A 57,671-nucleotide genomic window follows, 5' to 3' on the forward strand; every position below is an offset into this window, starting at 1 on the left:
CGTCGAGTCACTTGAAAATTATAAATTGTTCTATGATAACGCAATCGAGATTGATCGATCATACTACGGGGTTCGTCTTTCCTATTGTCTAGGCGAGTGGGCAGAGCTAGGAACGCAATATCCAGATGCGCTGACTGAACTTATAAAATTAAAAGAAAGTACGTTGTCAGATTTTGAGAAGAATCAAAGTCGTCAATCTTTCCACGAGTACTCCTGTATATGTAAAGTTTTGAACTGCGACGAAGATACATTCGATCAGTTCTTGGTAGTGCGAGAAACGAATATTGATCTTTCTCATAAGGTATTTAGATTTGTATATGAATATTGCGCCTCTAATAGAAAGTGGGATTTATGCCGTGAATATTTGGGTAATGGTTTAAAGCAGTATAAACGCTCACTTGAAACCTTTGATCATATGATGGAGTTCGCAGCAGAGAAAGAAGGTGATCTTAGTGAATCGATCTATAAAGATGGAATAGCGGCATTTAAACGAGAGGTGTTATGGATACTCGATATGTTGGCATATATTGATGAACCTGACGAGTACAACTCTGCTATCTCGAAAATTGAAACTGATCTAAAGGAGCGTGGGCATGGACAACTGTATTCAGAAATCTGTGAAACATCGCCTAACAAACAAAGGCAGTGAAGTCCCTGCGGGGCGGGATCTCCTTTGGGCGTTATAAACACAGGGAGAGTGTAGTGGAAAAATTCGCGATATTGTCAGATATTCATAGTAATGTTTATGCGCTTGAGGCTGTCGTAGAGCATGCTAAATCTAATGGCGTCACGGCTTTCGTCAACTTAGGGGACATATTATACGGTCCGATTGCTCCACGACAGACATACGATTACTTGCAGTCGTTGAATGCAATTACTATATCTGGAAATCAAGACCGTCAGATTTACGAGGCAACTAAAGCTGAAATAGAATCTAATCCGACTATGCAATTCATCTTGAGTGATTTGGGACCACAGCCATTAGATTGGATGAGACAATTACCATTTGATTTGCAGATCAATGAAGATATTTATGCTTGTCATGGTACACCAAATGATGACCTTGTATATTTATTGGAAAATATAAATACAGGTTCTCCAGTAGTTCGCGCAGATAGTGAAATAATCGAACTCTTAAATGGTGTATCTTCCCCTATTGTAGTCTGCGGTCATACTCATACCGCAAGATGTGTCGAGCTAACGACAGGGCAAATAGTCATCAATCCTGGAAGTGTTGGGTTACAAGCATACACAGATGACGAACCGAATGTTCACTCAATGCAGAGCTATTCCTCAGCCGCATCATATGTAATATTGCAAGGTAAACCAGATGGAAAGTGGGACATAGTTTTTCATAAGGTAATGTATGATGTTGAAAGCGCTGCAAGGGCCGCAAAAAAACAGGAACGTTATGATTGGGTTCACTTTTTGACCACTGGTAGGTGCTTATAACAAACTAAGTAAGCGGGACAATAATGCGTGGGCTCCCGTCACTTCGTTCGGTATTTTAGCCCACGTATTACTGCCCCTTCTTGGGGTGTTAGCAAGGAATAACCTATGTACGGTCGGCTCAAAGTATCATGAGCCCGGATTTGGGTTACGGTTTGTCTCCGGACTATCCTGAAAATTGCCATGTCTTAATTGAGGCGGAAATCGGGCCGTCTGAAAGCCATGGGGCGGACATTTTCTATTTCGAGGTAGTCACGCCTGAGGCCATCAAGTCGTTGCCTGCCCCGTCAATTAAGTTCGTTTCGGCCTGCTGCCTCCACCGGACGCCCCTGACCATGAGGCGCTGGGCTAGGAAAAGTGCCATTAGTACTTTGGGGGGCGGTCACGAGATCTAATTTTAATCTGAACTGAGATTAGTGAGATCCGATCTCAACTGCTCTAAAAATGCTTTTACTTTTGCTAATGGGTATCTTCTGCCCGAGTACAGTGCGTATAAAACAAGGTCTTCCGGTTTGCTGTCAAGATCAATCATAGTAAGAGAGCCGCTGTCTATCTCTGCCTGACATGCATGGGTGGGTAAAATAGCAAAACCAAGTCCTTTTATGGCTGCGGCTTTGGCCATGTGACCGCTGTTAACCTTGTAGCTGGATTGCACCTGAATGGTTTGCTCTTCTTTAAATCGCCAAGGCATGCCTTGTAGTACAGACAGACTTGTAATACAGGGGGATTTGCTCAGCTCACCTAACGAGCGTGGCAATGGATGACGCTCGAGAAGTTGCGGTGAAGCGACCACGCAACTCGGCCAACGTAGCAGTTCTCTGGCGATCCAGCCTGAATCTTCCAATGACCCCCGGCCAAATTGTAAAACGACATCAAATCCTTCAAGCAAGCCTTCAGTCGGGTTTAATTGGGTATCACAGCTTAGTTGTATTTGCGGGTTTCGGAGGCAAAAGTCTGTGACTATTTCGGCCAGGAAGGGGAGATCAGGCATGATGACCTTGAGGTGGCCAGCAATGGAGTCCCCATGCCGAGAAGCGTCTACCAAAGCATCATCAATTGATAATATTAATGGTGTAATGCGCTGATAAAGTTGAGAGCCAGCAGTTGTTGGCTTCATTTTACGTGTCGTTCGTTCAAGTAATCGCAAACTGAGCTGCTTCTCCAATAGTGCAACATGCCGACTCACATTGGACGTTGGTGTTTGCAGTTTCTCTGCCGCTAGTTTAAAGCTTAGTTTCTCGTAAACAGTTTGAAAGCTAAGCAACCACTGAAGTTCTATATTCTCAATCATTAATTAACTCAAAAAATGGGATTAAAAAACTAATAATACCATGTTTATCCAAAATATTGGCTTTGTAACAATCTCTACCGAGTTTTATTATTGAGGTAGAGGTGATGAACAAAATAAATCGAGTTGCCATTGTCGGTGCCGGTGTAGCCGGAATGGCGTTGGCAATACTCGCCAGAAGAAAAGGTTGTTACGTACGCCTGTATGAGCGTGATAGCAAGGTTTCATCCATCGGTGCTGGTGTGACCTTGTGGCCAAATGCTATTTTTGTCTTGCAGCAGATGGGATTGGAACAAGAGATAAAGCGTCTTGGTGGTAGCCCCCGTTTGATGCGGCAATTCGATCGACATGGTGCTCAGAAAAGTGAATTTGATATTGATGAAGTCAATTTGTTGTGCGGTTTTCCCAGCGTAACGGTACTACGTTGTGATCTTATGAGCCTACTGTCTGAAGCATTAGATAATTTGGGTGGGGAAATACATTTTGACCACTCAATAACCCCACCAGATATTCATACATTGCAGCAGGACTTTGATTTGGTGGTAGGGGCTGATGGGCGAATGAACTCAGCGGTACGCCACACTTTATTCGCAGATAAAGTGTATCCACAGTATCAGGGGTTTATAAATATACTTGGTATAAGTCAACTGGAGGACGACATAATTGATAGTGTAATTCATGATTATCAGGGTCAAGGTGAGCGCTTTGGTATTGTTCCAATAAAAAAGGGGCTTTGCTTTTGGGCTGGGGCATGGAGCACTAAGATTGATAAAACGCGTCCTGTATCTGATTGGTATGCAGAGATGAATCAACGGTTCATGCGTTGGCCGGAGCCGGTCAGAAATGTTCTGAAGTCTTATGACAAAGCATCACTTAATCGCATCTTTGTTCATGATCTTGATCCTCTGCCGTATTGGCATCAGAATAATGTTGTGATTATAGGTGATGCTGCACATGCATCTTTACCAACATCAGGGCAAGGAGCGAGTCAGGCGCTGGAAGATGCATGGCACCTTATCCAGCTTCTGGACGCTAAAAATGGAATGGGTATAGCGAGTATTCTGAACGATTTTTATCAACAACGAATAGCAAAGACTTCAGTAGCTCAAACTGTTGGACGTCAGGCGGCTCAAAGGATTTTTGGCGAGCATTTACAGCCTAATTCATTAGCCTCGGGGATTTCTGCAAAGCAGTTAAGCCAGCTCTGGATGCAGGGGCTGGAAATTGACTAGTCGGAAATTCAGCGTTTATGTACGCTGAAAGTGCCCGAAGAACACTGGGCAGTCCAGTATAAGGCCTGGAGGTGTCTACGAAACCTGAGGCGATTCAGTCAATAATATTGACTAGTTTACTAGAAGAGAGTTACTAGTGCAGACATCTCGTAACCTTGTTACGCCGAAGTCGTTTCTTCTGGAGAACAAGTCTCTTTTTTATCACCTTTAAGGTAAATAAAAATCTCAAGTTCTCTCTCCTTATGCCTTCCAAATGGGGGGTTAGGGAGGGGGTATGTATTTTTCTTGCTTCTATTCAAATACTTTGATCTATTAGTTTTATTCCGCTTTTGAATTTATTGAAAATAGGGGAGGATTACCGTGTTACTTTAGGCTATTACGCAACTCTCATTAGCTATGTTACACGCTACAAAACCCTCTTTCCCCTTTCTGATAACTCGTTATTTTTATATGGATATACAGTTCATTTTTCAAAAACCTGCTTTTATGCGCGTTTAGCCATTTTAAATATCTCAACTGTGCGCGTTTGTGCTAGCAGGAATTCATAAATTCTTTTAGTATCAATGAATAAGAATATCCGCAGTAGAAATAACAGGCCGTGGATAAATGTGTAAACTCGCATGCGCACTATTAAAATGTTAAATGGAATAAGTATGATGCAAGCTGCAATTTTTGACATGGATGGAACGTTGATCGATTCAGAGCCAATGTGGAAAAAAGCCGAAAAGGAAGTTTTTTCATCTGTAGGCGTAGAAGTAACTGACGAACTTTCATCTCAAACTGTTTGGATGACGACCCGTGAAGTGACTGAGTTTTGGTATAGTTATTTTCCTTGGTTCGGTAAAAGCTTAGAACAAGTCGAAAATGAAGTTGTTGATCGTGTAGCAGAGTTAATTATTGATGAGGGTGTTGCTTTGGAAGGAGTGCATAAAATTTTAGACTTCTTTCAAAAGAAAAGTTTTAAAATTGGTTTGTCAACTAATGCTCCTTCAAAACTAATTCCTATTGTTTTAAAAAAACTTAATATTTCTCACTACTTTCATGCTATTTCTTCTTCAGAAGATGAAATAAAAGGAAAACCAGATCCAGCCGTATATTTATCTACGGCTAAAAAATTGAATGTTGAACCGTCAAAATGCATTGCATTTGAAGATAGTGTTTCGGGTATACTTGCCGCGAATCAAGCAAATATGAAAACTGTTGTAGTTCCACCTGCTCTAGAGTTTACAGATGAAAAATATGAATTATCTTACATGAAGCTTAAGCGCTTATCCGATTTTTCCGATGAGCATTTAGAAAAGATAGCTAACTCTACGAAATTACGTATCTAAGAAATTCCATTTAACAAGAGTTTTCAAGTCGGACAAATTACAGTTGGCTTTTTGTTCGTGCCTCACTTATTTTAGCCAACTATTTTATTGCCGTTTAGTAAAACGTTATAGGGATGTAAATGTCATTAGAAATCAAAAGGGTTGATAAACATGATTGCCTTGATTTAATTGGGATTTTTGTTGAACTGGAGCAGTACTATTTCGGTGATAGGGCTGCATCAGAACAAGACTTAGCCAACTATCTTAGTCATCAAGTATTTTCTGAACACTCAGGCGTAAAAGTGATCGCAGCCTTTGAACACGATAAGATCTTAGGTTTTGCAACTTACACAGTAATGTTTCCAGCACCAAAATTATCAGGTCAGATGTATATGAAAGACCTGTTTGTCTCTTCCTCTGCTCGTGGTAAAGGTATCGGACTTCAATTGATGAAACACTTAGCTTCTATCGCTATTACTCATAACTGTCAGCGTCTAGATTGGACAGCAGAGAGTACTAACCCGACAGCAGGAAAGTTTTACAAATCAATAGGAGCCAGCTTGATTAGAGAAAAAGAGTATTACCGCTTTGAAGGTAATGATTTGAATAATCTTGCGAAATCTCTATAACAAGCGCCGCAAGAGGGATTTTCAACGTAAGATGCTTTTTTTCCAGAAATGAAATCAATTTTAGTCATGCTTTGAGGGGGATGACCCCACTATCTAGGTGTTAAATAGCTTTGTAAGGCGCTGTTCATCGTCACTGTGACAGGGATAATATATGTTGAGCCGACTATTCGATAGTCCGTCGATGTTCGACCATATTTGTTTATCTAAGGTGATATCCCCCATAGTAGCATGATGGTAAGTGTATGATATTTCTTCTAGTTGTCGCACACTATTGTGCCGCCAAGCTAATGCAAATATTGGTGATAAAGCGGTAAATTCTTCAACTTTCAGTTTTAGTTTTTCGTCATTGGGGGTAGCCGCCAGAGCATTTCTAAGAAACCCAGCCATTCGATATATCTGTCTTTCAAGCTGAGATTCGCTGTTAATATTTAGAAATTTTTTCCAGTCAGTATTTGCTATTGTTAAATATAAATAATTTCTCTTTTCAGGTTCGATTTCCATTAAAGAAAACCCAACCATGAGATCAAATGCCGCATTAGAAGCAATAAGATCTAAATATTCATTTTGTACCAGTGCGGGTAATGGATTTAGTTGAAAAAGGAGTTTTTCAGTCTTTGAGGTTATTGTGGCAGATTGGACAACAGGCAGTGCGTCCGGTATTGAATGAACTAAATTGCAAATATATCTATGCTCAGAAGTCGATAATTGCAATGTCTCTGATATTGCGGTTAAAACTTGCATAGAAATACCTAATGCTTGTCCTCGTTCTATTTGGCTATACCAAACGGTACTTATACCCGCTTTGTATGCGACATCCTCTCTTCTTAATCCTTTAGCTCTAGATCGAATAGCTTTGGATAGTCCAATCGATTCAGGCTGAATGAGATCTCTCTTCACGCGTAAAAAATCACCTAACAGCTTCAGATTTTCGGTTTGCACGACGACCTACCCTATACAATTTATATACATATAACTACTTACTTGCGCCAATTCTCACCCATCCCATAATCACCATCCTCGTCATAGTCGTACGACTGAAGACGAATTTATATTGATTTAGTTGAGGGTAATAGAAGTAATGAATGATAAATTAACCAGGCCACTTTTTCTAGCAATCCTATGCACACTGATGGCGTTTGCCTCATTGTCTATTGATTTATATTTACCAGCTATGCCATTGATGGCAAAAGAACTACATGGGGATGTTGAATTAACCGTCACCGCTTTTCTGGTAGGGTTCTCTATAGCTCAATTGATATGGGGACCTATTAGTGATTCATTTGGGCGTCGTTTGCCACTTTATATTGGCATGTTGATGTTTATTGTAGGCTCGGCAGGATGCGCTCTCTCTAAAAATATGGAGCAGATAGTGCTTTGGAGAATTGTTCAAGCCTTTGGTGCTTGTACAGGCCCAATGCTGGCAAGAGCGATGATCCGCGACTCGTTTAGCCGCGTTAAGGCGGCGCAGATGTTTTCAACCCTGTTTTTCTTTATGGCTGTTGCGCCGATTGTCGGCCCTTTAATTGGAGGGCAGATAATTCGTTTTAGTAGTTGGCGAGTCATTTTTGTGACGTTAGCTGCTCTCGGCGTGATCATGTTCATCTCATTGTTTGCATTACCAGAAACGCTACATGAAGATAAGAGGGTAAAGCTGTCTTTTGCAAACGCATTCAATCACTACCTAGTGCTTGTTAAGAATCGAATCTTCATGAAATATACGCTATGTCTGACATTCTTCTATGTTGCTGCATACGCTTATATGACTGGTTCGCCATTCGTTTACATCAGCTATTTTGGAGTAGCTCCACAGTACTTTGGTTTTCTCTTTGGGCTGAATCTTTTAGGGGTTATGGCAATGAGTATACTCAATCGACGCCTTGTCTTAAGGTACTCATTAAAGCAATTACTAAAAATAGCCGTCTTTGTCTCTTTACTCGCAGCAGTGATATTGGCACTGGTTGTTAAGATACAAATTGGTGGCGTTGTTGCTGTCGTACTATCAATCTTTTTATTCTTTTCAATGAATGGGATCATTGCTGCGAATACCACGACAGCTGCGTTAGATGCAGCCCCATCTTTAGCAGGCTCTGCTTCAGCAACCATTGGAGCATTGCAATACGGAAGTGGCATTGTATCAACGCTTTTGTTGGCCTACTTTAAGGATGGAACACCTTGGCCGATGGCTTGGATTATGTTGGTGTTTACGTTAGCGAGTATTGTAACGTTGTTGTGGCCAAATAATACCGTAAAAAGTGGTGATTGAGTTAAAGAGGCTATCGTTTTCGACGTTTACCATAGAGGCTTTCCGCAGCTAGCTGTTGTCTTAGAAAAACAAACACGTTATCACGAGGCTATGCCTTTATGTGACAAAGCTAAATCTCTAGGTTGGGCTGGAGATTGGGATTCAATTCTGCCGTCACTGTGTCGCTATATACCCAGTTTTGTTTTTATAAATTTCTGATTGCATCCTATTTTTGCTAGTTTGCCGAAGGGCGGTTGCGTAGACTCAAAAAACCGACTCGGGAATAACGGATAGTATTGATAGCTTCTATTAATAACAGCGATGGATGAATGTATGGATATTGATGTGCTACGCAGTTTTTTGGCGTTTGTAGAAACAGGCAGTTATACACGAGCCGCTCAGCAGGTGTTTCGAACACAATCGGCGTTTAGCGCGCAAATGCACAAGTTGGAAAAAGAGCTGGGATGTGCTTTGTTTCAAAAGCAAGGGCGTAACTTATTACTGACAGAAGCGGGTTTGGCTCTGGTGAAAGATGCCAAGCAGCTGGTCAGCTTACATGACCAAACCCTAAACGGGTTCAATACTTATAAAGATAAACAATCACTGCGTTTAGGGTGTCCTGAAGATTACAACGATAAATTATTACCACGAATTATCCGCTTGTTATTAGAAGAGAAACCCAAGCTGTCTATCCAAGTGTTTAATGAACCGAGTTTTTTACTGCGCCAAAAGTTGGATCGTGGTGAATTGGATGCGGCGATAGTCACGCGCTCACCGGATAGCCTAGAAGGGTATTGGTTAACGAGTGATGAAGGTGTTTGGATATGCAGTGCAGATAGCCCGTGCCTCAAACAAACGGTGTTACCTTTGGCGTTATTTCAAGCGGATTGTCGTTATCATGCTGCGGCCATTGATGGTTTACAAAAACGCGGGCAAGCCTTCCAGTTGATGATGTGTGCTAATAGCGCCTCTGCACAACGTGCCATAGTGCGGCAAGGGTTAGCGATAGGGGCAATGGGCAAACTCAGCGCCACTGAGGATCTGGTCGTGATGGACAATATGCCCCCATTACCCTCTGTGGATATTGTGATGTTAGTGGGCGCAGTGCCGCATCCACTCTTATCGCCAGAGCGCTTGCAGGGAATGAGTGACAAAATTTCACTATAGCGTGTCAGTTAAATACGCTTGAGAAGATGAAGTTATTCGTGACCGAGATAGGTTATTGAAAGGAAAAAATGAGCTAACTGATTGAGAGTTTGGAAATATCTTATATCCAGCACTATGCTATAATTTTGAAAGACTTTGCTAAATACTAAGGAAAGTCATGAACATGTTTGGCGATGAATAGGGAATACAATTTCATTTCTTGTTTATCATTTGTGGTGTGCGGCTCATCCACGAGGCTAAGTGACTAATGATGATGGATCGACTTGAACGATAAAGAGGATAGAAATGGAAGCGCTGCTCGAACTGTATAACACGCATCAGGGGCTGATCATTGAGATTGCTCAAAATGCGGTATTAACCATATTGGTATTAATTGTGGCATCTCTTGTTTCGAAAATGATTTCAAAAGGTGTTGATAGAGGGGTGAAAAAGCTCAGTGGCGGTGATGAAATCGTTGCGCGTTTGCTTGCCAAAACAGCGGGCTATACCGTGTACCTTGTCGGTATGGTCGTTATTCTCGATTTGTTTGGTGTCAATACGGCCAGCTTAATTGCACTGGTTGGTGCTGCGGGTTTAGCGATTGGTTTAGCGCTGAAAGACACGCTGAGTAATATCGCTGCAGGGATCATGATTTTATTCTTGAAGCCGATTAAGAAAGGCGAATTTGTCGAGTTTGGTAGTCATATGGGGACAGTCGTTGATATTGGTTTGTTTAACTCTGTGTTTGAAACGGCCGATGGTATTTATATCGCGAGTCCTAATCAAACTATCTGGAATTCGACCATTAAAAACTATACTCGTAATGGTAAGCGCCGTATGGATATTACCGTAGGGATTTCTTATGATGACTCGGTAGATGATGGTTTACAGGTATTAAGAACCCTTGCCTCTGAGCAAGAACATTTGATTAAAGAGCCTGAGCCACAAGTGATTGTGCATACGCTAGCGGATAGTTCAGTGAATCTGCAGCTACGTGCTTGGTGTCCACGTGACAAATACTGGGAAACGTACTGGGGTATTCAGCGCCAAGTTAAACGACGTATTGAAGATGCGGGTCTCTCTATTCCATATCCACAGCGTGATTTGCATCTTATCTATAAAGATAAAGATGAGGTTTCTCAAGCGGCAGCGAAACATTAAGCGGCGTTTAACCAGAGAATCACTAAAAAGGACGCAGAGATGCGTCTTTTTTTATGTCTTTTTATGCTTATCGATGAGTAACATGCTTCATGTTTAATGGTGGAATTTGTCATAAACTGCATGATTTCACAGAAACTTTACACGGTATTGTTTTGAGTCGAGTGACTTCAATTTATGGTTTGAATGGTTGATGTCACCATAAAAGGAGTGAACGATGAAATTAGCTATCTTAGCGTTAGCCGTGGCATTTTTTGTCACCGGATGTTCTAACACTTGGAATGGGGTGAAAGATGACTCATCTAAAGCTTACCATGAAACTAAACAAGCGATTCATGAGGCGACCGCAGATGATGAAGCGACCACGCCTAATAATAACGCACCGGCAAATAATAACGCGCCAGTAGATAATAACGACGCCCCCGTTAATAATTAACACGACCTTGTCAGGTACGCATCGGCCCCTACCATCAATCATGGTAGGGGCCGATGCGTGTTTGTAGAGATAAAATAGGCCAGTCGCCCTTATCAGAATTACGACATAAAGCGAGCTTTAAACGATTTCCCTTTCATTTTGCCTTCGTTCAATTTACGTAGAGCGAGTTTGGCTTGTGAGCGCTGCACGGCAACATGTGCCCAGATATCGTGTACCTGAATTTTACCCACATCACTTCCAGATAAATCTTTACCTGCTGTGAGTGCGCCAAGAATATCGCCCGGACGCAGCTTCTGTTTCTTACCGCCTTCAATACGGATACACGTCATTGACGCTTTTGCTGGCAGAACGCCGTCGTCGTTACTGGGTAACTTCGCGATAGATTGAGGGCCAAACTTATCTTCAAGTAGTGCCAATTTCATATCATCTTTGGGGCCAACCAAACTCACGGCTAAGCCATCTGCGCCAGCACGGCCTGTTCGGCCAACACGGTGCACGTGCGTCTCTGGGTCATGGGCTAATTGATAGTTAATCACTAAGTCTAATGCATCTATATCGAGACCACGTGCGGCAACGTCTGTTGCGACTAATACGTTAATACATTTTAACGCAAATAGAGCGAGTGCTTGATCGCGTTCACGCTGATCCAGATCCCCATGCAGAGATTTGGCGTCAAAACCAATATCTGACAAATAATCGGCTAACTCTTGCGCTTCACGCTTAGTGTTACAGAACACAACTGCGCTTTCTGGCTGATGGTGTAAGAGCAGTGTTTCTGTTGCATGCTCTCTGTCTGCGGAATTCTTCACCGAATAGAACGACTGCTTAATATTAAGCTTATCTTCGTTATCTTCAATTTGAATCGTGACGGGGTTATTCATCATATTGCGCGCGATCTTAGCGATGGGTTCTGGGAACGTCGCGCTGAATAATAAGTTTTGACGCTGCGCTGGCATGTAGCTTGAAATGGTATCTAATGCTTCGGTAAAGCCCATTTCTAACATGCGGTCGGCTTCATCGAGGATAAAAGTCGTCAGGTTATCGAGATTTAAGCGACCTTTCTCCAAGTGATCCAAGACACGGCCAGGTGTGCCTACAATGATATGTGCACCATGCTCAAGTGACCCAATTTGCGGACCAATAGAGACACCGCCACACAACGTAAGAATTTTAATGTTGTGAATACTACGGGCAAAGCGGCGCAATTCTTTGGCGACTTGATCCGCCAGTTCGCGCGTTGGGCATAACACGAGCGATTGAACTCGAAAGCGTTTGACTTCCAGTTTATTTAATAAACCCAAACCAAAAGCGGCCGTTTTACCTGAGCCGGTTTTTGCTTGAGCAAGCACATCATTACCTTCAATGATTGTCGGTAAAGCCGCCGCTTGAATGGGCGTCATAGAAGTGAATCCTAGATCATCTAGGGTGCTAAGCAATGAAGGCTTAAGCGCGACGGAGCTAAAAGAAGTGGTCGATTGCACAATGTTTCCTGTTGCCATAAAGGCGGTTCATAAAGAAATTAGCCAGATTGTAGCAGGTAGGGCAAATAGAGGGTATCGCAATCTCTATTTTATCGCAGATCGTCTTTTTGTTGTAAAAGTGACCTGTATGCAAACTTTTGGTTATATAAAATAAGTAATGGTTATGTTCGGAGAGGATAAATCGGGAGAAATTTATCAGTGACGCGTTATCATGCGCATTCACTTTTTAACAACCGTTTTGAACTCTGGGGAGTTGTATGTCAATTGCAGTGATCGTGTCATTAGCGATATTTGTTGGCATTCTGGCCGTTATTTTTAACTTTCAGAAAAAATCCAATACGCTTTCACGCCTTGTCTTAATAGGACTGGTGTTAGGTAGTTTATTTGGCCTTGGCCTACAGTTTTTCCTTGGCGAAGGACAAGCAGAAACCGAACTTGTTTTATCTTGGGTTGCCATTGCGGGTAAAGGATATGTCGGTTTACTAAAAATGGTCATCATGCCATTGGTATTAGTCTCAATGATCTCTGCCGTCGTGCGGTTAGATAAAAATGGCTCTTTAGGTAAAATTTCGACGTTAACCATTGGTATTTTGCTATTTACAACAGCCATTGCTGCGGTGATTGGTATTTTTATGGCGCATATGTTTGGTTTGACGGCCGCTGGCCTCACCGAAGGTGCTCGTGAAACTGCACGTTTAGCCTCGATTACCTCACGCGCGTCAACGGTTGCTGATTTGACTATTCCACAAATGTTAGTCAGCTTTATTCCAACTAACCCGTTTGCTGATCTGACTGGTGCCCGTGCGACGTCTATTATTGCCGTTGTACTTTTTGGTGTACTTTCTGGTATTGCCGCGCGCAAAGTCATGATCGAAAAAGAAGAATTAGAAGCGCCTATTCGGACGTTTGTAGAAAGCCTACAAGCGGTCGTGATGCGTTTAGTTAAAATGGTGATGGCTATTACGCCTTACGGCATTGCTGCGCTAATGACGAAAGTGATTGCAACATCAAGCGTTAACGATATTTTGAAGTTGTTAGGCTTTATCGTTGCCTCTTACCTAGCCATTTTCTTAATGTTCCTTGTGCACGGTTTATTGGTTTCTTTCGTTGGCGTGAGCCCTAAAACGTACTTTAAGCGCATATGGCCCGTACTGACGTTTGCCTTTAGTTCACGTAGCTCGGCGGCAACTATTCCGTTGAACGTAGAAGCCCAAATTACCAAACTGAACGTGCCGCCAGCGATTGCTAACTTAGCCGCTTCATTTGGTGCCACTATTGGACAAAATGGCTGTGCGGGTATTTACCCGGCTATGCTGGCGATTATGGCCGCACCAACAGTGGGAATTGATCCGATGAATATTCAATTTATTGGTTCGCTTATCGCCATGATTACTATCAGTTCTTTCGGTATTGCCGGTGTAGGTGGCGGTGCAACGTTTGCCGCGCTTATCGTATTGCCAGCCATGGGATTGCCTGTCACCATCGCCGCGCTCTTGATTTCGATTGAGCCGTTGATTGATATGGCACGTACTGCGCTGAATGTTTCGGGGTCAATGACGGCGGGTACTATTACCAGTCGTCTACTAAAGCAAGAACATCATCCAGAAGTGGAAGGAGAGCAACAAGCCGCTTAATTTGGTGGTTGTGCTCTTTTAAAAACGGTCAGCTTGCTGGCCGTTTTTTTATGTCGACGATATTGTTCGATGAGACTTGCCTGTTTATTAACCGAAACTTGAAGGTGTATTGAAATTAATACATTAGAGTAAACTTATTCTTTTAAGGTTGTGAGAAGAATTATTTCACGTGCTGTAGAAAGTGATTGACGGCGTAGGATGTGATCTTTATATTTAGTTGCCATTGCAACTATTGACATGACAACCAAAGGTGTACATATGTCAAACGACACCAAAGAACATGAATGTTATGCCTTGCTTATGGATAATATCGGTTTTCTCTTGGGCAAGTCTTGCAGCATAAAAGACCGATTCATTGATCATGCTTTAGCATCAGCCGATCTCATTGAAGAGATTACGGCCACGCAAGCTAAGGTGCTTTTTCAGATCGATAATCTCCATAATTACCGTCCTTCAGACATCGGCAAGATGCTTAATGTCGATAAAAGTAGCATTACACGCATGGTTGATCGCTTGCTCCTTAAAGATTTAATAACACGTTTCCCTGATCCAGAAGATCGGCGTTCATGTTTACTGGGTCTCACGGAAAAAGGTCAGCAACTCATTGAGCAATCCAAGCCCATCGTACATGGCGCCCTTGACGACTTAGAACACGTATTAACGGCTGAAGAACAGCAACAGATGCGCCATTGTTTACAAAAAATTGTTGCGTCGGCGTTAGGTGATGATGGCATGAACACATTAGTAAGAGGTAAGAAATGAAGACAATACTCAAGCCGTTGGCGGCGATGATATCTGTCACCTTGTTGTACGGATGCACCGCGCCCAGTGATATTAAACCGGCAAATAAGCTCAATAAATCTTCGGTTCTTGCGCATAGCCAGCAGTTAGACAATGAATCCCTGTCATCGGCAGATTGGCCGAAGCAGCAATGGTGGAAATCATTACATGATGAACAACTCAATGAGTTGATTAAGCTTGCGATGAAGCACAGCCCAACCATTCAAATGGCGAATGCCAATTTACGTAAAGCCTCAGCATCGGTGATGGCGGCAGATGCCCAGTTTGAACCACAATTATCTGCACAAGGTGGTGTGACTCGCTCACGGTTATCACGCTCAGAAGATCCGCTTTTTCAAGGTAGTCGTTATACCACAGTGTATGACTTAGGCTTAAGTGGCCAATATACGTTTGATTTATGGGGCGGTCAGCGGGATGCATGGGAAGCAAGCGTGAATGCTCAGCATGCGGCTGCGGTGGATCATCAAGCGGCGAATATTACGGTTGCAAGCAGTATTGTGAGCACTTATGTCAAACTGGCCAGTGCTTATCACTTATTAGATTTAGCACAGAAAGATTATGATCGTACCCGCCATATTGTATCGATTACTCAGCAACTTTTGGATAACGGATTAACATCGAAAGATCGTTTATATACCACGCAAAGTAATGAAGCCTCCGCCAAACAAGATCTTAAAAAACGCCATTTAGCGGTCAATCAGCTGAAAAATGCGTTGGCAACAATGATAGGGCAAGGGCCAGATGTGGCAAAATCGATTAAACGCCCAACGGCAGTTTTAACGACACAATTAGCTCTGCCTAAGCATTTACCTGCCAACCTATTGGCCCATCGACCTGATTTAGTTGCGGCTAAATGGCGAGTCGAAGCTGCGACCAAAAATATTGCGGCAGCGAAGACCAAGTTTTATCCGAACTTAAACCTAAGTGCTATGGCCGGATTTAAAGCCGTGTTAGGGGATGCGATGTTTGAAGATCCTAGCCGCTCATGGCATGTCGCGCCCGCGATTTCATTACCTATTTTCACTAAAAACTTGAAAGCGGACTACATCAGAAAAACCGCCGATTATGATACGGCTGTCGCTCAATATAACCGCACCTTAGTCAAAGCACTAGGAGATGTGTCCGATACCATTATGGCGTTGAAATCGGCAGAACAACAATTAGATGACGCCAAACTCAGTGTGCAATTGGCTGAGAAAAGTTATCACATTAATGAGAAACGCTATCAGTCAGGGATGGGAAGCCATTTAGATGTATTGGTGGCGGAGCAACGTTTACTGCATGCTGAATCCGCATTAGTTACGTTACAGAATCAGCAACAAGAAAAACAAGTCATGTTAGTGAAAGTATTGGGTGGTGGTTTCTATGAACCCAACAATCAACAATCCGGCACCGCAGAACATTCAACTACGACAGAACATTCCGGTAAAACAGAACAACAACACGTGAAGGTTAAATAAAATGCAACAAGATAAACATGAACCTAACACTTCTGAGAATGCGCAAAAGCGTAAGAAAGGCTTAACGATTTTTGCGGTTATCCTGTTGGTTATTGCCGTGTGTTCGGCTGGGTATTATTTTGCTTTTGTCACTGGCGAGCAAACCACAGAAGACGCGTATGTCGACGGTAACCTTGTGCAAATCACACCTGAAATCACTGGCACCGTGACGCGAATTAATGTGGAAGATGGTGATTATGTCAAAAAAGGCCAGCCATTGGTTTACCTTGATGATGCCGATGCCAAGATTGCATTTGAACAATCCAAAGCCAATCTTGGTCAAACGGTACGTCAAGTCCGTTCACTGTTTAATGATTTAGAGCAAGCCAAAGCGGTAGTAAAAAGCAAAACGATTGCTTTTCATAAAGCGCAACGAGATTACCAACGTCGTAAAAACATGGTTAAAGCCGGCGGTTTATCTCGCGAAGAATTGAGCCATTCGCGTGATGTCATGAGTTCAGCGGATCAAGAGTTGGCTGCGGCTAAACAAACACTTGAATCGCGTGAAGCGGCCGTACATAACACTACAGTGAGCGATCACCCGCTAGTGAAATCGGCGATTGCGAATGTTAAAAAAACCTTCTTAACGAAAAAGCGTACGGTGATGGTGGCGCCTGTTTCTGGCTATGTAGCAAAGCGCAATGTGCAAGTGGGTCAACGTGTTTCGCAGTCATCAAAACTAATGACAGTGGTACCGTTAGAGCAAGTGTGGGTTGACGCGAACTTCAAAGAAACCCAGCTCCATGACATGCGTATTGGCCAAAAGGTAACGCTAACATCGGATATCTACGGTGAAGATGTGAAATTTCATGGCAAAGTACAGAGTCTTGGTATTGGGACTGGCAGCGCGTTTTCTGTGCTACCCGCGCAAAACGCAACAGGTAACTGGATTAAAGTGGTGCAGCGTTTACCTGTACGTATTGAACTTGATAAAAAAGAGCTGGCTAAGCATCCTCTGCGTATTGGTTTATCGATGATTGTCGACGTGCATACTGATAACCAAGATGGACCATTGCTCTCCAAAGTGAGCTCTAACAAAGCGCGTTTTAAAACCAATGTCTATCACCAATCTTTAGCCGGTATTAACCCTATGATTAAGACCATCATCGCGGAAAATGATGCGGGTTCTAAGCAATATTTGGCAAAAGAGTAATAAGGGTTTGTTATGAGCGATCAGCAACAATTCCGCCCCGATAATATGCCATTGTGTGTATTCGCTATTGCGTTGGGGGTGTTCATGCAGGTGCTTGATACGACGATTGCTAATGTGTCGCTGCCGACGATCGCCGGAAATATGGGGGTGAGTGCCAATCAAGGGACGTGGGTTATCACCTCCTTTACGGTCAGTAATGCGATTGGTTTGCCGATTACCGCATGGCTAAGTCGTCGTGTGGGGGAAGTACGTCTGTATTTAGGCGCTTTGATTGCCTTCAGTGTCCTGTCGTTTTTGTGTGGTATTGCGCAAAGTATGGGGGAGTTGGTTCTCTTTCGGACTTTCCAAGGATTAGCGGCGGCGCCTCTGTTTCCTATGAGTCAAGTTTTGTTAATGTCTATCTTTCCCAAAGATAAGCGTCATATGGCATTAGCACTAATTGGTATGGTTGCCGTGGTTGGACCGATTGTTGGTCCCATTCTTGGTGGCTGGTTAACCTATGATTACAGCTGGCCATGGATATTCTTTATCAATATCCCGATTGGTATTTTTTCGGTGATGGTGTTGACGACACAATTACGTGGTCGTGCGCAGCAGACTGAACGGACCAAGCTTGATTATGTCGGATTGGCGACCATGGCATTAGGTGTCGGTGTCTTGCAAATTGTCCTTGATAAAGGGAATGAATTAGATTGGTTTGATAACGATTGGATTGTCGCCGGTTCTATTTTTGCGGCTGTCATGATTATCTTTATGATTATTTGGGAGCTAACCGATGATAATCCGATTATTAACTTAAGGTTGTTTAAAAACCGCAGTTTTTGCTTTGGAACCATTTTGTTGACGATAGGCTATTCTGGCTTTTTTAGTATTAATCTATTGTTACCGCAGTGGTTGCAACAACAACTCGGGTATACCGCCTTATGGGCGGGGCTCGCCTGTGCGCCTATGGGCGTTATTCCATTGTTTTTAACACCGATATTAGGTCGCTTCGGACATAAAGTGGATATGCGTATGTTGGCGGCTGGAGCCTTTGTAGTGATTGGAGCCAGTTGTCTAATGCGTGCCGGATTTAATACCGAGGTGGATTTTGGTTCTATCGCACTCGTTCAGTTGTTTATGGGAATCGGTATCGCGTTATTCTTTATGCCGATGACGACGATCTTACTGTCTGACTTAAGTGGCTCTGATGTTTCCGATGCGGCCTCACTGTCGACCTTTATTCGTACGATCGGGGCAAGTTTCGCGTCCTCGTTAACGACTTGGTATTGGTCTCATGGAGCAAGTTTGCATCATTCTGTGTTAAGTCAGCATATTAACCCATATAACCCATTGGTTCAGGACGATATTCAACAGGGTGGTCAGTCTATGCTGGCGTCGATGAATGGGACGATTACGACCCAATCCTATATGCTGTCGACGATTGATATCTTTGTGATTTTAACGGCGCTATTTTTTGTCGCTGCTCCCTTCATCTTTTTAACGAAAAAGCCCGCAAGTGACGGTCATTAACAGCGATCTTGCGTGTATAGCCTATTAGCTTGATGTCCAATACAAAGGCTCTGCGATTCGCAGAGCCTTTTTGCATCATGCTTTTAGAACAAATACATCTAATATTTCACGTGGAGGCTAACAAAAGAGCACTATAGTATCAGCAGCGATAAAGACGTTGCCAATGATAAGGGAAAATAATGACAATACATCAAAAAACAATTGCCTATATTGCGCATGGTGGTGGCCCTATGCCGTTATTAGGTGATGCCTCGCATGCAGAAATGGTGACAGAGTTACAAGCCTTAGCGGGGCGTCTAGCAAAGCCTTCGGCTATTTTAGTGATTAGTGCCCATTGGGAAGAAAAAGTCCCAACGATTACTGCTGGAGCCCATCCATCATTAATTTATGATTACTATGGATTTCCAGCTGAGACCTATGAGTTGACCTATCCAGCTCCAGGTGAACCAAAGCTTGCCCAGGAAATATACGATTGTCTTAAGAGCTCGGGAGTTGATGCTAAACTGGATACGCAGCGCGGCTGGGATCATGGTGTTTTTGTTCCCCTTATGTTGATGTATCCAGATGCTTCTATTCCAGTGGTTGAGCTTTCTTTAGTGGCCGGACTTGATGCAACGCAGCATGTTGATCTTGGCGCCGCATTAGCTGAGCTTGATTATGATAACTTGCTTGTAATTGGTTCCGGATTCTCATTTCACAATATGCGGGCATTTGGCGCTCCTAACACTGGGGTCGTCAAAGAACAAAATGAAGCGTTCGATGTTTGGCTACAAGAAACATGTTCCAGTACACAATTGGATGAAGCTCAGCGTACCCAACGCTTTATTGAATGGAATCAAGCGCCGGGAGCACAATTTTGTCATCCACGTGAAGAACATTTGATGCCTGTACACATCTGTTATGGCATGGCACAAAAGCCAAGTGATTTTGTGGTGTCACTACAGGTGTTAGGAAAACAAGCCAGTATGGTGGGGTGGGAAAACGTATAACCTCTATTCTTTTCTTTTGCTTAAATGCAGTACGCCCGTACTGCATTTTTTTTACTATTACTTTGATAATGATCTCCATTTGCTATTTTATTAAGTGATAGTAGTCATGTTTATTTATTTTACCATATAAAAAATATGAACTCGTTTTTTCCCTTATTTTGCTTAGTGGATATTACATAAGCTGTTTATCTTGTGGATGTTTTCGCTGTAAAGGACTGACAAAGATAAAAAATGAGTTGTTGGTATTGTTTTCTATAAACATTCTTAATTTTTGCGTGATCACAACCATATTTTATATTTTATGCACAAGATTATTTTTCAATATAAATATATTATCTCAGCATAAATAAAACAAAGTCTGAAAGATAAACATACCTTTAATAGATATTGAGTTTTACGATAAATAAGAACAACGTTTTCCCCATTAATAAATTTATTATTAATGCCAAAATGTTGTCTGTAATAGCGTGTGCTTAATGTTTTAGCAAAGGTAATAATAATACCCTAGGAGAACATCAATGAAGAGAAAAAATGCCTTACTAGCACTTTCGGTTGCGTGTGCGCTATTCCCTCTACACAACGCTCTAGCGGCGCCTTCGCAATCACTTGAGCAGCGTGTTAGTGAGCTTGAAGCACAACTTGCGCAAACTAAACAGGAAGTTCAAGACAATAAAGAGCAATCTGACACTTTACAATCGATTGCTGATGGGTTTCAGTTTTTTGGTTATGCCCGTTCAGGTTTAAATATTGACCAAGATGGTCACGGTGCTGGCGGTGGCTTAAATAACATCGGTCCGCAGATGTCCATCGGTAGCAACGTTGGTGCATTTTTTGGTCGTTTAGGTTTAGAAGATGATACTTACGTTGATACTAACCTAGCGCACAGCAGCATGGCAGATAACGGCACACGCTCTTACTACCGCGTGATGTTCTCTGAAGGTGAAGAGTCAGAAAATGCGTGGCATGATGCTAACGTAAATATTCGTCAGGTATATGTGGAACTGTCTGATATCGCGGCTTTTCAAGACTCAGAAGCCTTCCGTGGCTCAACATTATGGGCCGGTCGACGTCATGACCGCGAAAACTTCAACATTGAGTTTATTGACTCGGATGTGATTTACCTCGCGGGTACTGGTGGCGGTATCTACGATGTTAAAATGGCCGATAACTGGACCTCAAACTTCTCGCTAGTGGCCAATGATTACTCCGACTTGCCTGAAGGTACTCGTACTCCAGAAAACGATGATATGGAAGCCTATACCCTGACGTGGAATAACCATTTTGGTCCTTTGCAAGTCATGTTGAACGGTATTGTGTCTAAAGATAATGATAACCGCAGCACAACAGAAGATATTGCCGATACGGGTGAACATATCTTTATTAACTATAATGGCACCAGCTTTTACGGCTTATCTGACGGTTGGACCAAAACCGGCATGATGTACGGTCACGGCTTGGGCGCTGAAGTGAAAAATCTTGGCCAAGATTCCAACTTAACGTCAGATGCGAGCTCGGTACGCTTCTTCACTAATGGTGTAACGCGTCTATCTGATAACTGGCGTATCGGTCCATCATTACTTACTGAATACTCGAAAGATCGTTATGCAGAGGGTGATGAGTACAAATGGGCAGTAGTGAACGTACGTTTAGCGCAAGAGTTTAACCCTAACTTTGAAATTGCTTATGAAACTACCTATCAATACCTTGATCTTGATAATGGAAGCGATAGCGTTAACGGTAGTGTCGGTAAGTTAACCGTGGCACCAACGTTCAAAATGTCTAATGCTGGTGGTTTCTTTGAGCGTCCACAAATTCGCTTCGCGGTTACCTACGTGAACTGGAGCTCGGATTTTAAAGATTCTTACCTTATCAATGGTATTGACCAAGGCATGGGTGAAAATAAAGAAACCGTCTTCGCTATTCAAATGGAAACATGGTTCTAATTTAAATCCTCCTAAAGTAATCCGTCCAATTAAAGGGTAATAGATATTCTATTACCCTTTTTATTTTTATTAAGAATATAGTTTTTTAATGAGTAATTAATTTAAAAATAAATGAGAGATTGAGATAAATTATTATCACAATTAATTAAAGATGGTTTTTATTGTCATAAATATAGCAAGAAAGTACATGGACACAACAAAGATAATTGTTACGTTAATTTGAAATATAAGTCAGCCTGCCTATTTTTGTTTAATCAAATGCCCACCTAATTGCATAGTATTCTGCCAATATCTTGTCGATATTTTTATTGCCGCCTCGTTGTAAGCGTTCATAATGCGCCAGTGTCTTGTCGTAATACCTTTGAATGACATTTTGCTGCTGTGCCTCGGTTGCATGCCAAATATGATAGCCAATAGGGTGAACAGGTTCAGCGGTTTGATGATTTGAGACACTTAACACTTCGTAGTAGCGCTGGTTTTCTTCGATCAGTGATTCACGCAGCAGGCGATAGTCATCGTGCATAAGGCGGCGGCGCACGGTGTAGTGATGGCGAATAGGACATACGATCAAATCAATCTCGAGGTTGGGATGGCGGCGCGTAATCTCTTCAATAAATGTGGTCATCAGATCGCCACCGATACCGGCAATCATGACTAAATGACGACCAGCGTAATGCGCTAAGGGGAGGTCGGCGACATCTAAGCAGTGTGTTTGCCAATTCTTGGTAGATTGGGTGTGATGAGTGCGCAGACGCTGCGTGAGATCCTCGATAAGATGCGCAACGACATCAACAAAATGGATGGTTGCGGTGGGGATGCGTTCCAGTAGTTCAGTTCCGAGGTAACCATGGTCACAACAACAATCCCAAATATGGTCATAGGGCTGCTGTTGTGTTTGCTGTTCTGCCCATTGAGCTATCAATGATAATCGTTTACTTAATTTCAATCTTACGCATCCCGTTAAGGTCTAGAAATGGAATGCGGCGCATTGTAATGATTTTTAGAAAAGAAACGAAGGACTGATTTGTTTAGCTAAAGGTGAACGAACAGCCTGGTATGGGGCCTCGCTATCATAAACGGTGTTACTTGGTTGAATTTACGCCAATATTACCTATCTTGATGCGATGCTAACTTAACCACGTCACCTATCGTCTATGTTGAGTAGTATCAGGCAAGCTGGGAGGCGGTTTATGAATCAAGCATTAAAAAATAAGGGCTTTATCGCCTATCTATTGGTGGTGTTCGCCAACATATTTGTCGATTTTGGTCATAAAGTCATTCTGCAAAATACGATTTTCAAGAGCGTCTCGGGCAGTGAGCAAGTACTGTTGACGGTATTGGTCAATGGCTTGATGTTATTACCGTTTGCGTTGGTTTTGATGCCAGCAGGATTCGCCTGCGACCGTTATCCCAAAAGACGCATCATGCGTATCAGCGCACTAGCGGCGCTGATCGTCACCTTACTCGTTACCTATAGCTATTATACGGGGCATTTCTATCTCGCCTTAGGGCTAACAGTCTTGTTATCGGTGCAAAGTGCATTCTACTCGCCCGCTAAATATGGTTACATTCGTGAGTGGTTTGGTAATGAAAATTTAGGGGTAGGCAATGGCTGGGTATTAGCCGTATCGATGTTGGCATTACTCATGGGGAGTGCGGTATGTTCATGGCTCTTTGCTGGGTTATTACCGATAAGCCCAGTTCAGTCATCAGGTTGGGTTTTAGAGCATGTGGCCAGTATTGGGTGGTTGCTGGTTATGGTGGCATTGTTTGAGTGTTATTATACGCTGCGCTTGCCGAAAGAGTCGTCGAATGTAGTATCTACGCCTGCGCTTACTTGGGCGGGACACGCTGATGAGCAAGGTTTTGTTTTACAAATTGTTCGTATCATTCGCCATAAAACCTTATGGCAATCGGTGTTAGGCATTAGCAGTGTCTTATTTCTTACCACCGTATTGATCTCCGTTTTTCCCATTTATGCCAAAACGCAGTTAACTAGCATTCATAATGCAACGATTCAGGGCATCTTGGCGATGTTCGCCGTTGGCGTTAGCTTGGGAGGAATTTTTGCTGCTAGGCATTCCATACGCCATATTAATTTGTCACTGATCCCCTCAGGCGCCATCCTAGTGTGTATAAGTATGGCGACACTGACACACGTGACTATGGCTGTTCTGCTCGCTGTGCTGTTTGTTGTCATTGGCTTTGGCTGCGCGATGATGGTGGTGCCATTGCACGCACGTCTGCAATTTCAAGCTAAACGTAAAGAGTTAGGGCGAGTACTGGCTAGCCAAAATATGCTTCAAGCGCTAGTGATTAGCGCTGCACTTGCTCTTACATATGGCTTTGTAACGGTTGGCTTACACAGTACGTATTTAGTGTGGGGAGCGCTCGTCCTGAGTCTGATCATGGCATTGACGGCGGTTATTTGCTTACCCCAAGCATTAGTACGCGGAGTGTTAACGCGTCTTATTGGTCATAAATATCGCTTGAAAGTACTAGGGTTCGAACATTTTCCTCAATCTGAACAAGGCGTTCTATTACTAGGCAACCATATCAGCTGGCTTGATTGGGCGCTGATTCATATGGCAAGCCCTCATCATGTACATTTTGTCATGGCTCAAGATCTTTATGAGCGTTGGTATTTCAAATGGATTTGTCAGCGGTTTGGGGTGATACCGATTTCGGCGGGACACAGCCAAACTGCATTGCAGCGTGTTACCGAGCTACTTAATGCGGGTAAAACCGTTTGTCTATTTCCCGAAGGTCGCATTAGTCATTTAGGTCAACTAGGTGAGTTTAAACAAGGGTTTGAGTTAGCATGTGAAGGTGCTAATGGCGTCATTATTCCATTTTATCTGCGTGGTATGTGGGGGAGTGCCTTTTCTCGCTCGACCAAGAAGCTCGACAAAGTACGTCATAAAGGCATTAAACGCGATATTACCGTCGCGTTTGGTGAACCGATGGACATTCACTCTAGCGCGAGCGAAGTGAAGCAAAAAGTCTTCGAAATGTCGGTGGCAAGTTGGGAGAACTATGCCGATACGCTTGAGACACTATCACATACTTGGATCGCCACGGCGAAATCGCGTCCGAGCAAATGGGCGATTGTCGACAGTACCGGTAAACCGATGTCTCATATGCGCTGTTTAATCGGCAGCTTATTGATGAAGCAACACATTGCATCACTCCCTGGTCAAGCTTTAGGTTTGATGGTGCCGACCTCTAGCGCGGGCTTACTCGCCAATTTGGCGACGTTAATGGCAGGTAAAACGGTTGTTAATATTAACTACACCGCGTCTATTGATGCGATTGTTTCGGCTAAGCAGCGTGCGGAACTGAGCAGCGTGGTGACATCGCGCAAATTTATCGAAAAGTTGCAACAGAAAGGCATTGATTGTGAGACGATTTTGGACGGCTGCACTGTGGTGTACCTCGAAGATATCATGGGAAATATGAGTCAGTTACGGCAATGGTTGACCACTTTGGCTGTGTATGGACTCCCCGCGTCTTGGCTGACCGCGTTGTATTGCCAGAAGCGAGCGTTGACCGATACCGCAGCGATTCTCTTTTCGTCAGGAAGTGAAGGGGAACCGAAAGGCGTGATGTTGAGTCATCGCAACATCATGGCCAATTTACGGCAAGTCGCGGATGTATTAAACGTACGTGAGGATGACCGAATTATGGCCACCTTACCTCTTTTTCACGCGTTTGGTTTGACTGTGACCGGGATGTTACCGCTGATGGAGGGGATTCCGGTTATTTGCCATCCGGACCCGACAGATGGCGCCAATATTGCTAAAGCTGTCGCTAAACATCAAGCCACCTTAATGTGTGCTACCTCGACGTTTTTGCGTATGTATCAACGGAACCGTCGAATTAAACCAATGATGTTTAAATCATTACGTGCGGTGGTCTCTGGCGCGGAAAAGCTTGATCCTGATGTGAAAAGCGCCTTTCAAGAAACCTTTATGGTGCCGGTATTAGAGGGCTATGGCACGACAGAAACCACTCCGGTCGCCAGTGTCAATTTGCCGGGACATTTAATTCGTGAGCAAGCTTATATTCAAGAAGCGGCTCGTGAGGGCACCGTGGGGTTGGCATTGCCAGGAACAACATTTCGTATTGTCGACCCGGTGAGTTACGAATCACTATCTGTGGGGGAAGATGGCATGATCATGATAGGTGGTGCGCAGATCATGCAAGGATATTTAAAAGATAGTGAGAAAACCGCTGAGGTTATTGTCGAGCTCGACGGTAAGCGGTGGTATAAAACCGGCGATAAAGGACACTTGGATGAAGATGGTTATTTAACTATTGTCGACCGCTATTCTCGTTTCGCTAAACTCGCGGGCGAAATGGTGAGCTTAAGTGCGGTGGAGCACGCCATCAAATCGATGCTCAACGATAGCGACCTGAATCTTGTTGCCGTCAATTTGCCGGACGAGAAAAAAGGCGAGCAGATTATTGTGCTCACGGAAAGCACGATGCCTGAAAGTGAGATGAAACAGACATTATCGCAGCAAGGGATGGATAGTCTGATGCAACCGAGTCGTATTTTTCATGTGGATAGCGTACCGGTGTTAGGCACAGGTAAGATGGATTTTGCAGGCGCCAAAGCATTAGCGAAGGAAAAGCTCTCAGCATAAACGCAGGGCGGTGCAATGATAAACCAAAAAGAGACGCCCACAGAGGCGTCTCTTTTTTTAGCGTGATTTATGTCTGTACACGCTCCACTGTATGGTAAAACGTGCAAAGTGCTTAGAGTACACAGTGCTTGGCGTACGAGGTCGCTTCGTTGACTGTCCATTCACCCTTAGGTTTACTTTTCATGCTGCTACACCAGGTTTTGCTACCGACTTCATTACCCATTAAGCAATGCTTGGCGTAACTCATAGCATTATCACTACTCCACTGAGTTTTTGGTGTGTCTTCCATGTGTGAACACCATGCTTTAGAGCCAACATCATCGCCACAAGCAGATAGAGCCAGTGTGGTTAATAGTAAAAAAGCGATACGTTTTATCATTGTTATATCCATTTATGGGGTCATCGTCATTATAAGTGTAGCGTGACAAAAGTCGAGATTGTTAGCGCCGCGAAAAATCCTATGCGTCTTCTTGCCTAGTTCAGTGATCCCACTCACCAATTACTGGTCGTAATATCGTAATCGACCGATCAGATTCACATTCTTTTTGGAGAGGCGATGCAAAATTTTTTGGTTGTATTTATTATCCATCGAAACGTTTCGATGACGATAGTTTGTCGATAAAAATGATCAGTACAAAAGAGAACACAGGCCTAGTTATGAAAAAATCACCATTGTTAAATGCTCCTTTGTCGAACTTAGTGGCGTCTTTGGGCCACACCGATGAATATACGGTGTGTGATGCGGGATTGCCTATTCCTAGCGGTGTGCAGCGCATCGATTTAGCACTAAAAGCAGGCATTCCTTCTTTTATTGATACTGTGCAAACACTACTCACTGAGTCACAGGTTGAGAGTGTGATCGTTGCAAAAGAATTGCCAGAAAAGAACCCAGAGCTACATCAAGCATTATTAGCACTACTGGAACAAGAAAGCCAAAGTCATGCTCAACCCATTACCGTAGAGTATATTTCTCATGAGGCGTTTAAGACGCAAACGCAACAGAGTAAAGCCGTTGTACGTACCGGAGAGTGTTCTTCCTATGCCAACATTATTTTGCGTGCTGGCGTGACGTTTTAATTCTGAGTCCAATGTCGGTTGTACGACATATCTATAACAACAATGAGGACAGATGATGAGTCAGCCAATTTTATCCTTAACTGAAATAGAAAAAGGTTTCCCAGGGGTCAAAGCGCTCGATAAAGCGAGTTTGAATGTTTACTCCGGCCGCGTTATGGCCTTGATGGGAGAAAACGGCGCGGGTAAATCCACACTGATGAAAGTACTTACTGGGATTTATAAAAAAGATGCCGGCAGTATTGAATATCAAGGTATGCCTGTCCAGTTCAAAGGTCCGCGGGAATCCCAGCATGCTGGAATTAGTATCATCCATCAAGAGCTCAACTTAATTCCTGAATTGAGCATTGCGGAAAACATCTTCTTAGGTAGAGAAATTGTCTCTCCGATGGGGCGGATTCTCTGGAAAGAGATGTATCAGCAAGCGAATGCGTTATTGAAGCGTTTAAATGTCAAACACTCGGCACAGACTCCGCTTGGTGATTTGAGTTTGGGCGAGCAACAAATGGTGGAAATCGCCAAAGCGCTGTCTTTTGAATCGAAAGTTATCATTATGGACGAGCCAACCGATGCGTTAACCGACACTGAAACGGACTCGTTATTCGCAGTGATTCGTGAATTGCGTGAGCAAGGCTGTGGCATTGTGTATATCTCTCATCGTTTAAAAGAGATTTTCGATATCTGTGATGACATTACCATTTTGCGTGACGGTCAATTTATTAAGGAATACGAAGTTGCCGATACCCATGAAGATCATTTGATTGAATTGATGGTAGGTCGTCGATTAGAGGAGCAATATCCACGTCTCGCATCTTCTAGTGACGACGTATGTCTAGAAGTCAAAGGATTAAGCGGTGATGGCATAGAGAATATCGATTTGACTCTACACAAAGGTGAAATCCTCGGTGTATCAGGGTTAATGGGGGCGGGTCGCAGTGAATTAATGAAAATGATTTACGGGGCGTTACCACATTCGCAAGGGGAAATTTGGCTAGACGGTAAAGCGTTACAGATTCATTCGCCGCAAGACGGTTTACGGGCGGGTATCGCGTATATCTCTGAAGATCGTAAAGGCGATGGTTTAGTGCTTGGACTGTCAGTGAAAGACAATATGAGCTTGTGTGCCTTGCCTCATTTTAGCCGTGGACTGCATATTCAACAGTCACAAGAACGTTTAGCGGTCGATGACTTTATCAACCTATTTAATATCAAAACGCCGAAGCGCGAACAGATCATTGGCCATTTATCCGGTGGTAATCAACAAAAAGTGGCGATTGCGAAAGGATTAATGACACGCCCGAAAGTACTGATTCTCGATGAGCCTACTCGCGGCGTGGATGTCGGCGCAAAAAAAGAGATTTATCAATTAATTAACGAATTTAAATCTGAAGGTATGAGCATTATTTTGGTGTCCTCTGAGATGCCAGAAGTACTGGGTATGAGCGATCGCATTTTAGTAATGCACGAAGGCCGTATCAGCGGCGAATTCAGTAGCGAAGACGCCAATCAAGAAAGTCTAATGGCCAGTGCCGTTGGCAAAAATAACAAAATATCCCCTAAGTCACTGCAAAAGTCTGTAAATGAGGAGCCAGCATGAGTACTGAAACTGCTAAACAACCCCAACAACAACCAGAGAAAAAATGGTTGAGTAAAGAGCGTCTTATTGAACAGAAGTCACTCATTGCATTGATTTTTTTAATTACAGTGGTGTCAATTCTTAACCCACACTTCTTTACTTTTGGTAACTTGATGAACATTCTGCGCCAAACGTCAGTGAACGCCATCATGGCGGTTGGCATGACATTGGTGATTTTAACTGCGGGGATTGATTTGAGTGTCGGGTCAGTATTGGCGTTATCCGGCGCGTTTGCTGCAACCATGATTGGCTTGGAAGTACCAGTGATGATTGCGGTACCTGTCTCTTTACTCGCAGGGGCAGCATTGGGGGCGGTGAGTGGCCTCATCATTGCAAAAGGTAAAGTACAAGCGTTCATCGCCACCTTGGTCACCATGACGTTATTGCGCGGTGTCACTATGGTGTATACCGACGGCCGACCTATTTCTACTGGATTTACGGATACAGGCGATGCGTTTGCTTGGTTTGGAACTGGGTATATTTTGGATATTCCCGTACCTGTATGGATCATGGCGATTGTATTTACCCTAGCTTGGTATGTCCTCAATCACACCCGTTTTGGCCGTTATGTATATGCCTTAGGTGGCAATGAGTCAGCGACGCGTTTATCCGGGATTAACGTTGATCGCGTGAAAATTGGCGTGTATGCCATATGTGGTTTGCTTGCGGCATTGGCTGGCATCATAGTGACGTCACGTTTGTCGTCTGCACAACCGACTGCAGGTGTTGGTTATGAACTAGACGCCATTGCGGCAGTGGTTCTAGGTGGCACCAGTTTGATGGGCGGTCGCGGTAAAATTATGGGAACCTTGATTGGTGCCTTGATTATTGGCTTCTTAAATAATGCGTTGAATTTATTAGATGTATCATCGTATTTCCAAATGATCGCGAAAGCGGTTGTCATTCTGCTAGCTGTACTAGTAGACAATAAAAATAAGTAAATAACACTTAGCCTTACCCTACAATAAGGAATCATATTATGAAAAAGCTTGCCACGATTATCTCGACCGTACTATTGGGCTCTACTATGTCTGTGTCCGCGCATGCCAAAGACACGATGGCGATTGTTGTTTCGACGCTCAATAATCCTTTCTTTGTTTCGATGAAAGAAGGCGCTGAAGCGAAAGCTAAAGAGCTGGGTTATAACTTGATTGTATTGGACTCACAAAATGATCCCAGTAAAGAGTTATCGAATGTGGAAGATCTGACCGTCCGCGGCGTCAAAGCCATTTTAATCAACCCAACGGATTCTGATGCGGTATCTAATGCGATTCGTTTGGCTAATCGTTCCCATATCCCAGTATTAACGCTTGATCGCGGTGCTAACCACGGCAAAGTCGTTTCGCACATTGCATCCGATAACGTTGCTGGTGGTGAAATGGCCGGTAAATACATCATGGAAAAAGTGGGTCAAAAAGCCAAAGTTATCCAGCTAGAAGGTATTGCCGGAACGTCGGCTGCGCGTGAACGTGGGAAAGGATTTATGAACGTGGTTAAGAAAGATCACATGGATCTATTAGCCAGCCAACCTGCGGATTTTGACCGTACTAAAGGGCTGAATGTGATGGAAAACTTAATGGCCGCTCATCCTGATGTTCAAGCTGTATTTGCGCAAAATGATGAAATGGCATTGGGTGCATTGCGTGCAGTACAAGCGTCAGGTAAAAAGGTACTCATTGTCGGTTTTGATGGCACCAAAGATGGGATTGCTGCTGTGAAACGTGGCAAGCTCGGTGCAACTATTGCTCAGCAGCCAGATTTGATTGGTGCGTTGGGCGTGGAAACCGCAGATAAAGTCTTGAAAGGTCAGTCGGTCGATAAATCGATTCCAGTACCTTTAAAAATCATTACTAAGTAAGAGTGATACGCAGCCCCTAATTGAACGGGGCTGCGCGATACAATTTCCCAGATAAGGACGTATGTCATGAGTCAATTAGTTGTACTTGGCAGTGTTAATGCCGATCATGTATTGCAGGTTCCGCGGTTTCCTCGCCCGGGCGAAACTTTACAAGGCCATCATTATCAAGTGATTGCGGGTGGCAAAGGCGCCAATCAAGCCGTTGCAGCGGCACGTCTTAATGGAGACATTACTTTTATCGCCAGTATTGGTGATGATCCGTTTGGTCAATCGATGTGCGAGCGTTTTGCACAAGATGGTATGGATGTCGCACACATTGAAGTGCAACAGAACTGTCCGACGGGGATCGCAATGATTCAGGTCTCAGACGAAGGTGAAAACACCATTTGTTTATCTGAAGAAGCTAATGCCCATTTAACACAACCGGTCGTCGCTCAGCATTGTCTTGCGATTAAACAAGCTAAATATCTATTAATGCAATTAGAAACTCCCTTAGATGGAATTACTTATGCAGCGCAACTGGCGACACAACATGATACGCGTGTGGTATTAAATCCAGCTCCCGCTAAACCATTAGATGATGAATTACTGGCATGTATCGACATTATCACCCCAAATGAAACCGAAGCAGAAGTGTTGACCGGGATTGCGGTGAACGATGAAGGTTCTGCACATCGTGCTGCACAAGTATTGCACGATAAAGGCATTCAAACTGTGATGATTACGCTTGGGGCAAAAGGGGTTTGGGTCAGTGAGCGTGGTCACGGTAAAACGGTACCTGGTTTTTCTGTTGAGGCGCGCGATAGCACTGCGGCCGGTGATACCTTTAACGGCGCATTAGTGACTGGTTTATTGGAAGAAATGGATTTAGAATCGGCGATACGCTTTGCCCATGGTGCGGCAGCGCTGTCGGTGACGCGCTTGGGCGCGCAGACCTCAATTCCGACTCGTAGTGAAGTCGTTGAGTTTTTACAACAGCAGTAATGAGGAGTCATCATTATGGCGACCATGAAAGACATCGCGAAACAAGCAGGCGTGTCCACCTCCACAGTCAGCCATGTGATTAACCAAACGCGTTATGTCAGTGATGATATTGCCGAGCGCGTTAATTTGGCGGCGAAACAACTCAATTATGCGCCATCGGCATTAGCTCGCAGCCTTAAAATGAACCGCACTAAAACTCTAGGAATGTTGGTGACTACCTCAACCAACCCTTTCTTTGGTGAGGTGGTCAAAGGGGTTGAACGCAGTTGTTATCAGCAGGGATATAATTTAATTTTATGCAACACCGAAGGTGATGAGCAGCGTATGCGAGCTTCCATTGATACGTTATTGCAAAAGCGTGTCGATGGCTTGATGTTGATGTGTACGACATTAGAGTGTCAGCAAGTGATGGACTTTGAACGCTATCCGGATATCCCCGTTGTCGTGATGGATTGGGGGCCTACCGTTGATGTGAGTGATAAGATTTTAGATAACTCATATCAAGGAGGGATGATGGCGACCCAATACTTGATTGATTGTGGACATAAACATATCGGTTGTATCACGGGACCTTTAAGCCAGCATCAGGCGCTAAATCGTTTGCAAGGTTATCAGGCCGCTATGCAGCAAGCTGGACTGGTGATCAAAGATGAATGGGTTATCGAAAGTAATTTTGAATGTGAAGGGGGATACGATGCGATGAATACCTTACTCGCATGCACCTCGCAGCCAACCGCCTTGTTTGCCAGTAACGATATGATGGCAATGGGAGCAATTAACGCCGCTTCCAAGCACCAGGTGGCCATTCCCGAGACCATTTCTATTATTGGCTACGATGATATCCGCATTGCGGAGTTCATGACGCCTGCATTAACCACGATTCATCAGCCTAAATATCGATTGGGTAAAGCCGCCGTCGAAGCGGTATTAGCGCGACTACAGTCGGCAGATGCCAAGCCGCAAATGATCAAACTAGAACCAACGCTGGTGGAGCGTCATTCAGTTAAAAGCTTGTGTTAATGCGAACGTCTATTACTCATACGTGGTGCCTAACGTTTGTTTAAGCTGTGTTAGGCATCGCTCGATAATCGATGAGGTTTGCTGGGAAACTTGCTGCGTAGTTTGCGGTATCGTTAGTGCGCAAATATCGGCGTAGATGGTTTCTTGTAATGGTAAAAAGGTTACGTGCGGCCAAGTTAGGTTGGCATAGCTTTTAGGAACAATGGAGACTGCATTACGAGTCGACACAACGGCTAATAGTGTGTTTGGATCGGTCACTTCTTGTATGATATTTGGGTAAAAGCCCGCAAGCTGACAACGTTGATTGATTAAGTTAGTGGAGGCGGAATTGGTATGATTGAGCATAACGAACGCGTCTTGACTCAGTTGTGTTAAGGATATGTGTGGGTGCTGAGCTAAACAATGATGCTCAGTAAGCGCCACCACCATGCTCTCTTTGAAGATAACCGTTGCCTGCAGGGGGGCAATATTGTGCGTATCAGCATGACGCACAAACCCAATATCAATCCGACCTTCTTGCAGTGCGCGCTTTTGTTGCTCTGGTGACAGCTCAATGAGATTGAACGTGATCGTGGCAAAATGTTGCTGCATCTCATAGAACGCCTGTCCAAATCCTGCCCAAAAAATCGAGCTCATTACCCCGATATTAATGGTACTTTGTGTATGCCGATGACGCTGCTGAACTCGATTGATCGAGGTATCAAGTACATCAAAGATTAAGCGGCATTCTTCTTGTAGTTGTTTACCGGCATCGGTGAGCGCCACATTCCGGGTATCGCGTTGCAATAAGATAACGCCTAATTGTGCTTCCAATGCTTTAATTTGCGCGCTGAGTGGCGATTTAGTGACATTAAGCTTCACGGCAGCAGCACTAAAATTGGCCTGTGTTGCCACTTCGTTAAAGTATCTGAGCATCTTTAGAGTAATATTCGCATTTGACAGCATGCAACCGTTTCCTATTGTGTTGAATAACAGCACAATTGTATCAAATTAAGCGATTTATTCAGTATGGTAATTAGGGTATTGTGGTAATTCACTCACTAATAAGGAAAGTACATCATGACGACAGATCCGGTCACTACCGCGTTAGAAACTATTTACGCACATAAACCTAACTTTCAACCTAAAGCGGGATTAATTTTAGGATCTGGTCTGGGGGTGATTGCCGATTCATTGGAAGACAAAGTGGTGATCCCTTACGAAGCGTTGGCAGGATTTCCGGTGAGTACGGTAGAAGGACATTCTGGTGAATTGGTCCTTGGTAAGTTGTTTGGAGTAGAAGTCGCGTGTATGAAAGGTCGTGGTCACTACTACGAGCACCAAACAATGAAAGTGATGACGAATCCTGTGCGTACTTTCAAGCGTTTAGGATGTGAATTTATGTTGGTGACCAATGCTGCTGGTTCACTACGTCCTGAGCGTATTGATGTTGGCTCTTTGGTTATCTTTAACGATCATATTAATACGATGCCTGAATCCCCAATGATTGGACCGAATGATGATGAGTACGGTCCGCGCTTCTTTAGCCTTGCTAATGCGTATGATAAATCGCTACGTGCCGAAGCATTAAAGGTGGCTAAACAGCAAAATATTGCCGTTAATGAAGGGGTCTTTGTGTCTTATACTGGGCCGAATTTTGAAACAGCGGCGGAAATTCGCATGATGCAAACCATTGGTGGAGATGTCGTTGGTATGTCAGTGGTACCCGAAGTGATCTCTGCGGCTCATTGTGGACTCCCCGTATTAGCCGTATGTGCGATTACCAATATGGCAGAAGGGTTAAGTGATGTGGTGTTATCCCACGAGCAAACGCTGAAATGCGCCAAACTAGCCGAAAAAGATTTCATTCAGTTAGTCCAGTCGTTTATTCGTCATCACTTTAACGTCTAAACATAGAGAGAATCTTAAGAATAAGCTGCCAGCAACGGCAGCTTATTTATTCTTCAACATTTGCGCTGTTGGGAGGCGATACTATCTCAACGTTATAACTACCCTTACCGTGGTGTTTAACCCGATACATCGCACTGTCCGCAATAGATAGCCATTGTTCTACGGTATAATCAATGTGTGGATCAATATATGTTGCGCCAATACTACAACTACATGGAATGGTGTGATTGTTGATAGTCATGGTGCTTGGTAAACGCTCTTGAATACGCTGACAAATATCATGCAGATCGTTGAGTGGTTCATTGAGCCCAGATAGCAACACGGTGAATTCATCTCCCGCTAAGCGTGAAAGGTTATCACTAGGCCGCAGTAGAGACTTCAGTTGTTTGGCAAAATCTTTGAGTAACTTATCACCGCAATCGTGACCGTATTTATCGTTAGCATTTTTCAAGCCATCGACATCAATAAATAACAGCCCAACATCATTCGTTTTCACTTTGCATTTTTTTTCAAGATCGTTGAGAAAATAGGTACGATTTGTGAGGCCCGTCAATGAGTCGTGATATGCGCGATACTCTAACTTTTTCTGGAATGTTCTTAATTCAGTCACATCTTGGGCAAAAATATAGTAGTCACCAAAAAAGCTTTCCCCTGGTATGAGTCGTACTTGTAGCATTCTGAGATCGCTGCCTTTGAAAATAGAGACATCAAACTCTACGGTTTCTCCCGTTTTGACTCGTGAGATAAAATGCTTATTAGGATCATAGATCTCAGCACCCAAGAAATCTTGCATTGCATAACCAATGATGTCGTCGAGTGTGCATTGAAAAAACTCAGTATACGCATGATTGGCGAAGATGAATTTATCATTATTATCAATATGACTAACGAGTACTGGTAACTGGTCAATGATTTTTTCTAGTTGCATATTGACCCGAACGCCTTCGCGTTCTGGCGAAAGCATGTGGTCAATATTAAAGATAAAATACTGAACAGGTCCTACAGATGTCAGTGTCACCGTAAGATGAGACCAAGCGTTATTTTGCAGATTGGTTTCAACAAAATGAATGGGATCGTCTTGCGCTTCCAACTCTGTTTTTATTTTATCGAAATTGATGCGAGCAAACGTTATCGGAAACAACGGCTGAATATTCGTTTCATCTGTGTATGGAAAGTATTCTTGAAATGCCTTGTTGCGATAGATCAGCTCGCCCTCGAGAGTTGTCACACCAATAGCATTCGTATTGTGATCTAATATGGTCGAGAATAATTCTAATTCTTGGTGATGGATCGTACTTTTTTCAAATAGATCAGTCATGTAATGGTACCCATAAATGTATCCGTATCATCGTAATATGCGATTGATAGGGACACAAACCGTGCTGAGTTAACAGCTCCTAGCAAAGTGACAGTGACATGCTTACTACGCGCTACAAAATGACGAGTTAACATGTCAGGTTCGATACGCACTGTACCTAAATGATATTTAGATACAAAAGCCGTGCGAGTAGTCGCTGCCCATCCATCACGCAGATTTTTTTTATGAAGGCGTATAAAGAATGGCAACATTGTATATGTTAAGCGAAAAATAAACATCGTTGTATTTCGTAAGGTTATACGTTAGCACTCATTTAGCGAGTGAAATACGTTTAATCCCCAAATTCTTAACATAAAGCGCAGTTTTAAAGCGAATATTTGCACTTTAAAAGCTTATTTTTCTTTTTGTGTCAATTTGTTAACAAAATTTACTAAATATGAACATCAAAACGTGGGTTTTCAGCCATACGATGTGTATTTTGATTAAAAGTGGTCAATAAACGTTCACTTAGATTAGTCTACGGTGTAAGTCACTAAATATTCGAGAATTTAAGACTAAACTGAAGTAAGAAAAACAATTATAAGTGAAGGAGATGGATTATGGCTATTCAAGCGTTGCGTTCAGAACAGCTTTATAAAGTAGCAGATTTAGATTTATTACCGTGTAAGTCCACCAAAGAATTATCACCAGTCGATGAAATTGTTGGACAAGAGCGGGCGCAAAAAGCGGTTGAGTTTGCCATGTCAATCCGTGATAAAGGCTATAATATTTATGCGATAGGGCAAAATGGGCTCGGTAAGCGTACCATGATTTTACGGTATCTTAATCGCCATCAACATGATCACCCACCTTTATATGATTGGTGTTACGTCGCGAACTTCGATGATATCCGTACTCCTAAAGTATTGAAGTTACCTTGTGGTATTGGTCATAAACTGCGTCAAGATATAGAAAAACTGATGGGGCGTTTGGTCAAAGCGATACCGCTAGCGTTTGATAACGAGATGTATTTTAGCCGTTCAGAAAAACTAAAAAATCAACTTGCGCAAAAACAAGAATCCGAATTAGAAGTTCTGACACAATTGGCAAAAGATCGCGGTGTCAGCCTAACGATTACGCCTCAAGGTGAGTATCAATTCATGGCAATGAACGGCGATGAAATGCATACCGAAGAAACGTTCTCAGCACTAAGCCGTGAAGAGCAAGAGCAATTTGGCCATATTATCGATAAGTTGGAAGTGGAACTGCGTAATGTGGTGCGTAAGTTAACCGAATGCGAAGAAGGGTACACCGACAAAATAAAAAAATTGAATGACGAAGTGACACGCGGTGTTATTTCTCATGTCATTAAGCAGCTGAAAAAAGACTACAGTCGCTACGCTGAAATCAAAACGTACTTAACCGAGCTACAAAAAGATATTGTTGATAACGTTGACATCTTTTTAGAAGAAGGCGGCGAGCAAGCTGAGCTTTCTACTGCGGCGTTAGATAAGCGCTTACCTCGCCGTTATAAGGTGAATGTATTGGTGAGTCGGCCCTCAGAAGAGCTGCCTATTGTCGTGGAAGAAAATCCGAATTATCACTCCTTGTTTGGCTATATTGAAACCGCAACGTATAAAGGAACCGTTTTCACAGACTTTTCATTAATACGCCCAGGTAGCTTACATAAAGCCAATGGTGGCGTTTTATTAATGGATGCGGTGAAAGTACTTGAGCAACCTTATGTTTGGGATGGGTTAAAGCGTGCTTTGCGAGCGCGGCAACTGAGCTTTACCTCGTTAGAGAAAGAAGTCACATTGACGGGCACGGTGTCTTTGGATCCTGAGCCGATTCCACTTGATGTAAAAATTATTCTGTTTGGCGATTATCGGACATATCAGCTACTCGCTCAGTATGATCCAGAATTTAGCGAGTTATTTCGTGTTACCGCCGATTTTGAAGATGAAATGACGCGGACAGCAGATTCAGAGCTGCACTATGCTCGCCTCATTTCTAGCATGGTACATGACAACCATTTATTGCATTGTGATCGCAAAGCGATTGCGCGCATCATCGAACAAAGCTCGCGCATGACGGGGAATCAGAACAAATTATCGCTGCACGCTGCGCATATTGCGAACTTGCTTCGTGAGGCTAACTACGTGGCGAAGCAAGCCAATTCCAATATGGTCAGGCAAAGCCATGTCGATGAAGCTTTGCATAACCAAGAGTTACGCGTTAATCGTATTCAAGATGGGGTACACGAAACCTTCATTAATGGCACAACGTTGATTGAAACCGAAGGCGAGGCTGTGGGACAAGTCAATGCGCTATCAGTACTTGCGAGCAATGACTTCGCGTTTGGCGCTCCAAATCGGATAACCGCTACGACGTCTTATGGTGATGGTGATATCATTGATATTGAACGCAGTGTTGAACTTGGGGGGAGTATTCACTCGAAAGGGGTGATGATCTTATCGGCTTATTTGCATTCTGTGTTTGGGCGTACGGCGCGTGTCCCGTTAACCACTCGTATTACCTTTGAGCAATCTTATGGTGGCGTGGATGGAGACAGTGCGAGCATGGCGGAGTTTTGTGCCATTGTTTCTGCATTTGCCCAGTACCCTAATCGACAAGATATTGCCATTACCGGCTCGATGAACCAGTTTGGTCAGTCGCAACCGATCGGTGGTGTGAATGAAAAAATTGAAGGCTTCTTTGATATTTGCAAAATTAAAGGTCGTCATTCTGGCCAAGGCGTTATTATTCCCAGCTCCAACCAGCATAACTTGATGTTACGAGCAGATATTGTGAAAGCGGTTGAAAAGGGCGAGTTTCATATTTGGGCTATAAGCCATGTCACCGAAGCCATTGAACTGCTTTCTGGTAAGTGTGCAGGAGAAGCGACGCAAGATGGCAGTTATCCAATTGATACTTTGTATGGATTAGCACAAGCTAAGCTCAATGCACTGAGAAAATAAGCGGTTGAGCAAACTAAATAAGCCTGTTGGTGTGCCCGACAGGCTTTTTTTTATCAAGAAAATAGCCATTTTTTTAAGATTAGATTTGTTATCATCGTTTATTCTCGTGTTATTAATATACAAAGGATTTTTACGACGTTTATGGACGACAATCGCTTATTTCTCAAGGCGCGCTTTGCTCGCTTCACGCAGAGTATATGGACCGTTATTTTCGGGACTTTATTAGTACGCACCACCTATTTTATGGCGTGGCCTTTTCTGATTGTTTTTTTGTATCGAGACTATCAAGCGAGTGCGGTGACGATCGGCGGAATGCTCGCCTTTTCTGCGATGTTGGGCTGTACGGCGGGGTTTTACATTGGCTATTTGTCCGATCTCTTTGGGCGTCGCACCATTATGTTGATAGGTGCCGCTTTAGCCTGTGTGGCATATGGTGGCATTGGGCTTGCGGATCATATCTGGTTATTCTACGTTTTGATTGCTGCCGCCGGTTTAACGCGCCCCATGCTTGAAGAAGTTGCCAAATCGGTGATTAGCGACCAGTTGACCAATAAAAAGGATCGTGAGCTGGCGTTAAACCTTCGTTATTTTACGATTAATTTGGGTGGAACACTGGGCCCTTTAATCGGTATAACACTCGGATTATCACAACCACAAAGTTTGTTTCTATTCACCGGGTTTAGCTACATCCTTTATGGCTGTGCTTTATTGATGGTGCTCAATAAAGGTAAAGTGCATGCTCAGCATGATGAAGCCCAATTGCCGCATTTTGCGGCGGCGTTTGCTGTGATTAGCAAAGACCGCTTATTCATGATCTTGCTACTGGCCAATCTGTTACTGATGTTTGTTTACGCGCAAGTTGAAAGTTCGTTACCCCAGGTTATTGTTCGTTCAGGTTTGGATGGGGCCGCGGAAATAGTCTCGAGCTTAGTATTGGTCAATACCATTACTTGTATTTTGTTCCAATTTCCATTGCTGAGATTATTAGAGCCTCTGTCGTTATTTATGCGTGCAAAAATCGGCATTGTGTTGTTCTTAATCTCGCAAATTGGTTTTGTGTTTACCACCAAAGATTGGCCACAAGGTTGGTATGTTTGTTCATTTTTACTCAGTGTCGGCGAGGTTATTGTATTCCCAACGTTGGGCGTGCAGCTGGATAGATTAGCGCCTGAACATTTGCGTGGTAGTTATTATGGTGCGATGGGGTTATCGGGTTTTGGATTTGCAATAGCCCCTTTGCTTGGCGGACTGATGATTGACATGGGTGGTTCAAGCTGGCTCTATTCGCTGTGTGTGCTGCTGTGTATATTGGTCGTGGCACTGTATCATCGGGCACAAAGACATGACGATGTCGTCGCTCGGCAAATGGCGTAGCGAGCACGCAAAGCGGTGATAATACGGAGCGGGGTATCTTTGCTCCGTATATCGTCAGACAGCGTTAGCGTAGGAAGCGTTTGGCGACGCGCGGCGCCACTTTAATGACAAGCTCGTAGGGAATGGTGCCAATAGCCTTCGCGACTTCCTCTATCGGTAATTGATTCCCCCAAAATTCGACACAATCGCCCACACAATCTTGCGATTTAGCCCCTAAATCGACCGTAATCATATCCATAGACACTCGCCCCACTACCGGGACACGGCGTCCGTTAATCATAACGGGGGTTCCGGCCGGCGCACAGCGCGGATAACCATCGCCATAACCAAGTGCCACGACGCCAATATGAGTGTCTTGTTGAGCGGTCCAAGTATGTCCGTAGCCAAGAGATTCTTTTGCTTGATGAGGACGTACTGCAATCAATGTTGATTGTAGAGTCATCACTGGGCATAAACCATGCTCTTGACCAATGTGGTTGTCGGAAGGAGAAATCCCATAAAGCGCGATACCACCGCGACAGTAATCAAAGTCTTTATCTTGCCAAAATAATAAGCCAGCAGAGTTCGCGAGATTTTTAGGTCCGGGATAGGCGTGCGTGGCCTTTTTGAATACACTGATTTGTTGTTCCGTTGCCACTGAATCCACATCATCGGCTAAAAAGAAATGACTCATGAACCCGATATCGCCGGCTACCTTACCTGTCGCTTGGATAGCCTGCACATAGCTATCGACTTCCGTCGGCATTACCCCGATACGATGCATGCCTGTATCGATTTTCAGCCACACGGTCATTGGGGTACTCAATGATGTTTGCTGAAAATCACGTAATGTTTCAGGGCTATGAATGGTGGTCTGCAGCGCCAGTTCAGACGCTGTTTTTAAATCTTCTTGGCAAAAGCAGCCTTCAAGTAATTGGATAGGCTGAGTGATACCAGCATCTCGCAATGCGACGGCTTCTTCAATACGTGCGACCGCAAAGGCATCCGCTTGAGGTAGCGCTCGTGCGACTTCTATTGCGTTATGCCCGTACGCATCACCTTTGATCACTGCAACTAACTTTTGGTTTTGGCATTGAGCCTTTAAGTTGTTGTAGTTGTGTTGTAACGCTGCTAAATCAACGATAGCTTGTGCTGTGATCATGTATGTTCCTTAGTTGAACAACGCTCCCACCGTAGTGGGAGCTCAACAGTTTTAATGACTTTTTGATTTTACCTAGTTATCAGAGTTGGTTGATGAACTGAAGTATGATTTGGTGAGTTTCACGACGACGGGACTCAATACTGCGAGTGCAATCAGGTTTGGAATGGCCATCATTGCGTTAAGTGTGTCACCTAATAACCAGACAAAGTCTAAAGACATGGTAGCGCCAATGGGCAGTGCCACAACAAAAATAATCCGAAATGGCAGTAAAGCTTTTGGACCAAACAAGAAGGTAGCGCAGCGTTCACCATATACAGACCAACCGACAATAGTCGTAAAGGCAAAAATAGCGAGTGCGACTGCAACAATATATCCACCGACACCGGGTAAGATTTGATCAAAGGCTGCAGAGGTTAATGCAGCACCTGACTCGCCGCTGGTCCATTGACCTGAGATAATGATAACTAAACCGGTAATGGTACAGATCAAAATTGTGTCAATAAACGTACCCAGCATGGCGACCATACCTTGGCGAACCGGATCATTAGTATGCGCACTGGCGTGAGCGATAGGCGCTGAACCTAACCCTGCTTCATTTGAGAATACACCACGTGCGACACCAAAACGAATGGCCATCCATACGGTAGCGCCCGCAAAGCCACCTTGAGCTGAACTTGGGGTAAAGGCTTCAGTAATTACCATGCTTAGCGCCGGTAAAATACCATCTAAGTTCATAAGTAGGATAATCACCCCACCAACCACATAAACTAGCGCCATGACAGGAACTAAAGCGCCCGCAAATGCACCAATACGCTTAATACCACCAATGATCACGGCGCCCGCGAGAACCATAACCACTAAGCCAACGATTAAAGGAGAAAACGCAAAGTTGGTTTCTAACACTTGGGCTATCGAGTTAATTTGTACGCCGTTACCAATACCAAAACAGGCGACAGTGCCGAATAAAGCAAACAACGAACCTAACCAAGCCCATTTTTCACCCATACCATTCTTGATGTAGTACATCGGGCCGCCGACAAACTCACCACTTTTGTCTTTTTCACGAAAATGAACGGCCAGTACGGCTTCTGCGTATTTGGTTGCCATACCGAGTAAAGCGGTCATCCACATCCAAAAGAGGGCGCCTGGGCCGCCAATAAATACCGCCGTAGCGACACCTGCAATATTACCCGTCCCCACTGTGGCTGACATTGCGGTCATCAATGCTTGAAAAGGCGGAATTTCACCCTGTCCATCAGCGCTATTTTGTCGGCCTTGCCATAAAAGTTTAAAAGCTCGTCCAATATTGAACATGGGCATAAACTTTAAGCCAAAGTTTAAATAAATTCCCACACCGAGAATCAAGACCAGCATAGGGACTCCCCACACCACGCCGTTGATTGCTGCTACAAACGCTTGAATTGTTTCCATCCTTATCCCTTTTCCATATTGTTGATTGTTATGCAATTGCTTATCTTAACTATAGCCATTATTGCAAGTTATAGACCATAAATGTAGTGAAACGTCTAAAACAAACTGTTAGCTATAGGAGTGTCTTATTAGTACCTTAATTAGTGTGATGGAGAAACCATTACTCATGCCAAAACGATAATCTTATGCCTTTATTTGTTTTTTATACTAATTTATCGCATTAAATTAGCATATTGTATTGTTTTTTAGGAAGAGGAGCGGACGGTGATGATAGAGACAATGATGAATAGCCGAGTTGTGTACTTATGCATTTATAATAATTTTTGATTCAACATCTACTTTTTAAGCGCACAAAACATGATCATTTGCACCAACGTGGTGTTTTAACGATGTGGTTGAGGTCACGAAAAACATAACAATGGATAAATAAAAGTATAACAGTGATGCAAATTGATATTTTTTGCACTTAAAGTGAGAGTGAATTCTAAATTTTAAGGTTTAACGATGAGAGTGATCCTCTGCCATTTGTGATATAAAAAGAAGAATATTCCATATCAATACGTGAGTCTATTTAGAATTTTTGTCTGCTTTTTTATATTATGATTAGTGCTAAATACTAATTATGATTAAATGATTAGCGCATAACGCTAGTGGGCGGGTTGGAGGTAGGTCGAGTGGTGATGCTAAGAACCGCGTTATGTATTATCTGCTCCTGTTAATAGGCGAAAAAATAACACTTTTCTATTATTAATCTGTCACGTATTTTGCACTGGTAGGTAACAAAACGACAATACGAATGACCAGTGGTACTGGTGACTCAGGGAGAGAAAAAATGGAACTTAAACAACCGTATTTATTATTTTTAGGCGATGCCGCCGATCCACTAGCGGCCAAAGTTGCTCAAGGTATTACCACTTGGCGACCTGACTCGTGTCTAGGTCAACTGCGTTTACCCGCGTGTAACGCTGATGTCGGTTTAGACGATCTGACCATTGAACAAGCGGCTCAGCAGGGCGCGAAAACGTTAGTCATTGGTGTTGCAAACCGAGGTGGGATCATCTCTCAAGATTGGATTAGCGTATTAATTGATGCTCTAGAAGCGGGAATGGATATTGCTGCTGGGTTACACAATCGCTTGAACGATATTCCCCAGTTAGTCGAATGTGCTAAGCGCTGTAATCAAGAGTTGTTTGATGTACGTTTTCCTACTCAAGTGTATCCGGTCGCTAATGGCAAAAAACGTACCGGTAAACGAATCCTGACGGTAGGTACCGATTGTTCTGTGGGTAAAATGTACACGTCACTCGCTATCGAACATGAATTAAAGCAACGCGGCGTCGCGGCGGATTTTCGCGCAACAGGGCAAACGGGTATTTTGATTACTGGCGCGGGAGTCAGTGCAGATGCGGTTGTTTCTGACTTTATCGCGGGTGCGATTGAAACGATTTCTCCTGATAATGCCGCGGAGTATTGGGACGTGATTGAAGGTCAGGGATCGTTATTCCATGCGTCTTTTGCAGGTGTAACCACTGGATTAATTCATGGCGCGCAAGCGGATGCATTAGTGTTATGCCATGAGCCGACTCGTGAACATATGCGTGGCCTACCTGATTATAAACTGCCAGACCTGAGTTTGTGTATTCAACGTAACCTTGAAACGGCGAGTTTAACTAATCCGAATGTTAAGTTTGTTGGAGTTTCTATCAATACCTCGGCAATGGAAGAAGCGCAAGCATTGGCTTATATGGCGCAAGTTGAAATAGATCTTGGTCTGCCAGTGGTTGATCCGTTCCGTCAAGGTATTGGCCGTGTCGTCGACCGCCTATTGGAGTGCTAATGAAGGTTTCAGTCTATAAAAAAAGTTGGCCGATTCGAGGTCACTTTACCATTTCTCGGGGGTCAAAAACACAAGCAGATACCTTGATTGTCCAGCTTGAGCAAGATGGAGCCATCGGACGCGGAGAATGCGTTCCTTATGCACGTTATGATGAGTCGATCGAGAGTGTTGAAAAACAAATCCACGTTGTGACGGCCGCGCTTGAGAGTGGGCTATCACGAGAGTCGTTGCAGGATCTATTACCGTCCGGCGCAGCGCGAAATGCGATTGACTGTGCAATGTGGGATCTGGAATGCAAATTGAACCATCAGACTATTTGGGAGAGAGCTCATCACTCGGCAAGCTCTGTCGTTACCGCATTTACTCTGTCCTTAGACACTCCAGAAAAGATGGAAGCGGCGGCAAAAGAGAATGCACAGCGTCCTTTATTGAAGTTAAAACTGGGTGGTGCCGGCGATTTGGCACGCGTTCAAGCGGTACGTCATGGCGCACCTAATGCTCGGATTATCTTAGATGCTAATGAAGCGTGGACCCGGGAAGACTATCAATTACTGGTCCCTGAGTTGGTAAAACTCGATGTTGATATGATAGAGCAGCCTTTCCCTGCTGGTGATGATGCTCTTCTCGAGACGTTAGAGCGACCGATTCCTATCTGTGCTGATGAATCTTGTCACGACCGCAGTAGTCTGCCTCAACTCACGAATCGCTACGATATGATCAATATAAAAACCGATAAAACGGGCGGTTTAACCGAGGCATTAGCACTAAAAAAAGCCGCTTTAGCAGCGGGCTTTGAGGTGATGGTTGGATGCATGCTGTCATCGTCCTTAAGTATGGCTCCCGCGTTTGTAGTCGCACAAGATGTGGCAGTCGTTGATCTCGATGGGCCATTGTTATTAAGCGAAGATATCGAACATGGCTTTACGTTTGAAGATAACGTCATGCTACCATTTACACCACAATTATGGGGTTAGAAACGATGGAACGTACTGTTTATTTAAATGGCAAGTTTTTGCCTGAATCACAAGCAAATATATCGATTTTTGATCGGGGATTTTTATTTGCCGATGCTGTGTATGAAGTGACCTCAGTCTTGCAAAGCAAGCTCATTGACAATTTGGGGCATTTTCATCGTCTTGAGCGTTCATGCCGTGAATTGAATTTAACGCTTCCTCTGAGCTATCAAGAGTTGACCGACATTCAACATACCTTGATCGAAAAAAATCAACTGCACGAGGGGGGGATCTATCTGCAATTAACTCGAGGTGATGAGGGCGATCGTGATTTTACCTACCATGACGGAGTGCCGCCGACAATAGTGCTATTTACCCAAGAACGTAACTTGGTGAATAGCCCTAAAGCCAAAAAAGGGATTAAAGTAATCTCGTACGCAGATATGCGTTGGCGACGCCGTGATATAAAAACGACGAACTTATTGCCAGCATGCATGGCAAAGCATGCTGCACATGCTGCCGGTGCCGATGATGTATGGCTGATAGAAAATGGTTATGTCACAGAAGGTGGCTCAAATAATGCCTATATTGTCACGCAAGACGATAAGATTGTAACGCGCCCACTGAGTAACGATATTTTACATGGTATTACTCGCGCCTCGCTTATGAAGCTGGCCCAAGAGTTTGATATTGAGATAGAAGAACGTCATTTCACCATCGACGAAGCCTATGCAGCTAAAGAAGCCTTCATTAGTTCGGCAACCACCTTTGTGTGGCCGGTCGTGGCGATCGATGATAAACCGATTGGTGATGGTCAACCAGGCCTCATCGCGTTAAAACTGCGTGAGATTTATATTAACGCCGCTCTAGCCGCGGCGGAATAATCAATAAGCCCTCCATTATGGAGGGCTTATTTGTTTAAGCTTATGTTCGCACAAGCTCTAGAACGGGCATGGAGCTGATTATTCTTTTAATTATCATCGTATTGAGATGATGCATCTTGATATTGTTGTTGCGGATCCGGCTCAGGTTGTACTGAATTGTGCATCATTAATGTTCGTGTTGGGAAAGCAATATCGGCTTCATTATCGTGAATAATATCAATGACTTTCAGTAATACATCTTGCTTGACCTCATGATAGCGATTCCAATTGACGGTTTTCGTAAAGGTGTACACGAAGAAATCCAAAGAACTCGGTCCAAATGAATTAAAGTTAACGATCATCGTTTGGTCACTATCAATCTCGTCGTGTTCTTTTAGCATTTCTTTTATTTGTTCAATAATATCTGGAATTTTATCGCTGTCTTGATAACGTAGGCCAATCGTTTCGTAGATGCGACGATTGAGCATTCGCGAGGGAGTTTCCACTACGATGTTACTGAAGACTGAGTTCGGTACATACAATGGGCGCTTATCAAAGGTGCGAATGACCGTCATACGACCACCAATACGCTCAACAGTCCCTTCAATTTCTCGCTCAGGTGAACGAATCCATTCGCCGACTTTAAACGGACGGTCGAAGTAAATCATCATGCCACCAAAAAAATTCGATAGTAGGTCTTTGGCCGCTAAACCGACAATCAAACCACCAACACCACCAAAGGTTAATAAGCCCGATAGACTTAATCCAAAGGCTTGCATGAATGATAATAGGCCGATGGTCACAAAGAATAAACGAGCTACTTTTGCTACCGCTTGTACTGTGGTTTCGTCATATTTACGATTCTGTAAGCATTGGTGTTCGATTTCCGTCACTAAGCGAACTAGAATCCATATAAATATCGCGATTAACATCAGCGGCTTTAATGTTGGTAGCCAATCAAAGTGTGATTCATCATGCTCTTCGAGAATAAGGCCAATCGAAATGGTGGCAGGCCAACACCAAATCAACGTACTGATTGGAGTCTTGAGGGCGCGCAGTAACAAGTCATCCCAATAGGTTTTGGTTTTCTCTGATATGCTAACCAACCGTGCATAGATAAACCGCCACAGTCCCCAAGCGATCAAGCTCGCCACTGTGATAAATATGACGCTGTTATCTAAATTTTTAAAATGGGACGATGTTTGTAACATGTGAAGAAAGTCGTTCATACTACTCATCAATTGATTGCTGAATTCATTGCAAAAATATCAGAAATAGAATGAGTTCTCTACTGCTTAACACTCATGTTGGCAAGGAAATGCGAGACTGCTATAAACTCGTCGACATCTAGCAGTGAGTAAGATAGACAACTGACTCAGAGTGTTGCTTAATAGCGATATTGTTTAAATGATGATGAGCCGTGTTCGTTCATCCTATACAGGTATGTAGAAATCAATGAAAACAGAAGATAAACAATTTGCGGTGGTTGGGTTAGGGCGTTTCGGGCTGTCAGTTTGTCAGGAACTTGTTGATTCAGGAGCACAAGTTTTAGCGGTCGATGTTGATGAAGAAAAAGTTCAAGAAGCGTCTAGTATCGCTACGCAAGCCATTATTGCTAATTGTACTCATGAAGAAACCGTCGCCGAACTCAAACTCAATGACTACGATATGGTTATGGTTTCTATTGGCGAAAACGTCAATGCCTCAATGCTGGCAACTTTGGTCATTAAAGAGCATGGCGCGAAATCGGTATGGGTGAAAGCGAACGATCGTGCACATGTGAAAATTCTACAGAAAATTGGTGCTGATCATATCATTATGCCGGAACGAGATATGGGCGTGCGTGTCGCAAGGCAAATGCTTGATCGGCGTGTGGTTGAATTCCATGAACTTGGTAGCGGGTGGGCGATGACTGAAATTGTCATTGGTGGTAAATGGCTCGGGCACACCATTGCAGAGTTACCTTTTACGGGGGAAGAGAGTGTTTCCGTCTTGGCATTTCGGCGTGGTCCTGAATTACGCCCATCACCCAGTATTGATATTGCGCTCGAAATTGGTGACATGTTAGTCGTTGTTGGGCATAAAGAGATCCTGATGAAGAGATTAAAAGCCCTATGAAGTTAAAGCGCCCGCGCCAAGGGTTATTTATTTCCTATTCTCAGTTGAAAGGGAAAAAGCACCGAAAAAAGCATAGTAACGAACCGCGTATCATCTTTATGAGTTTTGTCGCGGTATTATTCCCTGCAGCGTTACTGCTGATGTTGCCTGTTTTTTCCAAAACTGGATTGAGTTTATTAGATGCGCTATTTACCGCGACCTCCGCGATTAGTGTAACGGGCTTAGGTGTGGTTGATACCGGCACACACTTTACACGAGCTGGCCAGTCTTTATTGCTAATACTGATGCAAATTGGTGGGTTGGGGCAGATGACCTTATCCGCCGTATTGTTGTACCTATTTGGTGTACGTTTAAGTTTGCAACAACAAGCCCTTGCAAAAGAAGCATTAGGACAAAATAACGACATTAACCTACGTTCATTAGTCAAAAAAATCATCATATTTGCGTTAGTGGCTGAATGTATTGGTTGGGGTTTATTGGCGTTTCGCTGGGTACCGGAAAAAGGCTGGAGTGATGGATTATTTTACGCATTATTTCACGCGGTATCTGCATTTAATAATGCCGGGTTTTCTCTGTTTTCCAACAGTTTGACCAGCTACGTTGGTGATCCGTTAGTCATAATGACGTTGTCGATTTTATTTATATTGGGCGGCTTAGGTTTTACCGTGATTGGTGATGTTTGGTCGAACGGCTGGAAGGGGTGGGCGCGGTTGCATTTACATAGTAAAATTATGCTCACGGCGACGCCGGTTCTCCTCGCGTTTGGTACGGTAATGTTTTGGCTACTTGAACATAATAATACCGCAACGTTGGGGAGCTTATCTCCTGCATCCCAATGGTTAGCTGCATTTTTCCAATCGGCGAGTGCGCGCACAGCTGGCTTTAATAGTGTCAATATCGGCCAATTTACTCATTCAGCGATGCTGATCATGATTTTTTTAATGTTAATTGGCGCAGGCGCAACCTCTACTGGCGGCGGGATAAAAGTATCAACGTTTATGGTCGCTCTTCTAGCAACCTGGAGCTTTTTACGCCAACGTTCAAGTGTTGTCTTGTTTAAACGGTCGATTAGCTGGCCGACAGTGACGAAAGCACTCGCGATTATTATCGTCAGTGGCGTGATATTAATGATGTCGATGTTCTTGCTATTAATCACTGAAAAAGCCACATTTGAGCAGGTGGTATTTGAAACGATTTCGGCGTTTGCCACTGTCGGCCTGTCATCTGGGCTAACGGCTCACCTTTCAGAGCCGGGCAAAATGATTTTGATTGTCGTGATGATTGTCGGTCGAATAGGGCCATTAACGCTTGCTTATATGTTAGCTCGCGCGGAGCCGACCTTGCTAAAATACCCAGAAGAGAATGTACTCACAGGTTAATCTTTTTGAAAATACTCTGATAGGTTAAGGCGTTGTTGTTGAGTAGAACTGCTTCCAGTCGCAGCTTTGTATTCATCAACAAAACCTTCTTTAACAAACATTTTGCTCGTAGAGTTTGGTGTAATGAGTTTTAGTTTTGGTACATTATGTAGAGTGATTCGTTCATATTGAGTGACCCCCTCTCCAGTTTTAATGGTGATAAGAGTGCCATCAAATTTAAATTTTGTACTGATCAAACGATTATTTTGGTAAACGCCTCTGTCGGATAGCGTCATGACTTCTGTGTCATAACTGGGTACGCCGATTTCTATCCATTTACCATAGACCTGTTTGGGATTAATGTAGTCTTGATAGCTGCTATAGCCATAACAACCAAATAGTATTCCAATAATGCTTAATAGTGTTAGTGCAACTGACTTGAAAATAACCTCATTATTTAACAATTTTTCGATAATGGTCTTTTTCACAGGCCGCTCTCTGTCATGGTATCTTATGTATGCATTGATAAGGAAGATGAAATCACACTCGGATGTGACGAGCGTTTACTATTTTAAACGCGTCCCCTTATGCGTATCATCAGTTTTTATGGTTATGTTTACCATAAAATCTATTAATGAGTGTAGACAAAATAGAATGATTGTCAGTAATTGCTATGTGACAGCCACAAAATAAAAAAGCCGCGTAGTCAAAAACCACGCGGCAGAAACGAAGTACAACAGGCATGGATAAGTCGTACTGGTTTCAAAGGCAGTATTACTCGGTTTACACGAAGGTTAGTAAGTTTCAAATACTCCGTTGTTAAAGTCTTCTATCGTTTGCTGAATTTCTTCAATGCTATTCATCACAAAAGGACCGTAGTGAACGACAGGCTCATTGAGAGGCTCGCCGCTAAGCAGTAAGCTACCCACATTTGATTGAGCAGTCAGGGTGACAGTATCGCCTTCATTCAATATGGCGAGTTCACCACTGTGTATTTCAGTGCCACTCACGACAAGCGTACCAGCATAAACATACAACATAGTGTTGTGATTGCTTGGCACGGTTAGCGTGATAGTTTGTGAAGGGTCTGCCCGCCAATCAGCAAGAATAGTTTCAACTGCTATTTCTTGTAGTGGCCCACTAAGTACTTGCTCATCTGCCGTAATATTTCCCGCCAATACACGCAAGAGCCCCACTTTATCATTAGTAAACTCTGTCATGACTTCTGGCTGAAAATCATGGTATTTGGCCGGTTTCATCTTGTCTTTGGCTGGCTGGTTGATCCAAATTTGGAAACCATGCAATTGCCCATCAGTCATGATTGGCATTTCACTGTGAATGACACCTCGCCCAGCTGCCATCCATTGTGCGCCGCCATCGCGTAGCTCACCAACATTTCCCAAATGGTCACGATGTTGGAAATGTCCTGTCATCATGTAAGTGAACGTTTCGATACCACGGTGAGGGTGTGGGGGAAAGCCACCGATATAATCACGGCTTTCATCTGATTTTAATTCATCGAGCATGAGAAACGGTGACGTTGCAGCGTTGTTGAATGCAGCAATACGTTGAATTTTGACGCCATCACCATCAGAGGTTGGTTGAGATGGGATACGTTGTTTCACAGTTTTAGCGGTTGCCATAGATGATCTCCTCACTTTGTAAACGCAGTGTAACCAACGCGTAAACAAAAGATGAGTAGAATCTCTTGAGAAAGTCGTTTGAAAAATTTGAACATCTTTCGCTAATGCGTTTCTTGGTCAATACAAAAGAATGGGGGTATCAACCACACTCTGACAACAACCTATTCCCTACTCGTTGCCAAACTCGACTCTCATCCAATGGCGTAGAGATAGAATTTTTTCCTCGGTCAGGCGCTCATGGGCACATACAAAGTAAAAACCTTGAGTGGGATGCAAAACAGGGTGGCCGAGCAGTGTCAGGATACCCTGCTGAATATCATCTTTGACAAACAATCGGTGCGTGACGAGCAAGCCAAGTTGCCGGTAGGTTGCTTGGACTGCTTGTGCCGAGCTCGCAAAGGTTAAATGGTCGGAAAAGGTTGGGACGGGGACCTTATGCTGTTTACACCATTGCGCCCAATCATTCGCGCGATGTGCATTGGTCGCCGCGATCACCGGATATTGTTGCAGGAGTGTTGAGACCGCTTGCGTTTCTTGGCAGAGGTTGGGATGGCACACTAGGACGAGTTCATCGTCCGCCAATTTTTCACAATAGTAGTTCTGCCATTCGGAAGGAATGCCATGTATTAAGGCGACATCCACTCCTTCTTCTTCCAGAGAAAACTGGCCAACTAAGTTCGACGTTCGCACATCAATTTGAGGAGCATACGCTTGAAATTCGGGTACTTTGGGAATCCACCACTGCATGGCGAGTGAATTAATCATATTCAAAGTGATGCGTTTGGAATCGCTTGGGGTTCGTAGCGCTTCTGTCGCATGTACTATTTGCTCTAACGGTGGCGCGACCGCTTTGTAGTAGCGTTGACCTGCGGCATTAAGCTCGACTCGTCGGCCGATTCGATGAAACAGCGGTTGGTCCACTAAAGTCTCAAGAGACTTAATAGCTTGACTCACAGCTGAGTGGCTAATGTTTAACGCCGCAGCCGCTTGGGTCATACTGCCGGTTTCAGCGACCGCAACAAAGGAATACAGTGCTTTTAGTGGAGGAAATCGTCTCATAGTTAAGTTTTTCTTACAGGTTTAGTTAGTTTAACTCGTTATTTTTCTGTGTAATGAATCGTTATCATAGCGCCTAGTTGCTAAGGAGTCATTATGCTGAAGTCTGTTTATTCGGTTATTTTCATGTTGTTTTCGACCTTTTGCTTATCTTTATCTGGTTTGCTTTGTAAACTGGTCAGTGATGAGTATTCACCAGAATCCCTTACATTTGTTCGTTATCTGATCCCGATCGTTATACTAGGTGGATGGATGTTGAAAAAACACATCACGTGGCCTTCAAAATCGGAAAGACGCATGTTATGGATTCGTGGCGCCTGTATGGGAGCTGGACAAATGTGTTTCATGTTTGCGCTACAACATTTATCGCTGGTGGAGTGTGTGGTGTTGTTCAGTACTGGGCCGTTGTTCATTCCAATTATGGAACGTATTGCCTTTAAACGCTTATTACGCTGGGGATCGATCGTCACATTATTGGTGACTTTTGTTGGCGTGATCCTACTTTCTGGCGGTATCAGCCAATTTCATTGGGATTGGGCCTTGGGCTTAGGGTTAGCCGCTGGCATCTTCAATGCCGGATCACAAGTCACCTTGTATCAGGTCTCGCAAACTCGCCTTAGCAGTCAGGAGATGAGTTTATGGAGCTTTATCTGCGCAGTCATCATCTTAGCTCCAATGTTAATGATGCTTGATTCATCTAATTTCAATGTCGTCTCGCTTTATGAGTCGCACAGTACTTTGGTTCTTTGGGCATTACTTGGAATTGGCATGTTGGTGGTTGGTACTCAGTTGTTTAGAGCGAAAGCCTATCGTTTGGCATCTTCTGGCTCACAGCTTGCGCCGCTCATCTTCACTAACTTAATTTTCTCGGCTATTTGGCAATTATTGTGGTTCGATGTCAGTTACACCACTCAACAAGCGCTCGGATTAACGGTGATAGTGTTGGCCAACATGGCTCGCTTTGTTCCCACCATTAAACAACAATGGCAGCGTCGCCATGCTCTCGTCTAACTACTCAGACACTACGTTTCTAAACGTGAGATTAATTCTCGGTTCCACTGGCTTTTGTGTTTTTGGCAATGCGTGTTGCCAGTGATGTTGAAGGGAGCCAGCCATGACTAATAATGAGCCGGGTGTGAGCTCTAATTCCATCTTAGATTTACAATGTAAATGTTTAAACACAAAACGGCGTGTACCACCTAGAGACAGTGACGCAATCACTGGATTTATTCCCAGCTCTTTTTCATTGTCTTGATGCCATCCCATAGAGTCTTGCCCATCACGATATAAATTGGCGAAAACGGTATTAAAGCGATGTTCGGCTGCCTGTTCGCACCGTGATTTGAGCTCCAGTAATTCTGAGATCCATGGATTGGGAGGCATGGTCAACCCTGAATAGGTATAAGTCTTATCTCCGTGCCAAGCCTGCAGGCGAGGTTGCATGATGGACTTGCCAAATAATGTGATGGCTTGTTGTTGCCAATCGAGTTGTTTATATAAACGCTCATAGTAATAAGAAGCATCAACACGAGAAAGAAAGTTAGGGATCCATAATAACTCACCGTCTTTAACCTTTAGCCAATCAGGTGAGTCAGCCGCAAATAAGGGAAGTGTCATCGGGTTATCACTTAGCAATCAAATAATAGAGATATAGTGTCAGAGACCCGTCTACTACGCAAAATCAAGCGTTCATCGTTCTCGTCGTGGCTGAAATGGCGCATTTTAAAATTGCAATTAGCAATATAATTGCAAAATGCAAAGATTGTTTATGCCAAATTCTTCTTTAATATGCGATTTTATACTCAAAATGTAGATTTAAAGCGAAAATAACCACTTATAAGAGTTGGCACGCTAAATGCATAATATAAATTGACTCCTTTAAGCCGGGAGTCACCTAGCCAACTGACGTTGTTAGTGAACTGACTTTGTTCACACTTATATATAGCCAATCACACCATTGTGATTGGCTTTTTTTTGCCTGTTTCAAATCGCTGCATGGGTTATTGCGGTTGCAGAGTTTGTTTAGCTTGTTGGCGAGCATGAATAATTTGCGGGAGCAGTGAGGTGACTACCATCGCTAGCATTAAAATAAATTGCTCAGGCGTATAGGACTCGTTTAATAGCACTAAGCCGCAACTGATACCAGCGATTGGATTGGCGATCCCACCAAATGTAAAATCAACAATCGACATGCGTTGAATTAACCACACATATAAGCCATATCCTAACGCGGTATTAAAGCCACTCACCCACAGCAAACCCATCATATTTTTCCATGAAAAAGCGCTGATCGCTTGAACGTAAGCGTCGGTATGCATCGAGGCGTGGATTAACGCGACGGGTATTAATACCATGCCACCAAACAATAACTGCCATGTGACTACGGTCCACCAGTGTATATTTTTGCCTATTTTTTGGGTGAGTAGCGAGCCGATGATCAAACACAGCATCGCTAGTGCCATGGCGAATAATCCCATACCATTGAGCGATATTGAATTCGGGTTAAAGAGTTGCCAAGCGAATACCAACAAACCAATACCGCACATTACTTTGAGTGCAGAGGGTTTGACGCCGTTAACTATCCAATGAATCAACATTGCGACCACTGGTACTCCCATCATACCGACACTTGAAATCGCTGAGGGGAGGGTTTGCGCCATCACAAATATGCAGCAGAAAAATACTCCGATATTAACTGTGCCAATCAACAGTAAGGGTTTCCATGATGCTTTTGTTGGTAAACTGGGCTTGATTAATAGCAGTAACAACCCTGCGGGAAGCGCTCTCAATACGCCCAATAACAAAGGAGGCCACCCATCAAGAGTATATTGTGTCGCTGAATAAGTGGTTCCCCATAGAAAGGCAGGGATCATGGCGAATATTATGTTCATGTGAAGTATCTCTATATTAAGTTATTTTACGTTAACTATACAGGTTGACAGCAATTCGGTAAAGTATCTTAACGTTAAAATATAATATCGCAGGTTCGATGCGGTTTGATGAGAGTAACCACAGCTAATGGATTCAATTGATATAATTCGTCGTCAATGGGCGCAAGAATGCCCAGATCTCAATACATTACCGATGGGCATTCTGGGACGCATGTTGCGCGTGACTAAATACTTAGAAGCGCAAATCAGTGATTGGCTAAAGTCTCATGGTCTGCTGACGGGGGAGTTTGATGTACTGATGACTTTACGTCGTCATGGAGAGCCGTATCGCTTGACACCTTCAGCGCTTTTACACTCTATGATGCTAACTTCTGGTGCCATGACAAATCGATTGGATAAGCTCGAAGCGAAAGGAATGATTGTCCGTGAGCACAGCCGCGAAGATAGACGCAGTGTGGAAGTGCTATTGACGTCATCAGGGTTAGCCTGCATTGATACTATTTTAGATGACTACGTTGCAATGCAAGAGAGATTACTCGTGGAGCTATCGAGCGACGATCAGCAAACGTTATCGGCGCTTCTTAAACAATGGTTATTGTCACTTGATAATGGTGAGCGATAAGCCGATATTTATTGAGACAAATAAGGGCTAAAAGATATGAAAATTATTAGTCATCAAAAAAACAGCCGGTGATAATGTCATCTGGCTGCTTTTTAATGAGACCTCAACATGGCTTGTTGAGGTCAGGCAAGTGCTTTTTTCTTTTGATAGTCTTCAATACGTTTTGCGCCACGTAGCATGGCTTCAATCAGCTCTGTGGCATTGAATTTTTCTAATGCTTCATGCGCACCAACTTGATGAGCCCTGTCTACACAGATCTCACTAGACAGTGACGTATGTAAGATAATGTAGGCATGAGATAATTGATTATCACTTTGAATCTCAAAAGACAGTTCATATCCATCTAAAGTGGGCATTTCGATATCACTCACCAGCAAATCAATGGGTGAGCCTTCACTGGCGAGCTCTTTCATTCGTGTCAGAGCTTCCGCTCCATTTTGACACACAGTATAAGCAATATTAATCCTGTCTAAGGCATCAGCAAGCTGCTTACGGGCAATGGATGAGTCATCAACCAACATGATGTTCAGTAATTTTAAGCGCTCACGTTCCACATCCGTCAACATAGGAATTTTCGTGGATTCATATTGTGGGTAAATTTTGGCTAGTAACAACTCTACATCTAAAAGTTGCACAATTTTTTCTTCAAAATGGGTAATGCCCGTAACGAAGACATCTCGACCTGCAGATTTTGGTGCCGCTTCAATAGAACGCCAATTACATTCGATGATTTTCTCAATACTACGGACCATAAAAGCAACCACGGTACGTAAACAATCCGTGACAATAAGATAGCAGTCCTTATATTCACTTGGATCAATCCGTCGAAAGCCGATAGCGGCCGGCATATCTATAACAGGCACCGTCATATTTCGGAAATTGACAGTACCTATAACATCATGATGCGAATAGGGGATTTGCGTCATGGGCATAAAAGGAATGATTTCTCGAACCTTCAATGTGCCAATGGCAAACAGCTGTTTTTGCAAGTTCAGAGTAAACATGAGCATGCCCTGAGCTTGATTTGCTTTGCTTATCGTCTTAGCCATAATTTGTTAAATATTCTGTTAATTTAAGGATACCCATTAATTAT

50 protein-coding genes (1 of these 50 cut by a window edge) are annotated in these 57,671 nt (G+C 43.5%); 34 read left to right on the forward strand and 16 right to left on the reverse strand.

Going from position 1 to position 57,671, the window contains the following annotated elements:
- The 3 genes from OCU30_RS13185 to OCU30_RS17365 all read left to right on the forward strand — a co-directional run.
- A protein-coding gene (locus OCU30_RS13185) for a hypothetical protein (RefSeq protein WP_077314589.1) crosses the window boundary here: on the forward strand, positions 1 to 649 show its 3' portion. 62 nt of this gene lie to the left of the window's left edge; only the last 649 of its 711 coding nucleotides appear in the window; its start codon lies beyond the left edge, outside the window; the stop codon is at positions 647 to 649.
- A 53-nt stretch (positions 650 to 702) separates the two neighbouring features.
- Positions 703 to 1,452, forward strand: coding sequence for a metallophosphoesterase family protein (locus OCU30_RS13190; protein ID WP_077314588.1), 750 nt, complete (start codon positions 703 to 705; stop codon positions 1,450 to 1,452).
- Between the two features lie 128 nt (positions 1,453 to 1,580).
- Complete coding sequence (locus OCU30_RS17365) at positions 1,581 to 1,844, forward strand: Imm8 family immunity protein (protein ID WP_077314587.1); 264 nt, start codon at positions 1,581 to 1,583, stop codon at positions 1,842 to 1,844.
- A 2-nt stretch (positions 1,845 to 1,846) separates the two neighbouring features.
- On the opposite strand, the gene OCU30_RS13195 is transcribed toward OCU30_RS17365, so the two are convergent.
- Positions 1,847 to 2,740, reverse strand: coding sequence for a LysR family transcriptional regulator (locus OCU30_RS13195; protein ID WP_077314586.1), 894 nt, complete (start codon positions 2,738 to 2,740; stop codon positions 1,847 to 1,849).
- Positions 2,741 to 2,844: 104 nt separating this feature from the next.
- On the opposite strand from OCU30_RS13195, the gene OCU30_RS13200 reads away from it, so the two are divergent.
- From OCU30_RS13200 to OCU30_RS13210, 3 genes are all read left to right on the forward strand, one after another.
- A complete protein-coding gene (locus OCU30_RS13200; RefSeq protein WP_077314585.1) occupies positions 2,845 to 3,969 on the forward strand; it encodes an FAD-dependent oxidoreductase in 1,125 nt (374 codons plus the stop codon).
- A gap of 653 nt (positions 3,970 to 4,622) precedes the next feature.
- A complete protein-coding gene (hxpB, locus tag OCU30_RS13205; RefSeq protein WP_077314584.1) occupies positions 4,623 to 5,300 on the forward strand; it encodes a hexitol phosphatase HxpB in 678 nt (225 codons plus the stop codon).
- Between the two features lie 119 nt (positions 5,301 to 5,419).
- Entirely contained in the window at positions 5,420 to 5,908 is a 489-nt protein-coding gene (locus tag OCU30_RS13210) for a GNAT family N-acetyltransferase (RefSeq protein ID WP_077314583.1), read from the forward strand.
- 93 nt (positions 5,909 to 6,001) lie between these two features.
- Here the strand turns inward: OCU30_RS13210 and OCU30_RS13215 are convergent, their stop codons facing one another.
- The gene (locus OCU30_RS13215) at positions 6,002 to 6,847 is read right to left on the reverse strand and encodes a helix-turn-helix domain-containing protein (RefSeq protein WP_077314582.1); all 846 of its coding nucleotides are present in this window, start codon (positions 6,845 to 6,847) and stop codon (positions 6,002 to 6,004) included.
- Positions 6,848 to 6,986: 139 nt separating this feature from the next.
- On the opposite strand from OCU30_RS13215, the gene OCU30_RS13220 reads away from it, so the two are divergent.
- From OCU30_RS13220 to OCU30_RS13235, 4 genes are all read left to right on the forward strand, one after another.
- A complete protein-coding gene (locus OCU30_RS13220; protein WP_077314581.1) occupies positions 6,987 to 8,171 on the forward strand; it encodes a multidrug effflux MFS transporter in 1,185 nt (394 codons plus the stop codon).
- Between the two features lie 312 nt (positions 8,172 to 8,483).
- Positions 8,484 to 9,317, forward strand: a complete 834-nt coding sequence (locus OCU30_RS13225; RefSeq protein WP_077314580.1) for a LysR substrate-binding domain-containing protein — start codon at positions 8,484 to 8,486, stop codon at positions 9,315 to 9,317.
- Positions 9,318 to 9,602: 285 nt separating this feature from the next.
- The gene (locus OCU30_RS13230) at positions 9,603 to 10,457 is read left to right on the forward strand and encodes a mechanosensitive ion channel family protein (protein WP_077314579.1); all 855 of its coding nucleotides are present in this window, start codon (positions 9,603 to 9,605) and stop codon (positions 10,455 to 10,457) included.
- A gap of 214 nt (positions 10,458 to 10,671) precedes the next feature.
- Positions 10,672 to 10,890 carry a hypothetical protein gene (locus OCU30_RS13235; protein ID WP_205408833.1) on the forward strand — a complete coding sequence of 73 codons (219 nt, stop codon included), beginning with the start codon at positions 10,672 to 10,674 and terminating at the stop codon, positions 10,888 to 10,890.
- 98 nt (positions 10,891 to 10,988) lie between these two features.
- Here OCU30_RS13235 and dbpA read toward each other — a convergent pair whose 3' ends face one another.
- Positions 10,989 to 12,389 carry an ATP-dependent RNA helicase DbpA gene (dbpA, locus tag OCU30_RS13240; RefSeq protein WP_077314578.1) on the reverse strand — a complete coding sequence of 467 codons (1,401 nt, stop codon included), beginning with the start codon at positions 12,387 to 12,389 and terminating at the stop codon, positions 10,989 to 10,991.
- A gap of 239 nt (positions 12,390 to 12,628) precedes the next feature.
- Between dbpA and OCU30_RS13245 the strand changes: the two genes are divergently transcribed.
- From OCU30_RS13245 to OCU30_RS13275, 7 genes are all read left to right on the forward strand, one after another.
- Positions 12,629 to 14,005, forward strand: coding sequence for an L-cystine transporter (locus OCU30_RS13245; RefSeq protein WP_077314577.1), 1,377 nt, complete (start codon positions 12,629 to 12,631; stop codon positions 14,003 to 14,005).
- Between the two features lie 258 nt (positions 14,006 to 14,263).
- Positions 14,264 to 14,767 carry a MarR family winged helix-turn-helix transcriptional regulator gene (locus OCU30_RS13250; protein ID WP_159439135.1) on the forward strand — a complete coding sequence of 168 codons (504 nt, stop codon included), beginning with the start codon at positions 14,264 to 14,266 and terminating at the stop codon, positions 14,765 to 14,767.
- Positions 14,764 to 16,266, forward strand: coding sequence for an efflux transporter outer membrane subunit (locus tag OCU30_RS13255; RefSeq protein ID WP_077314575.1), 1,503 nt, complete (start codon positions 14,764 to 14,766; stop codon positions 16,264 to 16,266). Before OCU30_RS13250 ends, OCU30_RS13255 begins: the two co-directional genes overlap by 4 nt.
- A 1-nt stretch (position 16,267) precedes the next feature.
- Complete coding sequence (locus OCU30_RS13260) at positions 16,268 to 17,458, forward strand: HlyD/EmrA/EmrK family protein (RefSeq protein ID WP_077314574.1); 1,191 nt, start codon at positions 16,268 to 16,270, stop codon at positions 17,456 to 17,458.
- Between the two features lie 12 nt (positions 17,459 to 17,470).
- Positions 17,471 to 18,970, forward strand: a complete 1,500-nt coding sequence (locus tag OCU30_RS13265; RefSeq protein WP_077314573.1) for a DHA2 family efflux MFS transporter permease subunit — start codon at positions 17,471 to 17,473, stop codon at positions 18,968 to 18,970.
- 179 nt (positions 18,971 to 19,149) lie between these two features.
- On the forward strand, positions 19,150 to 19,959 hold the full coding sequence (locus tag OCU30_RS13270; RefSeq protein ID WP_205408804.1) for a DODA-type extradiol aromatic ring-opening family dioxygenase: 810 nt from the start codon (positions 19,150 to 19,152) through the stop codon (positions 19,957 to 19,959).
- Between the two features lie 518 nt (positions 19,960 to 20,477).
- On the forward strand, positions 20,478 to 21,902 hold the full coding sequence (locus tag OCU30_RS13275; RefSeq protein WP_077314572.1) for a carbohydrate porin: 1,425 nt from the start codon (positions 20,478 to 20,480) through the stop codon (positions 21,900 to 21,902).
- A 250-nt stretch (positions 21,903 to 22,152) separates the two neighbouring features.
- Here the strand turns inward: OCU30_RS13275 and OCU30_RS13280 are convergent, their stop codons facing one another.
- Positions 22,153 to 22,848 carry a tRNA (adenine(22)-N(1))-methyltransferase gene (locus OCU30_RS13280; protein WP_077314571.1) on the reverse strand — a complete coding sequence of 232 codons (696 nt, stop codon included), beginning with the start codon at positions 22,846 to 22,848 and terminating at the stop codon, positions 22,153 to 22,155.
- 244 nt (positions 22,849 to 23,092) lie between these two features.
- On the opposite strand from OCU30_RS13280, the gene OCU30_RS13285 reads away from it, so the two are divergent.
- The gene (locus OCU30_RS13285; protein WP_077314570.1) at positions 23,093 to 26,551 is read left to right on the forward strand and encodes an acyl-[ACP]--phospholipid O-acyltransferase; all 3,459 of its coding nucleotides are present in this window, start codon (positions 23,093 to 23,095) and stop codon (positions 26,549 to 26,551) included.
- A gap of 112 nt (positions 26,552 to 26,663) precedes the next feature.
- Here the strand turns inward: OCU30_RS13285 and OCU30_RS13290 are convergent, their stop codons facing one another.
- Positions 26,664 to 26,927 carry a DUF3012 domain-containing protein gene (locus tag OCU30_RS13290; protein ID WP_077315090.1) on the reverse strand — a complete coding sequence of 88 codons (264 nt, stop codon included), beginning with the start codon at positions 26,925 to 26,927 and terminating at the stop codon, positions 26,664 to 26,666.
- Positions 26,928 to 27,208: 281 nt separating this feature from the next.
- On the opposite strand from OCU30_RS13290, the gene rbsD reads away from it, so the two are divergent.
- From rbsD to OCU30_RS13320, 6 genes are all read left to right on the forward strand, one after another.
- Positions 27,209 to 27,628: a D-ribose pyranase gene (rbsD, locus tag OCU30_RS13295; RefSeq protein ID WP_077314569.1), complete on the forward strand. Its 420-nt coding sequence runs from the start codon at positions 27,209 to 27,211 to the stop codon at positions 27,626 to 27,628.
- A gap of 55 nt (positions 27,629 to 27,683) precedes the next feature.
- Entirely contained in the window at positions 27,684 to 29,222 is a 1,539-nt protein-coding gene (gene rbsA, locus OCU30_RS13300; RefSeq protein WP_077315089.1) for a ribose ABC transporter ATP-binding protein RbsA, read from the forward strand.
- A complete protein-coding gene (gene rbsC / locus OCU30_RS13305; protein ID WP_077314568.1) occupies positions 29,219 to 30,202 on the forward strand; it encodes a ribose ABC transporter permease in 984 nt (327 codons plus the stop codon). The genes rbsA and rbsC overlap by 4 nt, the downstream gene beginning before the upstream one ends.
- A gap of 38 nt (positions 30,203 to 30,240) precedes the next feature.
- Positions 30,241 to 31,119, forward strand: a complete 879-nt coding sequence (gene rbsB / locus OCU30_RS13310) for a ribose ABC transporter substrate-binding protein RbsB (protein ID WP_077314567.1) — start codon at positions 30,241 to 30,243, stop codon at positions 31,117 to 31,119.
- Positions 31,120 to 31,185: 66 nt separating this feature from the next.
- Positions 31,186 to 32,103 (forward strand): ribokinase, encoded by a 918-nt coding sequence (gene rbsK / locus OCU30_RS13315; protein WP_077314566.1) that lies wholly within the window; start codon positions 31,186 to 31,188, stop codon positions 32,101 to 32,103.
- A 15-nt stretch (positions 32,104 to 32,118) separates the two neighbouring features.
- The gene (locus tag OCU30_RS13320; RefSeq protein ID WP_077314565.1) at positions 32,119 to 33,123 is read left to right on the forward strand and encodes a substrate-binding domain-containing protein; all 1,005 of its coding nucleotides are present in this window, start codon (positions 32,119 to 32,121) and stop codon (positions 33,121 to 33,123) included.
- Between the two features lie 12 nt (positions 33,124 to 33,135).
- Here OCU30_RS13320 and OCU30_RS13325 read toward each other — a convergent pair whose 3' ends face one another.
- Positions 33,136 to 34,068 carry a LysR substrate-binding domain-containing protein gene (locus OCU30_RS13325; protein WP_235861864.1) on the reverse strand — a complete coding sequence of 311 codons (933 nt, stop codon included), beginning with the start codon at positions 34,066 to 34,068 and terminating at the stop codon, positions 33,136 to 33,138.
- 114 nt (positions 34,069 to 34,182) lie between these two features.
- Here OCU30_RS13325 and xapA point away from each other — a divergent pair, with 114 nt between their 5' ends.
- Complete coding sequence (xapA, locus tag OCU30_RS13330) at positions 34,183 to 35,013, forward strand: xanthosine phosphorylase (protein ID WP_077314564.1); 831 nt, start codon at positions 34,183 to 34,185, stop codon at positions 35,011 to 35,013.
- A gap of 46 nt (positions 35,014 to 35,059) precedes the next feature.
- On the opposite strand, the gene OCU30_RS13335 is transcribed toward xapA, so the two are convergent.
- Positions 35,060 to 36,331 (reverse strand): diguanylate cyclase domain-containing protein, encoded by a 1,272-nt coding sequence (locus tag OCU30_RS13335; protein WP_077314563.1) that lies wholly within the window; start codon positions 36,329 to 36,331, stop codon positions 35,060 to 35,062.
- Positions 36,332 to 36,930: 599 nt separating this feature from the next.
- Between OCU30_RS13335 and OCU30_RS13340 the strand changes: the two genes are divergently transcribed.
- Both OCU30_RS13340 and OCU30_RS13345 read left to right on the forward strand, forming a co-directional pair.
- A complete protein-coding gene (locus OCU30_RS13340; RefSeq protein WP_077314561.1) occupies positions 36,931 to 39,291 on the forward strand; it encodes a Lon protease family protein in 2,361 nt (786 codons plus the stop codon).
- 141 nt (positions 39,292 to 39,432) lie between these two features.
- On the forward strand, positions 39,433 to 40,665 hold the full coding sequence (locus OCU30_RS13345; RefSeq protein ID WP_077314560.1) for an MDR family MFS transporter: 1,233 nt from the start codon (positions 39,433 to 39,435) through the stop codon (positions 40,663 to 40,665).
- A gap of 64 nt (positions 40,666 to 40,729) precedes the next feature.
- Here the strand turns inward: OCU30_RS13345 and alr are convergent, their stop codons facing one another.
- A complete protein-coding gene (alr, locus tag OCU30_RS13350) occupies positions 40,730 to 41,806 on the reverse strand; it encodes an alanine racemase (RefSeq protein ID WP_077314559.1) in 1,077 nt (358 codons plus the stop codon).
- A gap of 72 nt (positions 41,807 to 41,878) precedes the next feature.
- The gene (locus OCU30_RS13355; RefSeq protein ID WP_077314558.1) at positions 41,879 to 43,237 is read right to left on the reverse strand and encodes an alanine/glycine:cation symporter family protein; all 1,359 of its coding nucleotides are present in this window, start codon (positions 43,235 to 43,237) and stop codon (positions 41,879 to 41,881) included.
- Positions 43,238 to 44,069: 832 nt separating this feature from the next.
- Between OCU30_RS13355 and dgcN the strand changes: the two genes are divergently transcribed.
- From dgcN to OCU30_RS13370, 3 genes are read left to right on the forward strand one after another with little or no spacing between them, the layout of a single operon-like run.
- A complete protein-coding gene (dgcN, locus tag OCU30_RS13360; protein ID WP_077314557.1) occupies positions 44,070 to 45,074 on the forward strand; it encodes an N-acetyltransferase DgcN in 1,005 nt (334 codons plus the stop codon).
- Positions 45,074 to 46,048, forward strand: a complete 975-nt coding sequence (gene dgcA, locus OCU30_RS13365) for an N-acetyl-D-Glu racemase DgcA (RefSeq protein WP_077314556.1) — start codon at positions 45,074 to 45,076, stop codon at positions 46,046 to 46,048. The genes dgcN and dgcA overlap by 1 nt, the downstream gene beginning before the upstream one ends.
- Before the next feature lie 5 nt (positions 46,049 to 46,053).
- Positions 46,054 to 46,911, forward strand: a complete 858-nt coding sequence (locus OCU30_RS13370) for a D-amino-acid transaminase (protein ID WP_077315088.1) — start codon at positions 46,054 to 46,056, stop codon at positions 46,909 to 46,911.
- Positions 46,912 to 46,997: 86 nt separating this feature from the next.
- On the opposite strand, the gene OCU30_RS13375 is transcribed toward OCU30_RS13370, so the two are convergent.
- Positions 46,998 to 48,119: a mechanosensitive ion channel family protein gene (locus OCU30_RS13375; RefSeq protein ID WP_077314555.1), complete on the reverse strand. Its 1,122-nt coding sequence runs from the start codon at positions 48,117 to 48,119 to the stop codon at positions 46,998 to 47,000.
- Between the two features lie 226 nt (positions 48,120 to 48,345).
- On the opposite strand from OCU30_RS13375, the gene OCU30_RS13380 reads away from it, so the two are divergent.
- Positions 48,346 to 49,008, forward strand: a complete 663-nt coding sequence (locus tag OCU30_RS13380; RefSeq protein WP_077314554.1) for a potassium channel family protein — start codon at positions 48,346 to 48,348, stop codon at positions 49,006 to 49,008.
- Positions 49,005 to 50,387, forward strand: coding sequence for a TrkH family potassium uptake protein (locus OCU30_RS13385; protein WP_077314553.1), 1,383 nt, complete (start codon positions 49,005 to 49,007; stop codon positions 50,385 to 50,387). The genes OCU30_RS13380 and OCU30_RS13385 overlap by 4 nt, the downstream gene beginning before the upstream one ends.
- Here the strand turns inward: OCU30_RS13385 and OCU30_RS13390 are convergent.
- The 3 genes from OCU30_RS13390 to OCU30_RS13400 form a co-directional block, all read right to left on the reverse strand.
- On the reverse strand, positions 50,384 to 50,854 hold the full coding sequence (locus OCU30_RS13390; protein ID WP_159439134.1) for a DUF2850 domain-containing protein: 471 nt from the start codon (positions 50,852 to 50,854) through the stop codon (positions 50,384 to 50,386). The two genes, OCU30_RS13385 and OCU30_RS13390, sit on opposite strands and share 4 nt — an antisense overlap.
- 306 nt (positions 50,855 to 51,160) lie before the next feature.
- Positions 51,161 to 52,009 (reverse strand): pirin family protein, encoded by an 849-nt coding sequence (locus OCU30_RS13395; RefSeq protein WP_077314551.1) that lies wholly within the window; start codon positions 52,007 to 52,009, stop codon positions 51,161 to 51,163.
- Positions 52,010 to 52,177: 168 nt separating this feature from the next.
- The gene (locus OCU30_RS13400; RefSeq protein ID WP_077314550.1) at positions 52,178 to 53,068 is read right to left on the reverse strand and encodes a LysR substrate-binding domain-containing protein; all 891 of its coding nucleotides are present in this window, start codon (positions 53,066 to 53,068) and stop codon (positions 52,178 to 52,180) included.
- Between the two features lie 93 nt (positions 53,069 to 53,161).
- Between OCU30_RS13400 and OCU30_RS13405 the strand changes: the two genes are divergently transcribed.
- Positions 53,162 to 54,076 (forward strand): DMT family transporter, encoded by a 915-nt coding sequence (locus OCU30_RS13405; protein WP_077314549.1) that lies wholly within the window; start codon positions 53,162 to 53,164, stop codon positions 54,074 to 54,076.
- On the opposite strand, the gene OCU30_RS13410 is transcribed toward OCU30_RS13405, so the two are convergent.
- Both OCU30_RS13410 and OCU30_RS13415 read right to left on the reverse strand, forming a co-directional pair.
- On the reverse strand, positions 54,077 to 54,682 hold the full coding sequence (locus tag OCU30_RS13410; protein WP_077314548.1) for an alpha-ketoglutarate-dependent dioxygenase AlkB family protein: 606 nt from the start codon (positions 54,680 to 54,682) through the stop codon (positions 54,077 to 54,079).
- 383 nt (positions 54,683 to 55,065) lie between these two features.
- Positions 55,066 to 55,956, reverse strand: coding sequence for a DMT family transporter (locus tag OCU30_RS13415; protein ID WP_077314547.1), 891 nt, complete (start codon positions 55,954 to 55,956; stop codon positions 55,066 to 55,068).
- 127 nt (positions 55,957 to 56,083) lie between these two features.
- Here OCU30_RS13415 and OCU30_RS13420 point away from each other — a divergent pair, with 127 nt between their 5' ends.
- Positions 56,084 to 56,578, forward strand: coding sequence for a MarR family winged helix-turn-helix transcriptional regulator (locus OCU30_RS13420; RefSeq protein ID WP_077314546.1), 495 nt, complete (start codon positions 56,084 to 56,086; stop codon positions 56,576 to 56,578).
- 122 nt (positions 56,579 to 56,700) lie between these two features.
- Here OCU30_RS13420 and OCU30_RS13425 read toward each other — a convergent pair whose 3' ends face one another.
- The gene (locus OCU30_RS13425; RefSeq protein WP_077314545.1) at positions 56,701 to 57,627 is read right to left on the reverse strand and encodes a chemotaxis protein; all 927 of its coding nucleotides are present in this window, start codon (positions 57,625 to 57,627) and stop codon (positions 56,701 to 56,703) included.
- Positions 57,628 to 57,671: the final 44 nt, after the last annotated feature.

Origin of the sequence: Vibrio palustris (assembly GCF_024346995.1) — a bacterium.
Taxonomy (GTDB): Bacteria; Pseudomonadota; Gammaproteobacteria; order Enterobacterales; family Vibrionaceae; genus Vibrio; species Vibrio palustris.

Bases quoted from the DNA above. Each gene is read 5' to 3' on its own strand.
- rbsD (WP_077314569.1), top strand. From the start codon at position 27,209: ATGAAAAAATCACCATTGTTAAATGCTCCTTTGTCGAACTTAGTGGCG.
- OCU30_RS13265 (WP_077314573.1), top strand. From the start codon at position 17,471: ATGAGCGATCAGCAACAATTCCGCCCCGATAATATGCCATTGTGTGTA.
- hxpB (WP_077314584.1), top strand. From the start codon at position 4,623: ATGATGCAAGCTGCAATTTTTGACATGGATGGAACGTTGATCGATTCA.
- OCU30_RS13235 (WP_205408833.1), top strand. From the start codon at position 10,672: ATGAAATTAGCTATCTTAGCGTTAGCCGTGGCATTTTTTGTCACCGGA.
- OCU30_RS13210 (WP_077314583.1), top strand. From the start codon at position 5,420: ATGTCATTAGAAATCAAAAGGGTTGATAAACATGATTGCCTTGATTTA.
- OCU30_RS13345 (WP_077314560.1), top strand. From the start codon at position 39,433: ATGGACGACAATCGCTTATTTCTCAAGGCGCGCTTTGCTCGCTTCACG.
- OCU30_RS13245 (WP_077314577.1), top strand. From the start codon at position 12,629: ATGTCAATTGCAGTGATCGTGTCATTAGCGATATTTGTTGGCATTCTG.
- OCU30_RS13400 (WP_077314550.1), bottom strand. From the start codon at position 53,068: ATGAGACGATTTCCTCCACTAAAAGCACTGTATTCCTTTGTTGCGGTC.
- OCU30_RS17365 (WP_077314587.1), top strand. From the start codon at position 1,581: ATGAGCCCGGATTTGGGTTACGGTTTGTCTCCGGACTATCCTGAAAAT.
- OCU30_RS13325 (WP_235861864.1), bottom strand. From the start codon at position 34,068: ATGCTGTCAAATGCGAATATTACTCTAAAGATGCTCAGATACTTTAAC.
- OCU30_RS13220 (WP_077314581.1), top strand. From the start codon at position 6,987: ATGAATGATAAATTAACCAGGCCACTTTTTCTAGCAATCCTATGCACA.
- OCU30_RS13395 (WP_077314551.1), bottom strand. From the start codon at position 52,009: ATGGCAACCGCTAAAACTGTGAAACAACGTATCCCATCTCAACCAACC.
- OCU30_RS13425 (WP_077314545.1), bottom strand. From the start codon at position 57,627: ATGGCTAAGACGATAAGCAAAGCAAATCAAGCTCAGGGCATGCTCATG.
- rbsA (WP_077315089.1), top strand. From the start codon at position 27,684: ATGAGTCAGCCAATTTTATCCTTAACTGAAATAGAAAAAGGTTTCCCA.
- OCU30_RS13405 (WP_077314549.1), top strand. From the start codon at position 53,162: ATGCTGAAGTCTGTTTATTCGGTTATTTTCATGTTGTTTTCGACCTTT.
- rbsC (WP_077314568.1), top strand. From the start codon at position 29,219: ATGAGTACTGAAACTGCTAAACAACCCCAACAACAACCAGAGAAAAAA.
- OCU30_RS13355 (WP_077314558.1), bottom strand. From the start codon at position 43,237: ATGGAAACAATTCAAGCGTTTGTAGCAGCAATCAACGGCGTGGTGTGG.
- rbsB (WP_077314567.1), top strand. From the start codon at position 30,241: ATGAAAAAGCTTGCCACGATTATCTCGACCGTACTATTGGGCTCTACT.
- OCU30_RS13275 (WP_077314572.1), top strand. From the start codon at position 20,478: ATGAAGAGAAAAAATGCCTTACTAGCACTTTCGGTTGCGTGTGCGCTA.
- OCU30_RS13250 (WP_159439135.1), top strand. From the start codon at position 14,264: ATGTCAAACGACACCAAAGAACATGAATGTTATGCCTTGCTTATGGAT.
- OCU30_RS13385 (WP_077314553.1), top strand. From the start codon at position 49,005: ATGAAGTTAAAGCGCCCGCGCCAAGGGTTATTTATTTCCTATTCTCAG.
- OCU30_RS13380 (WP_077314554.1), top strand. From the start codon at position 48,346: ATGAAAACAGAAGATAAACAATTTGCGGTGGTTGGGTTAGGGCGTTTC.
- OCU30_RS13410 (WP_077314548.1), bottom strand. From the start codon at position 54,682: ATGACACTTCCCTTATTTGCGGCTGACTCACCTGATTGGCTAAAGGTT.
- OCU30_RS13320 (WP_077314565.1), top strand. From the start codon at position 32,119: ATGGCGACCATGAAAGACATCGCGAAACAAGCAGGCGTGTCCACCTCC.
- OCU30_RS13370 (WP_077315088.1), top strand. From the start codon at position 46,054: ATGGAACGTACTGTTTATTTAAATGGCAAGTTTTTGCCTGAATCACAA.
- OCU30_RS13415 (WP_077314547.1), bottom strand. From the start codon at position 55,956: ATGAACATAATATTCGCCATGATCCCTGCCTTTCTATGGGGAACCACT.
- OCU30_RS13230 (WP_077314579.1), top strand. From the start codon at position 9,603: ATGGAAGCGCTGCTCGAACTGTATAACACGCATCAGGGGCTGATCATT.
- dbpA (WP_077314578.1), bottom strand. From the start codon at position 12,389: ATGGCAACAGGAAACATTGTGCAATCGACCACTTCTTTTAGCTCCGTC.
- OCU30_RS13335 (WP_077314563.1), bottom strand. From the start codon at position 36,331: ATGACTGATCTATTTGAAAAAAGTACGATCCATCACCAAGAATTAGAA.
- OCU30_RS13285 (WP_077314570.1), top strand. From the start codon at position 23,093: ATGAATCAAGCATTAAAAAATAAGGGCTTTATCGCCTATCTATTGGTG.
- OCU30_RS13195 (WP_077314586.1), bottom strand. From the start codon at position 2,740: ATGATTGAGAATATAGAACTTCAGTGGTTGCTTAGCTTTCAAACTGTT.
- xapA (WP_077314564.1), top strand. From the start codon at position 34,183: ATGACGACAGATCCGGTCACTACCGCGTTAGAAACTATTTACGCACAT.
- OCU30_RS13340 (WP_077314561.1), top strand. From the start codon at position 36,931: ATGGCTATTCAAGCGTTGCGTTCAGAACAGCTTTATAAAGTAGCAGAT.
- OCU30_RS13375 (WP_077314555.1), bottom strand. From the start codon at position 48,119: ATGAACGACTTTCTTCACATGTTACAAACATCGTCCCATTTTAAAAAT.
- dgcN (WP_077314557.1), top strand. From the start codon at position 44,070: ATGGAACTTAAACAACCGTATTTATTATTTTTAGGCGATGCCGCCGAT.
- rbsK (WP_077314566.1), top strand. From the start codon at position 31,186: ATGAGTCAATTAGTTGTACTTGGCAGTGTTAATGCCGATCATGTATTG.
- alr (WP_077314559.1), bottom strand. From the start codon at position 41,806: ATGATCACAGCACAAGCTATCGTTGATTTAGCAGCGTTACAACACAAC.
- dgcA (WP_077314556.1), top strand. From the start codon at position 45,074: ATGAAGGTTTCAGTCTATAAAAAAAGTTGGCCGATTCGAGGTCACTTT.
- OCU30_RS13270 (WP_205408804.1), top strand. From the start codon at position 19,150: ATGACAATACATCAAAAAACAATTGCCTATATTGCGCATGGTGGTGGC.
- OCU30_RS13255 (WP_077314575.1), top strand. From the start codon at position 14,764: ATGAAGACAATACTCAAGCCGTTGGCGGCGATGATATCTGTCACCTTG.
- OCU30_RS13225 (WP_077314580.1), top strand. From the start codon at position 8,484: ATGGATATTGATGTGCTACGCAGTTTTTTGGCGTTTGTAGAAACAGGC.
- OCU30_RS13260 (WP_077314574.1), top strand. From the start codon at position 16,268: ATGCAACAAGATAAACATGAACCTAACACTTCTGAGAATGCGCAAAAG.
- OCU30_RS13420 (WP_077314546.1), top strand. From the start codon at position 56,084: ATGGATTCAATTGATATAATTCGTCGTCAATGGGCGCAAGAATGCCCA.
- OCU30_RS13200 (WP_077314585.1), top strand. From the start codon at position 2,845: ATGAACAAAATAAATCGAGTTGCCATTGTCGGTGCCGGTGTAGCCGGA.